The 48,158-nt window shown below is 45.6% G+C and carries 41 protein-coding genes and 1 pseudogene; 24 read left to right on the top strand and 18 right to left on the bottom strand.

Annotation, left to right across the window (positions count from 1 at the left end):
* The 3 genes from RIE73_RS05550 to RIE73_RS05560 form a co-directional block, all read right to left on the bottom strand.
* On the bottom strand, positions 1–899 hold an 899-nt coding region (locus tag RIE73_RS05550), incomplete at its 3' end, for a DUF4114 domain-containing protein (RefSeq protein WP_446400244.1).
* Between the two features lie 489 nt (positions 900–1,388).
* Entirely contained in the window at positions 1,389–3,872 is a 2,484-nt protein-coding gene (locus RIE73_RS05555; RefSeq protein ID WP_446400245.1) for an ATP-dependent Clp protease ATP-binding subunit, read from the bottom strand.
* Positions 3,873–4,166: 294 nt separating this feature from the next.
* Complete coding sequence (locus RIE73_RS05560; protein ID WP_446400246.1) at positions 4,167–5,051, bottom strand: isocitrate lyase/PEP mutase family protein; 885 nt, start codon at positions 5,049–5,051, stop codon at positions 4,167–4,169.
* Between the two features lie 406 nt (positions 5,052–5,457).
* Between RIE73_RS05560 and RIE73_RS05565 the strand changes: the two genes are divergently transcribed.
* Complete coding sequence (locus RIE73_RS05565; protein WP_446400247.1) at positions 5,458–5,805, top strand: element excision factor XisI family protein; 348 nt, start codon at positions 5,458–5,460, stop codon at positions 5,803–5,805.
* 257 nt (positions 5,806–6,062) lie between these two features.
* Here RIE73_RS05565 and RIE73_RS05570 read toward each other — a convergent pair whose 3' ends face one another.
* Together RIE73_RS05570 and RIE73_RS05575 are read right to left on the bottom strand one after the other, a co-directional pair.
* Positions 6,063–8,696 carry a tetratricopeptide repeat protein gene (locus RIE73_RS05570; protein WP_446400248.1) on the bottom strand — a complete coding sequence of 878 codons (2,634 nt, stop codon included), beginning with the start codon at positions 8,694–8,696 and terminating at the stop codon, positions 6,063–6,065.
* Between the two features lie 19 nt (positions 8,697–8,715).
* The gene (locus RIE73_RS05575) at positions 8,716–9,306 is read right to left on the bottom strand and encodes a hypothetical protein (protein ID WP_446400249.1); all 591 of its coding nucleotides are present in this window, start codon (positions 9,304–9,306) and stop codon (positions 8,716–8,718) included.
* A 9-nt stretch (positions 9,307–9,315) separates the two neighbouring features.
* On the opposite strand from RIE73_RS05575, the gene RIE73_RS05580 reads away from it, so the two are divergent.
* Positions 9,316–10,227, top strand: a complete 912-nt coding sequence (locus RIE73_RS05580; RefSeq protein WP_446400250.1) for a hypothetical protein — start codon at positions 9,316–9,318, stop codon at positions 10,225–10,227.
* A 358-nt stretch (positions 10,228–10,585) separates the two neighbouring features.
* Here RIE73_RS05580 and RIE73_RS05585 read toward each other — a convergent pair whose 3' ends face one another.
* The 5 genes from RIE73_RS05585 to RIE73_RS05605 all read right to left on the bottom strand — a co-directional run bounded on the left by RIE73_RS05585 (position 10,586) and on the right by RIE73_RS05605 (position 15,301).
* On the bottom strand, positions 10,586–11,107 hold the full coding sequence (locus RIE73_RS05585) for a hypothetical protein (RefSeq protein ID WP_446400251.1): 522 nt from the start codon (positions 11,105–11,107) through the stop codon (positions 10,586–10,588).
* A gap of 137 nt (positions 11,108–11,244) precedes the next feature.
* Positions 11,245–12,519, bottom strand: coding sequence for a precorrin-6y C5,15-methyltransferase (decarboxylating) subunit CbiE (gene cbiE / locus RIE73_RS05590; RefSeq protein WP_446400252.1), 1,275 nt, complete (start codon positions 12,517–12,519; stop codon positions 11,245–11,247).
* 188 nt (positions 12,520–12,707) lie between these two features.
* Positions 12,708–13,319: a cobalt-precorrin-8X methylmutase gene (locus RIE73_RS05595; protein ID WP_446400253.1), complete on the bottom strand. Its 612-nt coding sequence runs from the start codon at positions 13,317–13,319 to the stop codon at positions 12,708–12,710.
* A 100-nt stretch (positions 13,320–13,419) separates the two neighbouring features.
* Positions 13,420–14,274: an SDR family oxidoreductase gene (locus RIE73_RS05600; RefSeq protein ID WP_446400254.1), complete on the bottom strand. Its 855-nt coding sequence runs from the start codon at positions 14,272–14,274 to the stop codon at positions 13,420–13,422.
* Between the two features lie 238 nt (positions 14,275–14,512).
* Complete coding sequence (locus tag RIE73_RS05605; RefSeq protein WP_446400255.1) at positions 14,513–15,301, bottom strand: DUF1868 domain-containing protein; 789 nt, start codon at positions 15,299–15,301, stop codon at positions 14,513–14,515.
* 33 nt (positions 15,302–15,334) lie between these two features.
* On the opposite strand from RIE73_RS05605, the gene holA reads away from it, so the two are divergent.
* Positions 15,335–16,315 carry a DNA polymerase III subunit delta gene (holA, locus tag RIE73_RS05610; protein WP_446400256.1) on the top strand — a complete coding sequence of 327 codons (981 nt, stop codon included), beginning with the start codon at positions 15,335–15,337 and terminating at the stop codon, positions 16,313–16,315.
* A 99-nt stretch (positions 16,316–16,414) separates the two neighbouring features.
* On the opposite strand, the gene RIE73_RS05615 is transcribed toward holA, so the two are convergent.
* Complete coding sequence (locus RIE73_RS05615) at positions 16,415–16,606, bottom strand: hypothetical protein (RefSeq protein ID WP_446400257.1); 192 nt, start codon at positions 16,604–16,606, stop codon at positions 16,415–16,417.
* A gap of 99 nt (positions 16,607–16,705) precedes the next feature.
* Between RIE73_RS05615 and RIE73_RS05620 the strand changes: the two genes are divergently transcribed.
* From RIE73_RS05620 to RIE73_RS05640, 5 genes are all read left to right on the top strand, one after another.
* Positions 16,706–17,188, top strand: coding sequence for a DUF4168 domain-containing protein (locus RIE73_RS05620; protein ID WP_446400258.1), 483 nt, complete (start codon positions 16,706–16,708; stop codon positions 17,186–17,188).
* Between the two features lie 144 nt (positions 17,189–17,332).
* A complete protein-coding gene (locus RIE73_RS05625) occupies positions 17,333–17,797 on the top strand; it encodes a DUF4168 domain-containing protein (RefSeq protein WP_446400259.1) in 465 nt (154 codons plus the stop codon).
* 20 nt (positions 17,798–17,817) lie between these two features.
* Positions 17,818–18,255 (top strand): urease accessory protein UreE, encoded by a 438-nt coding sequence (gene ureE / locus RIE73_RS05630; RefSeq protein WP_446400260.1) that lies wholly within the window; start codon positions 17,818–17,820, stop codon positions 18,253–18,255.
* Positions 18,256–18,477: 222 nt separating this feature from the next.
* On the top strand, positions 18,478–20,190 hold the full coding sequence (locus tag RIE73_RS05635; protein WP_446400261.1) for a serine/threonine protein kinase: 1,713 nt from the start codon (positions 18,478–18,480) through the stop codon (positions 20,188–20,190).
* Positions 20,191–20,489: 299 nt separating this feature from the next.
* Positions 20,490–21,731, top strand: coding sequence for a serine/threonine protein kinase (locus tag RIE73_RS05640; protein ID WP_446400262.1), 1,242 nt, complete (start codon positions 20,490–20,492; stop codon positions 21,729–21,731).
* Here the strand turns inward: RIE73_RS05640 and RIE73_RS05645 are convergent.
* Complete coding sequence (locus RIE73_RS05645; RefSeq protein WP_446400263.1) at positions 21,711–22,313, bottom strand: type IV pilin-like G/H family protein; 603 nt, start codon at positions 22,311–22,313, stop codon at positions 21,711–21,713. The two genes, RIE73_RS05640 and RIE73_RS05645, sit on opposite strands and share 21 nt — an antisense overlap.
* 227 nt (positions 22,314–22,540) lie before the next feature.
* On the opposite strand from RIE73_RS05645, the gene RIE73_RS05650 reads away from it, so the two are divergent.
* The 8 genes from RIE73_RS05650 to RIE73_RS05685 all read left to right on the top strand — a co-directional run bounded on the left by RIE73_RS05650 (position 22,541) and on the right by RIE73_RS05685 (position 29,146).
* Positions 22,541–22,903, top strand: a complete 363-nt coding sequence (locus RIE73_RS05650) for a Lin0512 family protein (protein WP_446400264.1) — start codon at positions 22,541–22,543, stop codon at positions 22,901–22,903.
* A gap of 201 nt (positions 22,904–23,104) precedes the next feature.
* Positions 23,105–23,467 (top strand): hypothetical protein, encoded by a 363-nt coding sequence (locus tag RIE73_RS05655; RefSeq protein WP_446400265.1) that lies wholly within the window; start codon positions 23,105–23,107, stop codon positions 23,465–23,467.
* A 4-nt stretch (positions 23,468–23,471) separates the two neighbouring features.
* Positions 23,472–23,861: a nuclear transport factor 2 family protein gene (locus RIE73_RS05660; protein ID WP_446400266.1), complete on the top strand. Its 390-nt coding sequence runs from the start codon at positions 23,472–23,474 to the stop codon at positions 23,859–23,861.
* A 70-nt stretch (positions 23,862–23,931) separates the two neighbouring features.
* The gene (locus RIE73_RS05665; RefSeq protein ID WP_446400267.1) at positions 23,932–24,336 is read left to right on the top strand and encodes a hypothetical protein; all 405 of its coding nucleotides are present in this window, start codon (positions 23,932–23,934) and stop codon (positions 24,334–24,336) included.
* Positions 24,337–24,545: 209 nt separating this feature from the next.
* Complete coding sequence (locus tag RIE73_RS05670; RefSeq protein WP_446400268.1) at positions 24,546–25,112, top strand: cytosine deaminase; 567 nt, start codon at positions 24,546–24,548, stop codon at positions 25,110–25,112.
* Positions 25,113–25,514: 402 nt separating this feature from the next.
* Positions 25,515–27,143 (top strand): vWA domain-containing protein, encoded by a 1,629-nt coding sequence (locus RIE73_RS05675; RefSeq protein ID WP_446400269.1) that lies wholly within the window; start codon positions 25,515–25,517, stop codon positions 27,141–27,143.
* A gap of 283 nt (positions 27,144–27,426) precedes the next feature.
* The gene (locus RIE73_RS05680; protein ID WP_446400270.1) at positions 27,427–28,722 is read left to right on the top strand and encodes a protein kinase domain-containing protein; all 1,296 of its coding nucleotides are present in this window, start codon (positions 27,427–27,429) and stop codon (positions 28,720–28,722) included.
* A 172-nt stretch (positions 28,723–28,894) separates the two neighbouring features.
* Positions 28,895–29,146: a type II toxin-antitoxin system ParD family antitoxin gene (locus RIE73_RS05685; RefSeq protein WP_446400271.1), complete on the top strand. Its 252-nt coding sequence runs from the start codon at positions 28,895–28,897 to the stop codon at positions 29,144–29,146.
* 254 nt (positions 29,147–29,400) lie between these two features.
* On the opposite strand, the pseudogene RIE73_RS05690 reads toward RIE73_RS05685, so the two are convergent.
* The 3 genes and pseudogenes from RIE73_RS05690 to RIE73_RS05700 all read right to left on the bottom strand — a co-directional run.
* A pseudogene (locus RIE73_RS05690) lies at positions 29,401–29,799 on the bottom strand (aldehyde dehydrogenase family protein); the annotation flags it as partial.
* A gap of 109 nt (positions 29,800–29,908) precedes the next feature.
* Positions 29,909–30,067, bottom strand: a complete 159-nt coding sequence (locus RIE73_RS05695; RefSeq protein ID WP_446400272.1) for a hypothetical protein — start codon at positions 30,065–30,067, stop codon at positions 29,909–29,911.
* Positions 30,068–30,097: 30 nt separating this feature from the next.
* Complete coding sequence (locus RIE73_RS05700) at positions 30,098–30,256, bottom strand: hypothetical protein (protein WP_446400273.1); 159 nt, start codon at positions 30,254–30,256, stop codon at positions 30,098–30,100.
* Between the two features lie 210 nt (positions 30,257–30,466).
* Between RIE73_RS05700 and gcvT the strand changes: the two genes are divergently transcribed.
* Positions 30,467–31,585, top strand: a complete 1,119-nt coding sequence (gene gcvT / locus RIE73_RS05705) for a glycine cleavage system aminomethyltransferase GcvT (protein ID WP_446400274.1) — start codon at positions 30,467–30,469, stop codon at positions 31,583–31,585.
* A 236-nt stretch (positions 31,586–31,821) separates the two neighbouring features.
* On the opposite strand, the gene RIE73_RS05710 is transcribed toward gcvT, so the two are convergent.
* On the bottom strand, positions 31,822–35,589 hold the full coding sequence (locus tag RIE73_RS05710) for an NACHT C-terminal alpha/beta 1 domain-containing protein (protein WP_446400275.1): 3,768 nt from the start codon (positions 35,587–35,589) through the stop codon (positions 31,822–31,824).
* 168 nt (positions 35,590–35,757) lie between these two features.
* Between RIE73_RS05710 and RIE73_RS05715 the strand changes: the two genes are divergently transcribed.
* Positions 35,758–35,928 (top strand): hypothetical protein, encoded by a 171-nt coding sequence (locus tag RIE73_RS05715; RefSeq protein WP_446400276.1) that lies wholly within the window; start codon positions 35,758–35,760, stop codon positions 35,926–35,928.
* A 143-nt stretch (positions 35,929–36,071) separates the two neighbouring features.
* Here RIE73_RS05715 and gcvP read toward each other — a convergent pair whose 3' ends face one another.
* On the bottom strand, positions 36,072–39,050 hold the full coding sequence (gene gcvP / locus RIE73_RS05720; RefSeq protein WP_446400277.1) for an aminomethyl-transferring glycine dehydrogenase: 2,979 nt from the start codon (positions 39,048–39,050) through the stop codon (positions 36,072–36,074).
* A 230-nt stretch (positions 39,051–39,280) separates the two neighbouring features.
* Positions 39,281–39,673, bottom strand: a complete 393-nt coding sequence (gcvH, locus tag RIE73_RS05725; protein WP_446400278.1) for a glycine cleavage system protein GcvH — start codon at positions 39,671–39,673, stop codon at positions 39,281–39,283.
* Between the two features lie 64 nt (positions 39,674–39,737).
* Here gcvH and RIE73_RS05730 point away from each other — a divergent pair, with 64 nt between their 5' ends.
* From RIE73_RS05730 to RIE73_RS05755, 6 genes are all read left to right on the top strand, one after another.
* Complete coding sequence (locus RIE73_RS05730) at positions 39,738–40,574, top strand: alpha/beta hydrolase (protein ID WP_446400279.1); 837 nt, start codon at positions 39,738–39,740, stop codon at positions 40,572–40,574.
* A 131-nt stretch (positions 40,575–40,705) separates the two neighbouring features.
* Positions 40,706–41,689, top strand: coding sequence for a quinolinate synthase NadA (gene nadA / locus RIE73_RS05735; RefSeq protein WP_446400280.1), 984 nt, complete (start codon positions 40,706–40,708; stop codon positions 41,687–41,689).
* 472 nt (positions 41,690–42,161) lie between these two features.
* Positions 42,162–42,773, top strand: a complete 612-nt coding sequence (locus tag RIE73_RS05740; RefSeq protein WP_446400281.1) for a cation diffusion facilitator family transporter — start codon at positions 42,162–42,164, stop codon at positions 42,771–42,773.
* A gap of 184 nt (positions 42,774–42,957) precedes the next feature.
* Positions 42,958–43,566: a TIGR04282 family arsenosugar biosynthesis glycosyltransferase gene (locus RIE73_RS05745; protein ID WP_446400282.1), complete on the top strand. Its 609-nt coding sequence runs from the start codon at positions 42,958–42,960 to the stop codon at positions 43,564–43,566.
* A gap of 291 nt (positions 43,567–43,857) precedes the next feature.
* Positions 43,858–47,079, top strand: coding sequence for a hypothetical protein (locus RIE73_RS05750; RefSeq protein WP_446400283.1), 3,222 nt, complete (start codon positions 43,858–43,860; stop codon positions 47,077–47,079).
* 45 nt (positions 47,080–47,124) lie between these two features.
* A complete protein-coding gene (locus tag RIE73_RS05755; protein WP_446400284.1) occupies positions 47,125–47,811 on the top strand; it encodes a TIGR04283 family arsenosugar biosynthesis glycosyltransferase in 687 nt (228 codons plus the stop codon).
* Positions 47,812–48,158: the final 347 nt, after the last annotated feature.

Genomic DNA, 48,158 nt, shown 5'->3' on the forward strand with positions numbered 1-48,158 from the left:
CGCAAATCTTCCATCACAAAGGTACTTCCATCCCCGGTGACATCGGCAATTTGCCCGACATGAAACCCATCATCTGGATTCGCTGTCGCCATAGAAAATAGGGGACGCGCCGCCCCTCCCACATCCGGATTATCAAACACCTGTTGTACTGTATTATTGGGAACCAGCATAAAGCCAAATTCATCCCCTGGACGCATTTGGACTGTCTTGACTCCTAGATAGTCCCCAGAATTTCGGTCACTTTCTCCTAATTCGCCAACGAATCGCGCCCCTTCCGTTTGGTCACTAATCACAATATGACCTAACTCCGAATCACTCAACGCACGAGACGCCGCTTCCTGAATAAACGCCTCAGAACCCGGTTCAAACTCCTCCATCCCCTCTAAACTAAAGACAGCGAGTTCACCTTCATATCCCCCACCATCAAAGAGGAAATCAACACTAACCTCCCCAGTTTGTCCAACCGTAAACACGCCGGATTCAAAGCTGGGACTAGAACTGTCTAACCCCGTTAACGGCGATTCATTTAACGGCGTTTCTTCCGTCAGCGCCTCATCTGTCGCTTCACTTTCCGCCACGTCATCCAGTGAGGTAACAAAGGGAATCTCCTCTAAGGTTTCCTCTCCCTCAATCGATGTGACGAAGGGAATCTCCTCTAAATCATTATCTGAACTATCGCCAAACCCTTCCTCAATCTCCGGAATATCAATATCAGCAATTTGGTCAGCCGAGATATCGATATCTACGGGATCTATGGGATTATCTGTGCCATCCAATAAACCACTGGGCGTTAAAATCGGTTCTAAAATAAAAGCTTGTGGTAACTCCTGACTCTTCTTTTTCGGCGCAAATCCTTGAGCAGCAGGACGTTTCTTTGATAAAAAATTAAACCAAGGCATAGATGACCCTTTTGTGAAAATGTGCAGGTAAAATTACAGATTCAGCCAAGCAGCAAAATCGATCAGATGCTATAAGTCGCTAAGGGATTAAACCCATTCAAATTAGCAGGCAAGTTCGACTTGAGCCAAGCCCACAATTATGACGATGAATGAAGGAAACACTGAATAAGCACGCTGAAACCCAAACGCTGCTGCCAGTCAATGTAAACAAATTGTCCAGCAAATTCTGTTACTGAATAGAGCAGCAATTGCCAGCAGCAAACTCGGACAGAAAACGTATTAAGTTGAAGGAAGGCTTTGAACGACATTAATATCTCCAAAGATAAAGTCTTATTGACATGCTTATTGACAGATGAAGACCACCGGATAAAGAACTCACAGCCAAAGAACAACCAAACTGGATCTGATACTTTACCATCGAGGTAAAAAAAGTAGCATGCTACCTCTGGAGGAGGTTACATGCTACGTCTAAAACAGGTGGCTGAAGACTTACCCGACAGGTTGCAGCAATCGCGCTGGCGATTCACCGGGTAAAACCTTCACTTCACCATTCTCATCGACATCAACCACAGCGGTTTCTCCTTCAATGATCTGACTCGATAGCATGGCTTCGGCTAAGCTATCTTCTAATAGCCGCATAATCGTCCGACGTAAAGGACGCGCCCCGTAACTGGGATCATACCCTTCTTCAACTAAACGCTCTTTGAACCGTTCGGTCACTTCTAGGGTAATTCCCTGTTCCATTAAGCGAGTTGACACTTCCACCAGAAGGAGATCAGCAATTTGCTTAATCTCATCTCGGTTTAACTGACGGAAGACAATAATATCGTCAAGGCGATTGAGGAACTCTGGACGGAAATAATCCTTAAGTTCATCATTCACGCGGCTACGAATCCGGTTGTATTGAGATTCAGCGAGGTTGTCTGAATCTTCAAACCCGAAACCACCGCCACCTTTTTCAATCACCCGCGAACCGATGTTCGAGGTCATAATAATCAGGGTGTTCTTGAAGTCCACGGTACGACCCTTAGCATCCGTTAACCGACCATCATCCAACAGTTGCAACAGGGTATTGAAGACATCAGAATGCGCTTTCTCAATTTCGTCAAACAGGAGTACCGTGTAGGGTTGACGCCGGACAGCTTCTGTGAGTTGACCGCCTTCGTCATAGCCGACAAATCCGGGAGGCGAACCGATTAGCTTAGAAACGGTGTGCGGATCCATGTATTCGGACATATCCAAGCGAATCATCGCATCCTCTGACCCGAAGAAGTAAGCCGCCAACGCTTTCGCCAGTTCTGTCTTACCCACTCCCGTTGGTCCAGAGAAGATAAAGCTTGCGATGGGTCGATTCGGGTCTTTTAACCCCACCCGCGCCCGCCGAATCGCTTTGGAGACGGCGGTAACGGCTTCTTCTTGACCAATTAAGCGTTGGTGCAAGGTATCTTCCATGTGCAGCAACAGGGCTGATTCGGATTCGGTCAGCTTGTTGACGGGTACACCAGTCCAGGAGGAGACAATGTGAGCAATATCTTCTTCATTTACCAGCGGTGTCTGCACAGGGGTATCTTCATCGGTTTCCGCTTGCAGAATCGCTTGTAGCTGCGTTTCCAGTTCCTGTTCGCGATCGCGCAATTGGGCGGCTTTCTCAAAGTCCTGGAGACGAACGGCGTCTTCTTTTTCTTTGGTTACCTGACGCATTTGACGCTTGATGTCTCGCGTGGCTGGAGACGGCTGACAATGAATCAGATGGACACGGCTTCCGGCTTCATCAATCAAGTCAATGGCTTTGTCGGGTAAGAAGCGATCACTAATATAACGATCTGACAGTTTCGCCGCTGCATCTAACGCATGATCAGAGATTTCGACTCGGTGATGCTGCTCATAAGCATCCCGTAATCCCTGCAAAATTTCAATGGTTTCCTCAACCGAGGGTTCACCCACCATAATCGGTTGGAAACGGCGTTCTAGGGCGGCGTCTCGCTCAATATGCTTGCGATATTCATCCAATGTCGTCGCCCCGACACATTGGAGTTCACCTCGCGCTAAAGCGGGTTTGAGGATATTCGCTGCATCTAATCCACCTTCTAGCGCCCCAGCACCGACTAAGGTATGGATTTCGTCAATCACCAGGATAATATTCCCCGCTTCCCGCACTTCCTGCATAATCTGCTTGATGCGTTCCTCGAAGTCACCCCGGAAACGGGTACCGGAAATCAGTGATCCGATATCCAGGCTGATCACCTGCTTATTTTCCAATAGTTCTGGCACCTGATTATCGGAAATCCGTTGCGCCAACCCTTCTGCGATCGCGGTCTTACCAACACCCGGTTCTCCCAATAATACGGGATTATTCTTGGTTCGGCGTCCTAAAATCTGGATAATCCGTTCAATTTCCTTGACACGACCCACTACAGGATCTAACTTACCTTCTGAGGCTAACTGGGTGAGATTCCTGCCAAACTCTTCCAAGGTGGCGGACTTTGAGGTGCGACCCATCATTGAAGTACCCGGTCCTCTAGCGGTTGCAGCCGCTGCGACTTCGCCAATGGCTTGAATCAGCTTAGTGCGGGCGGTGGATGGATTAACGCCTAAACTTTGCAACACTTTACCCGCAACGCTGTCGGTGTCTTGCAGGATGGCGAGTAACAAATGCTCTGGACCGATATAATTATGTCCCAGTTGTCGAGCTTCTTTAAAGGATTGCTCAAACAGGCGTTTGGCTTTGGGAGTGAAGGGAATTTCAGCGGGAACAAAGCCTGATCCGCGACCAATGATTTTTTCGACCACCTTCCGGGTTGATTCCAGGGTGACATCCATATCTTTGAGGACAATCGCCGCCACACTGGTTCCTTCTCGCAGCAATCCCAAGAGAATTTGCTCCGTTCCCACGAGGTTATGTCCCAGGCGACGGGCTTCCTCTTGGGCGAGCATAATGGATTTGATAGCTCTGTCTGTAAAATGTTCAAACATGGTGGATTTCCTTTGCCGAGCGGTATATGATTGGCTGAAGGGGTAAACGATTTACCCTTATTTGTAAATTTTTATGTCATTTACACTAACACTCTACCTCTGTATGATTGACTCTATCAGTGGGCAGAACCGTAATGGTTGGGTGTAGTTGCCGTCTACAGGGGATTTCAGGGGATTTCGGTTAAGTTTTGAAGATAGCGTCCCTTTCTACCCATCTATACTGACATTCTTCTATTGGTCAACCGGATCAGAGACGTAGCATGCTACGTCTCTACACTATCTCCCTCATCATTCTCACGCTTCCCCCTGCGGTGATGCTTCTGATACAGTGAACTGCTGTTCGAGTTGGCGATAGTGCGGTACATCAATAAGCTGCTCAAATTCTGGGAAGGAGACGAGATGGGTAAAGCCTGCGGTAGTCCCCTGTTGGCGCAAATGACTCAAACAATCCATCATGGCTTTAGTCGCTGCAAATAAGCCAGAGAGGGGATAGACGACGATTTTGAAGCCTAATTCTTGCAATTGTTGACCCGACAGCACCGGAGTTTTGCCCCCTTCTATCATATTGGCAAACAGAGGTACATTAGGAAGTGCTGATGCGATCGCCTGTAAATCTTCAATAGATTGGGGAGCTTCTATAAAAATGATATCCGCCCCAGCCTCATAATAGGCACGTCCTCGATTAATCGCTTCATCGAGTCCCAAGGGCGCACGGGCATCAGTACGGGCAATGATCACTAAATCACTTTTACCACGAGCGTGAACGGCGGCGCGGATTTTCTGAATATGATCTGCGGCGGGAATTACCCGTTTTCCGGCAAAATGACCACATTTCTTGGGCAACTCTTGGTCTTCCAGGATAATTCCGGCTATACCAAGTTTAACGATATCGGTGACGGTACGGATAACATTGAGGGGGTTTCCGTACCCGGTATCAATATCAGCGATAAGGGGAATGGTAACAGATTCAGCAATTCGTCCAACACTATTGAGCATTTCGGTTGCGGTGAGAAAACCGTAATCGGGTTTACCGAGGGTGGAACCGGAAATGCCAAAGCCACTGGTAAAGATGGCTTCAAAGCCAATTTTTTCGGCGAGTTTGGCGCTGATGCAATCGTAGACGCCGGGAAGGATCAGGGTTTCGGGTTGTTGGAGGAGTTGGCGAAATGTTTTGGTCATTTGTCATTTGTCATTCGTCATTTGTAAGGGTTTGAGGTCTATTGACAAAACTTAGTACAGTGCCATTCTCTTTTTAGCTCAAGCTTTTGACCAAACTTTAGCAAGAATACCACGTAACTATACATATTTGTGTACATTTAGGACTTACGCAGAGCCTCTATCTGTAGGGTGCGTTACGCTGCACTAACGCACCACTGCCACCATATATGATGTACCTGCGTAAGTCCTGACATTAATCGTTTTTTTAGCATCTTAAGATAGAGACGTTCCGGCGGAACGTCTCTACAACAGTTCATTTGTCCTAATCGATATGTCTACTGCTATAACTTGATTATTCTGTATCAATCCTGCCATAAAACAATGTAAAACTGATGATTTACAATCTTGAAGTGGAGGGAATTTTACAATGGCAGAACTAACGGATAAAGTAATCAAGTATCAGCAAATTGTGCAGCAATTGTTGATGGATCATGCAGAAGTTAAGCCAGCTTATGGTGAGTTCGAGGTAGAGACAATCTTTGATACGCAGCGCAATCACTATCAAATTGTGCATCTGGGTTGGCACCATAGGCGCTGGGTGCATCATTGTTTAATGCATCTGGATATTCGGAATGAGAAAATCTGGATTTTTTACAATTCAACGGAGCATGATATTGCGGCAGAATTAGTCAATTTGGGTGTGCCAACACAAGATATTGTGCTAGGCTTTCATCCTCCTTTTATGCGTGAAATGAGTGATTATGCAGTGGGCTAAAAGCAGCAGAATTAAAGAGTCTGCCGTGATGGACAAGCGTAGTGGCGTGGCACACCTTATTTGATGAATTAGAATGGGAGACCCGAAACCGTAGGGGCGCAAAGACTTGCGCCCGATTCAATGGTCAAGTCTATTCCACAATTTTCGCTGGATCAGTCCAGTAGTGGCGTGACCAGATTCAAATAGGACTTTGTTTGTAGTAAGCACAAAGCGTGCTTTAATGCATAGCTGGAGAGAGCTAAAGCTCTCACTACGAACTATTGGGCATTACCAATTAAAATAAAAGGTGACCAATAGAAGGGATGGCGATCAATCTGTTGAAGTTTTGCCTGACGCAGGGCTTCGCCTTTACTCATCCCTTGGTTGAGATTTTGATAAAATTGGGTCATAATTTCGGAGGTTGTTTCATCCTCGGCATTCCACAAACTTGCCATGACTGCTTTAGCACCTGCCCGTTCAAATAAGTAGGCAATACCCGCAATTTCCCGCCCGTCTGATTCTTCTCGCAAGGCGGTTTGACAGGCGCTGAGGACAAGAAGTTCTGTATTTTTCATGCCTAATCGTGCAGCATTGGCGATGTTGAAGGGTTCATCGGCAAATAGGAGAGTGTTGGGTTCCATATCGATACGACGTACACCATTACAGTCTTCTTTTTCTCCTAGACAACAACCCTCAGCTTGAAAACAGCCGTGAGTGGCAAGGTGGATGACTGGGAAGCGGGGGGCGTGGTATTTGAATCTTTCGACAGTGGCGTCATTACCCAGATAGATTTCACTTCTAGGTAGGAGGTTGGGCAGATTTTTGATTTCCGCTTCCGCACCCGGTAAATTATAGGGTTCTTCCGGGATGGGATTCCCTAATCCTAACGCTCCATGCTGTAAAGATGGAGAATTTCCGATGTCTGTCAATTGCAGGGAATTGACACTTAAGCGAGTGAAATAATTGATGGGATAGGTTTCAATTAAGAATTTGCCTGTGTCTCGGTTGTAGAGGGTTTCAAAGGGAATATAACGCAGTTTACCTGTGGCGATGATGGCAATTTTGCTAGGAGAGAATGACTGGATTTGGTCTTCAATGGGACGAATCAATAAGTCGTAGAGTTCGCTCCCCCTGTCGCGGAAGCCTGTGGCATAACGGTTTTGCACTATCTCTCGGTAGTCAGTGATTAGGTTATCTAGTTGATCCGGATCGACGGGAACTTTTTTAACCGTGATGGGTTGGTCTTTCGTCAGGATAAAAATAGCGATATTGTTGGGAACATCTTTTATATTGGTCAGCAAGACGGGCTGAATGACTACTGTACCATCAGGGATACTGGATTGGAGTTGCTCAAGATCATCAGGTGTGGTTTCTAAGAGTTCGGCAACTTCGGGATACTGGCGAGAAATGTCTTCCGCTTCTTGGTTAACTTGTGCCTCAAATTCCCGAAATTGGCGGGAGCGTTCCTCAGAAAAGTTCTCTTGTAATTGCTGGCGGAAGATTTCTAATTGTTGATTTTTTTGATTCCACTGGTCTAGAGATTTTTGGGCTTGGGGATTACTCACTTGGGCATCAATGAGGCGGGTATAATCAGCGAGTTCGGCTGTGCTGTAAAGGTTAATCCATTCAAAAGCTTGTTTAGGTTGATTTTGGTCAATCAAGAGATTCGTTAGAGCAATTACACTACCGGGCTCATTTCCTAAAAATGACTGTCGATTTCCTCGCTGTAAACCCTGGCGCATTTCTAGGGTAATGGTCACAGCTTGGTTATAGTAGTCTAATGCCTTCTGTGGTTGTCCAATGGCACGGTAAACCGCACCAATACTACTGAGAGTAGTGGCAACACCTGTGCGATTACCCACTTCGCGACTAATGGGTAAGGCTTGGTTATAGGATTCTAATGCTTTCTGCGGTTGTCCGATGGCATCGTAGACCGCACCAATATTATTGAGAGTAGCGGCAACACCTGCGCGATTGCCTACTTCCCGAAGAATGGGTAAGGCTTGGTTATAGGATTCTAATGCCTTCTGCGGTTGTCCGATGTCATTGTAAACCGCACCAATATTATGAAGAGTAATAGCAACACCTGCGCGGTCTCCCACTTCGTGACTAATGGGTAAGGCTTGGTTATAGGATTCTAATGCCTTTTGCGGTTGTCCCATGGCACGGTAAACCGCACCGATATTATTGAGAGTAGTGGCAACACCTGCGCGATCACCTACTTGCTGGAAAATAGGTAAGGCTTGGTTATAGGATTCTAATGCCTTCTGCGGTTGTCCGATAGCATGGTAGACCCCACCAATATTATTGAGAGTAGAGGCAACACCTGCACGATCACCCATTTCGCGATGAATGGGTAAGGCTTGGTTATAGGATTCTAATGCCTTCTGCGGTTGTCCCATGGCACGGTAGACCACACCAATATTATTGAAAGTAGTGGCAACACCTGCGCGATCGCCCACTTCCTGACGAATGGGTAAGGCTTGGTTATAGGATTCTAATGCCTTCTGCGGTTGTCCAATCGCATGGTAGACCCTACCAATATTATTGAGAGTAGTGGCAACACTTGCTTGATCGCCCACTTCCTGGAAAATAGGTAAGGCTTGGTTATAGTAATCTAGAGCTTTCTGGTACTGATCAAGCTGCTCATAATTAAAACCAATCCCAAGCATTGCCAACGCTTCTAGCTGTCTATCGTTCAGTTGTCTTGCTAAGTCTAAAACTTGTTGCCAGGTTTCTATAGCTTGTCGATATTGCCCTATTCTTGTTTGCTGGATAGCTTGGTCTACAAGCGCCTCCCATTCTGCCTGTAACTCCTGGGTTTGCGCCCAACTTTGTTGAACCATCAACGGCACAGTTACAGGAACCAAGCCCATACCGACCACTAAAACACCCGATAAAATTTGCCGCATAGCACTCAACCTTCTACACCTAACGGTCAATTGGCGTTGCTGTAATCGTCATCGTTAGTTCTGGCAAATCAAATTCAATCGCATTAACGACATAAATACTATCTCTAGAAATCGAAAGAATATCTTGTAAATACTCACGGCTTAAAACTGTCCCTAACCTGAGACTCGCTGTTTCCGGGTTTTGCAGTTGAAATGCCCAAATCGGCACTCCCTGCCAAACTTGCGGTCTCCTTGTAGAGGAGTCTTCTGATCGCACTTTTCTTCTCACCCTTTGCCCCTGTCGATTGCGAATCCACACCTCATCCTGAAATTCTATTCGGTTCACTTCATCCAGAGGTAAGGTTTCCGAGAAATTATTCTGAGAAATCGTTAGCCCTTCTTCACTCAACGCCGTCAATTGACCACTCATCGAACCCCCAGGTTTTTGCCACACCAAAGCGGAGTCTGGTAGGGCGACTGGTAACGATTGGGCTTGCTGATTAGCGGCTTGAGCAATCTCTCTGGGTTTGCTCATCGTAGTTTCAGCATACCCGATGACTCCAAGACTTGAAACCAGTAGGGTCAAGGTAATGATATTCAGTGCCGTTTTCATCCCTTTGATGATAGTCATATCCGTAATATGATTGAATTGAATAGCGCTGCCAGAAAGTCCGTGGTTTCCACTCCTCCTGATCCTAACGAACCCAACCTATTAGGCAAAGTTACCAGTCTCGTCGTTTTACTCGGTGCGGGGTTGTACTTTACAGGTTGGACATACCGTTGGGCTTATTTTAGCTTTTTTAATCTTGAGGTTTCCACCCTCAACTTCCCCTTTGACTCGTTCTACCTCGCTGCATTCCACGCCCTGTTTGGTTCTCCCTTCGCCATTATCCGGACTGCGATCGCGCTTATTCTCACCGCTACGGCGATTCACCTCACCCTCTGGCTGATTAAACATCCGGTGATGGCGAGTCTCACCACGCTAACCAAAAGAGTGCGATCGCCTCTCCTCAATTACGCCAGACAACACCCCAATGCATGGCTATCCCAAGGGATACAATCCTTGGTTAACTTTAGTTCAACTCAGTTTAATTCGCTGCAATTTTTAGGCTCGCTCACTATCGAAATTGTGATTGTCTTATGGGCATTAACCGCCCTATTTTGGTTAGCCCAATGGCAAGCGGATACCGATGCTTGGTTAGATGCAGTTAACGAAACCTCAACCTTACCGATTATCACCGTAGTTGCTCCAGATAACACTGTTTCCCTGGGACGTCAACTGGACAATCCCTTAGTCAATCCTTCCGGTTTCCGGATTATCGGCGACCAAGATTTATATCAACGACTTCTGGGTAAAGAACTCACCGATACCAGCAATCCAGAAACCCCAATTGTCTGGCGCTTACTCACTGATCGCGACGGTTATTTTTACATTTTTCCAGCTTTACCCGATAAACGCGATCGCACATTGAGTCCACCTGTTGTGATGATGTATGAAAGTGACGGAGGCGATCAACTAATGATCCTTAGTCCTCCAACCTCCCGGAATTAGGGTTGGCTGAATACGTGTTGTAGGGGCGCACCGACGTGCGCCCAATTTCACGGTCAAATCTATTCCACAATTTTAGCTGGGTCAGTCCAGTAGTGGCGTTGCACACCTTAATTGGTGGCATAGACAGGACTTACGCAGCTACACCACATATCGTAGCAAAGGTGCGTTACGCTACGCTAACACACCCTACACATAGAGCCTTTGCGTAAGTCCTAATAGATTGATTTGTTTGGTAGAGAGGGGAACCTTAGCCCTCTCCAACTATGCGTTAAAGCACTAAAGTGCTTACTACAAACAAAGCTCTATTTTAGCTGTGCCACACCAGTCGTAACTGAATTTCCCCCTCACCCCATCTCTCTCAATCCGACTGTTTAACCACTTGCTTTAACCCTTTCTTCCAGTCAGCGGCTCTCTGGGCGTTGGGATAGGTGCCAATCAGTTCTCTTAATTCGGTTTGCTGTTTCTGTTTGAGTTCCGATTTAGTGCGATTTCCCAGGAGACAGATAGCACGTTGTAGACTGTCTTTATCGCCGGGAACTTTTGGCGGTAAGTCTACTGAAAAGGTGGGATGGGGTTTTTGGGAGGATGATTTGATGCTGGTTATGGCAGGTAGATTGGCGGGGAGAGGGGAAAGATCAACAGGATTAATATAACCATACCCCCCTTTTTTGTCCGTGAAACAAAGTCGGGGAATTCCTTTGCGTTGGGTTCCATCCAGTCTGCCAATTCTACCTCTGTATTTGTGTTTTTTGGAATTGGCGGGATCAACAATACACATATCACCGGGATACAAGATATGGTTCTCGGTGGTGGTTCTGCCATTATCCGAGCTTCCGGTACAGTGTTTTCCGTGGTTGAGATAAACTGTAACTTGCTTCATGTCACTGATGATAGACGTAGCCTGCTGCGTCTCTACATACTCTACGACGTATGAATCAGGGCGGGTTTTGTGGTTTAGTTTTTGGTGCCAAGTAGTTTGAGTGGCTAAACCCGCCCCTACAATGGCGAAACACTCCCCTACAAATTATTTATTGTATCCGATCGCATAGCTCGAATAATCGTCACCGGATTTAGGGGGGTAAAACGGGTGAGTTGGGCGATGGGAATGGAACGGGAAAGCTGAACTTGTAATAATCGATACATCCAACCGCGATCGCTAAACCAGTTGACTGCCTGATTCAGGTGTTCTAAGGTGGCTAAGGCTAACACGATTATGCCATTATCTCCTAACTGTGCCTGGGTTCGTTCTAAAATCGCCAACAAATTCCCGCCACTTCCGCCAATAAACACCCGCTGGGGGGTGGGCAGTTGAGATAATATATCCGGTGCTGTACCATAGATAGAGGTAACATTCGTAACCTGTAAACGGCGGCAATTTTGTTCAATTAAAGCCGTTCCCATCGCCGTTTTTTCAATTGCATAGACGTGAGACGTCGGCGATAATCGGGCAATTTCAATCGAGACGGAACCCGTTCCTGCACCAATATCCCAGATAATTTGTTCGGGTTGTAGGGATAGTTCCGCTAAAATCAAAGTACGGATTTCTCGCTTGGTGATTAAACCGGGGCGATCGCGAAAACTGGCAAAACTGTGATCCGATAGCCCTAAAATAGGTAATTTGGCGACATCTAGGGGAATATCACTCGGTTCAGACTGACGCAGGAGAATCACCACATTCAGCGGCGCGATCGCTTCTAAGTGTACCCCATCCACAGGCAAACACCGCACCCGTTCATCGGTTCCACCCAGGTTTTCACACAGCCAAAACTGGTACTCACAGGGTAAATCCAGATCAAGCAATAGATTTGCGATCGCACTCGGCGTATTTATTTTATCCGTAAGCACGGCAATTTTTTCCGTTCCCTGTTGTAATGCTTGGGTTAATCGCTCTAACGAACGCCCGTGACTACTAATTGTCACCGCATCTTGCCAAGGGACTTTCACCCGACTAAAGGCTAATTGTACCGCACTGACATGGGGATGAAACGTGAGATGTTCAGGTGGCAATTCAGCTAATAACAAACGTCCCAAGCCAAAAAACAAGGGATCGCCACTGGTTAACACAATGATACAGCAATTTGGCTCATTCTTAGCCAACTGACGACGAATCTCGCGGAGTACCTGCGTCAAATCGCCCAAAACCAGGCGGGGTGCGGGATGTTCAGGGAAGTAACTCAGGACGCGATCGCTCCCGACTAACAGCGTCGCCCGTTCTACTAATTGTCGCACGGATTCTGTGAGTCCCGCCGCACCATCTAAACCGATTCCGACTACATGAATATCATTTGTCATTTGTTATTCGTTATTTGTTATTAATATTTCATGTAGGGTGGGCAAGAGTTATAATCCTTAAAATTTTTATCATATCGTTTATTGCTCTTGCCCACCACAAGGTAACTGGGTTCGTAGTAGGCACTTTAGTGCCAAAAGCGCTAAAGCGCTTACTACAAGCGCTTACTACAAACGCTTATAAATTAAGTTCACGACTTTTCCCACGCTAAGACAATTAAAGCATTAATAATCGCCGCCGCGACAGGGGAACCCCCTTTGCGTCCATTAATCCGAATTTGTGGGATTGGAGTTTTGGCTAAAGCCTCTTTTGCTTCCACAACCGAAATAAATCCCACAGGTGCGCCAATAACCAAAGCTGGTTTTACTGAAGCTTGTTGTAATTCAGCACATAATGCCAAGAGTGCAGTCGGTGCATTACCAAACACATAAATGGCTTCAGGAAACTGACGATAACAACTTAATAAACCCGTTTCCGTGCGAGTTTTCCCCGGAAGCGCCATCGATGCTTGTTCAACCGCCGCCATTACCGGATTTCCGAAGGTTTTACTTACCATTCCAGTAATTCCCTGTTTAACCATACCCACATCAGTAATAATCGGGGTTTTATTCTGGATAGCTGTAATTCCTGATGCAATTACCTCTGGACTAAAATAAATCAGTTTAGCCAATTCAAAATCAGCCGTACTGTGAATTACCCGACGGACAATAGCATATTCATCAGGCGTGAACCTATGTTCACCCATTTCTTGGTCAATGATCGCAAAACTTTGCTCTAGAATCGGATGATTTAGCGGATTCATAAGTAGGTGGACATAATTAAAGTTAACGGTTGAGATCAGGGAACAGGGAATCGCAGTTATTCAGTAGGAGATTAAAACAAGTGACCGCACAAATTCTAATTCAAACAATCGTCTGGGGATGAATCAACGTGTAACCTGCTGCTTTAATCTTCCGATTGCTGATCTGTGCATTCAGAGGGCGAAAACTGGGTTGAGAAGCATCCCAAACAATTCTCTCTAAACCTTGTTTGTCGCAAACGTAATCGCACAATTCTCGGTAAGTCCAGCGTAAATCATTAACCAGATTATAAATACCATTGAATCTATGCTGACGGGCAAAATCCACTGCTCTAACACTATCATCCAAATGAATCCAAAAACCTACATTTTCACCACTTCCAGGTAAACGTTTTCCCGCCAGACGGCTTAACCGTTTCATTAGCTCTCTACCCGGACCATAGATTCCACCCAAACGCAGGATACAAACACTTAAGTCTTCACGAACAGAACTTAACAAAATCTGTTCTGCTTCACCCAGCACTTGATTATACTCATTATCTGTATCTACCCCGAAAGTCTCATCAACCCACTCACCATTTTTGTTCCCGTATACAGAACAGCTACTCAGGTAAATTAACTGCTTAACACTAGAATTCTCCTTCAATGCAGCTACCAAATTTTCCGCTGTGGGAATGTAGGTTTCCCGATATACCTCTGCATCCACCTGGCGAGTGCTGATTGGAGCAAGACTCACGAGACAGGTATCCTGATTTTGTACCACAGACTTTACAGCTTTGGCATCATTTCCAGTCATAATCACTACCTGCGCGGCTACTTCCTCAAGTTCGGTGACGCGCTCTTTCCTGGTAGTCGTTGCTGTGACGAAGTGACCCTGTTTTTGCAAATGGCAGGCTACAGCCCTTCCCACGTAACCACAACCGATAATTGCCACGTTTTCACAGACCTTTTCTACCATCAATGTAACCCTCCTATTTAATAATCGCAACTATTTTAGTAATACTATATCCTACCATCTCCTACTCACAACTAACGCCAAACCCTCTGCGAACCTCTGCGCTTACCTCTGCGTCCCTCTGCGTTAAAACGATCCAATTCTGAGACCAAACCACTCAAAACAATCCCATCTTCAACAACCTCACAGAGGGCAGGTTTAAAACTAATCAACGTAAACCTTCCCCCCACCCCACACTAACTCAAAAATCAACCACCGGAAAATCCGATTTGCGATAGAAATGAGTCATATTATCAAACTTCCGCAACTCAGCCCGCTTAACCAAAAATAAATTATCCTCCTTCCCTAACCATTGCTGATTCAAATCCGATAACATACTACTAATGCGATCGCGCTCAAGCTGTGCTGGAATTTCCCCGAAGTATCCTAACGTAATATGCGCCGTAAAATGGTACTGCTGCTCAACCCCCAAACCAATTAATCCCGGATTTTGATAAAGACAACGCCGGAACTCAACCACTCGTTGGTAAGATTTTTCATCTTTTGGCACCAAACAAACCCCAATCGCACGGGGCATAACAATCACGCCGAAAAACTGCCAATATATAGGATAAGAATTCCTATACAACTCCTGATATTGCCCAAAACTCTCTCGAATACGTCCCTGAAGTTGCGGTTCAAACTCTGGATTATCCTGCACCGCATCCCGATAATTATTCTCCCAAATTAAATCCGCCAGCGTGAAATGAAAACTCTCAGGCGGCAGCGATATCATAAAACTAGGTGGCAATTCCTGCTCTAATATCCCTTGTAACTCCTGCAAACTCCCGTAAAACGCCCCATTCTCCGACTCATCCTCCCACGGTGGCGTCATCACCGTGTATCCTGGAAAATTAACCGCCTTAGTTGTGCCATCAGTCAGATGCTCAAACTTCGGTGACTCCTGGATATTGGGTAACTGGGAGTGATAACTATCGGGTACAGTCATCCTCGCCACCCGATTGACATAGGTTGGATAAGTATCATCCACGTTGAATTTCCTCCGAATACGCTAAACGTCCTTATGCCAATTTATCTTTATTGGGGAGACAATGACTTTTCCCTTACCCAAGCCGTCAACGAACTACGCCAGTCTGTCCTCGATCCCAACTGGCTGAGTTTTAACTATGATAAAATTCCCCCAGACCAACCCGACGCCGTAATTCAGGGACTCAATCAGGCGATGACTCCCCCCTTTGGAATGGGAGGGCGATTCGTCTGGCTAGTCGATACCAGCGTTTGCCAAACCTGTTCCGACAACGTTCTGGCTGAACTTCAGCGCACGCTTCCCGCCATTCCGCCAGAATCGATATTACTCCTCACCACTCATCATCGCCCCGATGGGCGACTCAAATCCACCAAACTGCTGCAAAAACACGCCAAAATCAAAGAATTTCCCCTAATTCCCCCCTGGAAAACCGAGGAATTAGTCCAACAGGTTAAATCCTACGCCCAAACCACGGGTGTCAAACTCAACCCCCTAGCAGCTGAACTCCTGGCTGATGCAGTGGGTAACAATACCCGCCAACTTGCCAACGAACTGGATAAATTACGCCTTTACGCGGGTGATGAGACGACTAGCTTAGATGAACGCGCTGTTGCGGCATTAGTCACCACTACCACTCACAGTAGTCTACAATTAGCCGGGAGTATCCTCAAAGGCGATACCCACAAAGCCTTAGGATTGATTACTGACTTAATCAACAATAACGAACACCCATTACGAATTGTCGCCACCCTCGTGGGACAGTTTCGCACTTGGTTATGGGTGAAATTAATGATAAGTGAGGGGGAAAAGGATATCAAAGTTATTGCTAACGCCGCCGAAGTCGGAAACCCTAAGCGTATTTACTTCCTGAAAAAAGATGTGCAACACCTCAGTCTGGGTCAATTAATGGCGACGTTACGAGTTTTATTAGAGTTAGAGGTGAGTCTAAAACGGGGTGCTGACGGACTCTCCACTCTGCAAACCCAAGTGATAAAATTGTGTCAAATTTGTCATTAATTCGTCATTTGTCAGGCAATAGGGAACAGTGAACAGTGAACAGGGAACAGGGAACAGGGAACAGGGAACAGGGAACAGGGAATAGGGAACAGTTAACAGTTAATAGTAATAGTTAACAGGTAAGGTAGAGTTTTGAGTTAACTTCCCCAGCTTCCCCATCTCCCCCATCTCCCTCATCTCCCCCAGCTTCCCCAGCTTCCCCACACCCGACACCCGACACCCGACACCCTCACACCCCACACCCCACACCCGACACCCGACACCCGACACCCGACACCCCACACCCGACACCCCACACCCGACAGCGGAACTTCTATCCCCTAAAATAGTTCAGGAAAAACAAGCCCACTCTGGGTTTTGTTGTGTACTGTTTAAGTATTTGCGATCGCTATGATCACGTCCTACTGTAATCACCCTCATTTGACTCGGTTCTCTCGTCCCCTTATTGTAACGGCACTAACCACCTTAGGGTTACTCTCTGGCTTCATCCCGGAACTTTCGCGACAGTCTCTAACCTTGGACTTCACTCATGCTGTCCATGCTCAACAAGCTGTTACCGAGGCGGAGATAACCAACTATGCTAAAGCCGTTTTAGCCATGGAACCCTTGCGCCAAGTTGCCTATAACGAAATTAAAAAAATCGTAAATGGCAACATTCCTGATATCCAGTGTCATCGCTCAGAAACTATCAATCAATTACCCTCTCAGGAGGCGCGAAAAATTGCCAACACTTATTGTAACCAAGCGTTAGCGCTGGTCAACAACTATTTAACCCCCTCCCGATTCAACCAAATTACCCGTCTGGCAGAACAAGATAGTAATTTACGACAGCGGATTCAAACCAAATTAGCACAACTGCAAGAATCCAGCTAACAGCCAGCAACTCTTGTGGTATAATCCTGCTCGATAAGGAACTCTAAACAGAAAACAAGAACCCTGAGTGTTACTGAGTTCCAAACGGTCAAACCCTGTCAAAATAGAGCGTACACTTTACCGTTGCTACTTGAATCGGATTCCATGCCCATACCGGCGCGATCGCGAACGTTGAGATTTCCCTGGACGAGTTGTGTCACCGCACTCGCCCTCATCCTCTCTGGATGTGCCTCTAACTCCACTCCAGAGGCAAGTCCCACTATTTCCCCGTTACCACCCGAAACCATCACGGAAGAGGAAATCAAAAATTACGCCAAGGCGATTATGGCGATTGAAAGTAGCCGTCAAACTGCTTTCAGCGAAATTCAGCAACAGATAAACCAAGACCAGATTCCTACTATTACCTGTACCCAACCCGATTCCCTCAAAGAACTCCCCGCTGATGTCCAAGGAATTGCCGTCAACTACTGCAATAAAGCCAAAGAAATTGGTGTAAGTCAGGGATTCAATATGGCTCAATTTAACGCCATTACCTATACTGCCCAATTAGACCCCGATTTACAACGGCAAATTCAGAATGAACTGATTCGTCTGCAACGGTCACTTTAGCTTGACAAATTGGGCAATTTATGCTGACGTTGACGCAACGCTTGAACTCAGCGACAGAAATCTCCGCTAATTTTACACTTTCCCTCACCGCCGAGGAACGCACCCGGACGCGCTACCGCTTTGAAACTCCAGAGGGTCAGGGTTTGTATCTGCGTTTACCGAGAGGGACGATTCTCAACGATGGGGATTTACTCCAATCTGAGACAAGTGAGATAGTCGTTCAGATTGCGGCGAAACCCGAACCTGTTTTAACCGTTACGTCCCCCCATCCCCTTAACTTACTGCGAGCCGCTTATCATCTGGGTAATCGCCACGTCCCCTTAGAAATCACTCCTCACTATTTACGCTTGTCACCTGACCCCATTTTAGAAGCGATGCTGAATCAGTTAGGCGTGGACGTGAAGCCAGAAATTGCTCCCTTTCAACCCGAAATTGGGGCGTATCACCATCATGGGTAAGTGGGGAAAACTTAAAGTTGACGGTTGAGATGGGGGAACAGGGAACAGTTAACAGGGAACAGTAGGGATTTGATACTTGTTCACATTTCTTAGTGAAGCGGACAGACTTGATGCTCAGGTACTTACAGTCTATCCCAGCAAGATCCCCGACTTCTTGAAGAAGTCGGGGATCTGTGTACTCTTCCTAATGACTATGATCAAATTAGTGATAGGGCAGATAGAATGAGCCACTTTCCTGACTTTTCCCACTACGGCTATCAGATCAATCAAGAACTCGGTCACAATACTACAGGAGGACGAGTCACCTACCTGGCAAACCCAATCTCGCCAGAGCAACAGAACACTCAAGTTGTGATTAAACAATTTCAATTTGCCCAAATCGGCGCGAGTTGGACTGACTATGAGAGTCATCAGCAAGAAATCAAAATGCTGCGACATCTCAATCATTCCGGTATTCCCCGTTATCTGGATTCGTTTCAAACCGAAGTCGGCTTCTGTATGGTGCAGGAGTATATTCCGGCTAAATCTTTGAGCGAGACTTCTCGTTGGACGCCTCAACAAATCAAGCAACTGGCGCTGAGTGTCTTAACTATTCTGGTTTATTTGCAAGATCAAACTCCAACCGTGATTCATCGGGATATTAAACCCGAAAATATCTTAATCGATGACCAGAATCAGGTTTACTTAGTAGACTTTGGCTTTGCCCGCATTGGCGATGGCGATGTGGGAATGAGTAGTGTGGTTAAAGGCACATTGGGATTTATGCCACCCGAACAGCTCTTTAATCGGCAACTCAGTGCAGCCTCTGATCTGTATGGTTTAGGAGTAACCTTAATTTGCTTACTCACAGGGACTAAATCTACAGATGTTGGCAATTTAATGGATAGTAACTACCGTCTCCATTTTCGCCATTTAGTCCCACCTCTCCAACGCGGTTGGCTCAACTGGTTAGAAAAGATGGTGGAACCCAAACCCCACGATCGCTATGAAGAAGCAGCCGATGCGATCGCGGCACTTAAACCCATCGATGTCAGTCGCTTACCGAAAGTTAGACTAGAACGAGATTACCTGGAATTTAGCGCCTCAGAGTATGGAGAAAAACTCAGCCAAAGTATTAGCGTTAGTAATCCCATTCCCGATACCATACTGTCTGGATGGTGGGAGGTTGCGCCTCATCCGTCTGATCCACCTCATACCCCCTATCATCATGCTTGGATATCCTTTGAGCCGGAGAAATTCGAGGGGAATCAGGTAGAGTGCAAAATTACGGTGGATACCCGTAAGCTAATGGCTGATGCTACCTACACTCGCCAGATTATTCTACACACCAACTCTGACCCCGACACTCATGCGATCGTGATGCAACTGCACACGGCTCCCATCACTCGACTTCCCCAAAATGCATTCAGTCTGATTAAACGATTTGGGGGACATATCTGTATATCGTTCGTCCTAGCCTTTTCAGTCGTTGTTTCAATGGCACTGACATTTTCTAGCATTACTGAATCAGCTATTTTATGGTCATGGTCACTTTTCTATGGGCTAGTCCTATTTATGGGAATAGAGTTTGACATCAGAAATTTTTTGAGTAAAACGTTAATCCAAAAAGGTATTCCGGAAAAACAGGCGACCTCAGTTGGACTTTTATTCAGAGGACTCGGATTTTTCTGGATATTCTGGTTAATGGCTGGATTCGGCTCTACAGTCAATCTTAATCTAGTCGGCAATTTTATCAACATTGAACCGGGATTTCCCCCTTCTTTTCTCATACCCTCCTTTGTCGAGCCATTAGAATTTGCCGCCGTTGCCGGAGTGGCGTTCCTACAACTCGTGGGTATCCCTTTCCTGTTACTCTATTACTTATACTTAAGACCCAACTATTCCAGACTCATAGTTCACTATCGTCAGCACCAGGAACATTTAATTAAACCCTAGTATACCCGCCCAATCCTCAAACTATCCCCTAAAATCACTCAAGCTTGGCAACATAAACAACAAAAATAAGTATGGTTTGGCAAATTGCCACACGCTCAAATCATGCCAACAGTTATTACCCCCTTAGATAAAGGTAGCTGGCTTTTTAAGGGCAGCGAGTATACGCACCTAGACATAAATTATGTATGCTGTACTAAGAAATGTTCACAAGCCTCAAATCCTTACTGTTCCCTGTTAAGAGTTCCCTAATCTCAACCGCTAACTTTAATTTTCTCCGACTACTTAACAAATGACAAATTATGAACAAGTTTCCCGACTTTTCCAACTACGGCTATCAAATTATTCGAGAACTCGGACACAATCGAGCTGGGGGTCGAGTCACGTACCTCGGAGCTGAAATTAATACGCAGCGTACTGTTGTGGTGAAACAGTTTCAATTTGCCCGCACTGGGGTCAATTGGTCAGAGTATGATGCTTATGAGCGAGAGATTCAAGTCTTACGCGGACTTGATCATCCGAGTATTCCCCATTATCTAGATTCATTTCAGACAGTGGCTGGGTTTTGTATGGTGCAGGATTATAAGAATGCGCCGTCTTTAGCCATGAAAACCCAGTGGACACCTGAACAAGTCAAACAAATTGCCCTTTCAGTCTTGTCCATTCTTAACTATCTCCAAAGTCAGATTCCCCCTGTTATTCACCGAGATTTAAAACCAGAAAATATTCTTGTAGATGAGCAATTGCAGGTTTACTTAGTCGATTTTGGTTTTGCTCGCTTAGGCGGTGGAGATATTGCCGTCAGCAGTGTAATTAAAGGTACATTAGGCTTTATGCCCCCTGAACAAATGTTCAACCGTCAACTTAGTGCGGCTTCTGACCTGTACAGTCTTGGTGCAACATTAATTTGCTTACTCACGCATACACCATCTACAGAAGTTGGTGTCTTAATTGATGATACAGGTCGGATTAATTTTCAGCAACGAATTCCTGAGCTTAATCCTGATTTTATTCGCTGGCTACAAAAAATGGTGGAACCCAATGTTCAAAACCGCTATGCTAATGCTAACGAAGCTTTAGATGCTCTGGTTCCGATTAAAGTCCTGCGTCCTTCACCAAAGACTCAAGTTACCAAAAAAGTATTGCCGAGTCTAGTCGGGTTAACGACGCTCAGTTTTATCGTTTTTACTCTAGTTAGAGTTAAACCATTTTTTTTCAACAATATAGACGTGACTGTGACGACAAATCTGAAGTCGAGTACCAGACTGATCCGGATTAGCAAGAATCCAGAACGAATCTATTTTTCAGTAAAATTGCCAGATTTACCCCAGGGAGACTATGACAGCGCCTGTCAGTTATTTGATGAATCGGGAATATTGGTAGGTATGGGACAATCGAGACTTACATTGTCGGCAAAAGAATTTAGTGCTTGGTGCTGGTATGATTTTAATCCCAACATCGATCAATCGGGAGATTGGACATTTAAGTTTTTCATTGATAATGAAGAGGTAGCCCAAAAAACCTTACATATTGTTACTCCCTAATTGGATTGTTCCTGAAGGACACTGAATGGTATTTTTTCTTAAAATAGGCATTGTCGTTGGTAAAGGCATATAACGAGGAATTTTGCAGACAGCCGCGATGCTGTGAACGTTAGAGTTGTTTGAGAAACTATAAACGACACCCATATAACTGTTCAACCGCAGCTCTTTAGACTGAACGATCATGATCACTTGCTCAATGTTGGAGTCTGAGTTTTGCGGTTGAGCTAACGGTTGAGCTAAACTTAGAGGCATGGTTGAAACAATGCGATAGCTATAGGTGTTGGGGTTTAGGGTACTATCTAAGGTTAAGTCTTGAATAGAAGCGCTAAAGTGACCATGGCTTAAATAGTAATTTTCTTGAGCCTGATTCAGAGAAACAATAAAATTTTTGGCATGTAAGTCAATCTGCTGACTGGGTAAATATCTCTGCCGTTGAAATGAATTTGAATGGAAATTATAAAAGGGTAGGATGAGATTAACGCCAATCCCTCCATAAATAAAGAGACGAAGCAGAAAACTGGGCGAAATTAGGGATTGCTTAGAGTTTCTGGGGCGTAAAACGCTTAATAATTTGGCTATCATCTTTTAACACTCGCTCAATCTAATTGTAAAGAATTATAAAGTGGCTGAGTTGGAAATCCGTGAGCATGATAAGAATAGGAGACCTGAGCATTAGCGTCTGTAACAGTCCATTAATTCCATTGATTTTTATTGTATAGGTATAGGATATAACTTCAATTGGATAAACTCGCACGTTTGCCCAAGGTTCAGTGCGATCGCGGTTCAACGTTGAGGTATAAAGAAGTGCTATGACTCGCAAACGCTTAATCATTGAAATGGGTATGGGGGTAGATCAACATGGACAAGAACCCACTGTAGCGGCGTCTAGGGCGGTACGGAACGCGATCGCCCATAACGCCTTACCCGGTGTCTGGGAAGTTGCAGGTTTGAGCGATCCCAATCAAATGATTGTAGAGGTGCAAGTCGCCGTACCTTACCCGGAACAAGTGCGACAGGAAGAGGTTCTCGCCGTGTTACCCTTTGGGCAGAAATCACTCACCGTACAATCCGGGGGAATGGTGGTTCAAGGTCGAGCCATTCCTGAACTCAATGATAAAAATGACGAAATGCTAATTGCTGTTGCCGCCGTTACCGTTTTCGTGGAAACTTAATCAAGAAACTATTAATTCTCTGTCGGGTGGGTTAGGCGCAAGTTCCATCTGGTCAAATAACCATTTAATTAAATATCCGCCAAAACTCACCCATAAAAATCTGAGTTGGGTATTAAAATTGACTGGCTCAATCACCACTGATTATCAGCAGTCATATCCTAGGCTAGAGACAACATCAACAGTCAAATATAACGAGGGTATATGAGTAAAACGGCAAACGAAGCACAGCTCCAAAATTGGTATAATTTCTGTCACTATCATGCTAACGCTGACTGGTACGGGACTTGGATAGGATGTCAAAAAACAATAACGCCCGATTGGATTGTTTCTGCTGCAATCGCCACCTCCTGGAAACCCATCGAACAGTTGATAGAAGATTATCTGACATTACATCTACCCAACAACGTTTCAATCAGTTATCCTGAGAGTATTGAATCTGGACAAGAGTTCTTGTTTGTTGTTGATTGGTTGGCAAGTCCTACTGTTTTACACCGGGGAATCTGCCATTATGACGCATCGGGTTTTACCCGTTTTACTCTAGAAGTATTCAGCAATGGAGAATAAAACAATGTCAACCAAACCGATTGAAGCACTTGTCAGAACCTATTTTACCAAAGTGGCAGCGATGAATCCCGACGGTTGGCTGGATCACTTTGCCGAAGATGCCGTCAGTTATGATCCGGTAGGACAACCTCCCACAAAAGTTCATGAAGGATTTCAGGAATTTTTTGCCCAGCTACAGGGAATGTTTAAACAACTAGAATCGACAATCGAGCATATTTTTGTAGCGGGTAATGAAGCTGCCGTTAAGTGGACAATGCAGGGACTCAGTAAGAGTGACAAAACTATAACTTTTGAAGGAATAACCGTTTTTAAGGTGAATGAAGCGGGTAAAATCCAAAGCACTCGTGCTTACTGGAATCCCGCCGATATGATAGCGCAACTTAAGGGAGAGTGAATGGGGGGAATGGTTACGGCTGTAATGGATATTGTTGGTAATAAGCAAGTCTATTGAAAAAACACAAATCATGAATTTACAAGAACAGCACTGGGATAAATTATTTGGTAATCTAACAACTGAGGGAAGTAACAGTTTTCCCGATACACCAGAAGAACCAAGGGTAACTCAACTGTTAGGAAGTTGGCAGGGAACCCAGCAATCTATGACGGCAGATTTAAACCAATCTGATCCCAAACCCATTAACGAGTTAGTTTTAGATCCAACTCAAGGAAAAAATCAGACATTTTGTCTTCCTGATGGTGTGGTTGTCAATAGTCCACCCCAATTAAAACTAGGTGAAGAATTTGAAATCGTTGCGGGGAAGCTAGTGACCGCTAACCAGTATAAAAGACTCACGGCTAAATATGATAGTTCTGGTGCATTTGTACAGTTAGTTTTGGAAGTGTTTCATCGTCAATTCGAGACAGCTTAACGGTTTATTTCTGGCATTTCACAACTGAATAACCTAACTCAGCTATTCAGAGTGTTTATTATAGAGGTTAAATCTAACATGGTAAAAAAAAATTACAGCCATTCAGAAGGTTAACTGCTAAAATCAAAATTCGTTTAATCCATCGCAAAACCCAGTGGACTCTGACTATTCAGGGATGGATAGTGACACTGATTTGTATACTTTCTCTCATGCTATTTACCCTCAGCACGATCTATCCATTCCTAGCGGTTAACTCTCCCGTGGCGGCTGATGTCATGGTGGTGGAAGGCTGGATACCGGATTATGCGATTAAGGAGGCGATCGCACGTTTCCAACGCGGGTCTTATAATTATCTGATTACCACGGGTTTACCTGTCTCCAAGGGATATTATTTAGCCGAATACAAGAATTTTGCCGAACTCACCGCCGCCACATTTATCAGCTTGGGATTTAACCCAGAACAACTGGTGGCTGTTCCCGCCCCTAATGTGATTAAACATCGAACTCAAGCTAGCGCCATCGCCCTACGGGAATGGTTATCAACCTCAGAATTAGAGGTAAGATCAATAAATCTTTATTCGTTGGGACCTCATGCCCGTCGAAGCTGGATTATATTTAAAGCTGTATTAGAACCAAACATCCGAGTTGGTGTGATTGCGGCTGAACCTCAAGAGTATGATCCGCAACAATGGTGGCAATCGAGCGAAGGAGTACGAACCATGATTGGGGAAGCGATCGCCTATTTCTATGCTCTGTTTGTCGATTGGCACACTTGAGTTCTGGTTTCCATTTTACTAAAAAATTGGATTTCGGCTAGCTTGTTCCAGTGAATAGTACGTTTTACTTTCATAATCAAAATACTAAATAACTACTGCGCTACATTTGTAGGATAGATAGCATCAGTGTAACGACAGCCATATCTGGCTCTGTTTCCAACGCTAACCCCAAATTGCATAAGTCCCGAAGCCGTGAGAGATAAGTGTATACGCTATATCATTGAAGATTGTAACCCGTTTGGAACCCCGGAAGCTTCTGGGCTAATCACCTATGTTACAGTTTTAGCAACCACGGGGTCTAATTCCTAGCCTTAATAGTAAAACGGAGACGTTACAACCGCAAATGGTTAGTTGTTAAACTTTGTTATAGAACAGACTGGGGAGCAGTCTGAAGGGGAAATCATGAAAACTAGACATAGAGCGATCGCGACGTTAGGACTAGCGGCTGTATTGGGTACGCTCACCGTTGCTTGCGAAGGGGAGGGTGGAGTAAATTATTCACGAGAGTCCAGCGAACAGGCTGAAATTCTACTCTCGCCACAGACAGCTTCCCCCCAAGCTCTTCAATCAGCACCACAAGCCGATACCCTTAATCGCCAAGTTCCCGAAGAATCTAACCGCGAAACCTACAGTACCATCCAGGAAAATCCCTTTTTAAGCACTAGCAGTAATCCCCTCTCTACCTTCTCCATTGATGTTGATGCGGCTTCGTATAGTAACGTGCGGCGCTTTATCAATGAGAATCGGCTTCCACCCCCCGATGCCGTGCGGCTTGAAGAATTAATCAATTATTTTACTTACGATTATCCGCAACCAGAAGCCGAGCAACCCTTCTCGATCACCACAGAAGTTGCCGAAGCACCTTGGAATCCAAAACATAAATTAGTTCACATTGGCTTGCAAGGGAAAAGCATTTCCACAGAAAATTTACCTCCCAGTAATCTGGTCTTTTTGTTAGATGTTTCCGGTTCCATGTCGGACGCCAATAAACTCCCCTTGCTTAAAGAAGCATTCCGCTTACTCGTTGACCAATTGCGAGACGAAGATAAGGTGAGTATCGTTGTCTATGCGGGGGCGGCGGGGACAGTGCTACCGCCAACACCAGGGAATCAAAAAGACACCATATTAACAGCGATTAATAAACTCGATGCCGGAGGTTCAACGGCTGGAGGTGAGGGAATTCAGTCGGCATATAAATTAGCTCAAGAGAATTTTATCGAATCGGGGAATAACCGCGTGATTCTCGCTACTGATGGAGATTTCAATGTCGGCATCTCTAGCGATGAGCAATTGGTTAACCTGATTGAAGAGAAACGAGAGCAAGGTGTTTTCCTCACCGTGCTGGGATTTGGTACAGGGAATCTTCAAGATGCCAAGATGGAAAAAATCGCCAATAAAGGCAATGGCAATTATGCTTACATCGATAATATCCTGGAAGCGAATAAAGTCTTGGTTAATGAAATTGGCGGAACTCTACTCACCATCGCCAAGGATGTGAAAGTTCAAGTGGGATTTAACCCGGACAAAGTGCAAGGGTATCGGCTGATTGGTTATGAAAATCGGCGGCTGCAAAATGAAGCGTTTGAGGATGATCAAAAAGACGCGGGTGAGTTAGGCGCGGGTCATTCCGTTACCGCTCTCTATGAAATTATTCCCGTAGGTGTGAAGAGTGATGTACCCTTATCAGATGTTGATCTTGTAGATTCTAAACAGAAGACTGATGAATCGATGACGTTTTCGCCGAATGAGTTAATGCAGGTGAAGTTACGATATAAGCAACCGGATCAGGATACTTCCCAACTGATTACCGCGCCCGTTGTAGATAAAGGATTAACCTTAGCCCAAGCCTCGAATAACTTTAAATTTTCGGCATCTGTTGCTGAATTTGGTATGGTATTGAGAGAGTCTCAGTACAAAGGCAATGGTAATCTTGATCACGTTTTACAGCTTGCTAGTCAATCTCAGGGAGCAGATTTAGATGGATACCGAGCCGAGTTTATTCGGTTAGTGAAGCGAGCAAAATCGCTATAATTCGTGGGTAAAATTAAGGTTAATCGCGGGTATGGTCATTGGTCATTTGTCATTTGTCAGTAGGGTGGGCATTGCCCACCAACCTTAAATCAGTGACATTCAAATTAAGGTTAATGGCGGGTATCGTCATTTGTCATTTATTCTACTCACGGCAAAGCAAAATTAAGTGCAGCAACCCCTAAGGAAAGGGCGACCCGTTCCAATTGAGTAAACACAGTTGTTGATTGGTGCAAGCGGGTCGCTTCTACAAACGCATTCTGTGATTATTGTCATGAATTATATTATGCAAATCTCAAATAATAAATTTCCTGAATTTTCCCCGCAAGGTTATCAGATTCAGCGGGAACTGGGACACAACCGCAGTAGTGGACGAGTTACGTACTTAGCCACCCATCAATCTACCGAACAACCTGTGGTGATTAAACAGTTTCAATTTGCCAAAACGGGTGCGAATTGGTCAGATTTTGACGCCCATGAACGAGAAATTACTCTGCTGCAACAACTGGATTCTCCTAGTATCCCTCACTACCTGGATGCATTTGAAACGCCAGATGGCTTTTGCTTAATTCAGGAATACAAACAAGCCCCCTCTTTAGCCGTTCCCCAATCCTTTACCCCAGAGGAGGTTAAACAAATTGCGATCGCACTCTTGCAGGTGTTGGTTTACCTACAACAGCAAGTTCCGCCAATTATCCATCGAGATATTAAGCCGGAAAATATTTTAGTCGAACGTTCCCCCCAGATTAAGGTGTATTTAGTGGATTTTGGTTTAGCGCGTGCGTTTGGGGATGATTTGGCGGCGAGTAGTGTGGTGAAGGGAACGTTAGGATTTATGCCACCGGAACAGATGTTTAATCGTCAACTCACGGAAGCATCTGATTTATATGGTTTAGGGGTAACGTTAATTTGTTTACTCACTCAGACTAAATCGGCTGACATTGGCAATCTAATGGATGAGGATTGTCGAATTAACTATAAATCCCTGGTATCGGGTCTAAATCCTCAGTTTATCACCTGGTTGGATCAAATGGTCGCACCTAAATTAAGCGATCGCTTCCCCAATGCGGCGACGGCGCTGGCGGAATTGTTACCGATTGATGTGGTGGGAAATTCGCCAACTTCGGATCAGTTTCAGCGACTCCAGTCTGGGATTACGCCGATGTTGGTGGTGAAACTGGGGGTATTGGCGGTGATGGGTACAGGTTTCGCGATCGCGTCTCGGATTACCAATCCTGTGCAGGTAGAGACGCGCCATGGCGCGTCTCTAACTGAAATTAAGCAATTGCATCAAACGGGTGAATGTGCTGGATGTAATTTGAGTGGCGCTGATTTGAGGGAAATGAATCTGAGAACAGTTGATTTGAGAGAGGCTAATCTGAGTGAAGCTAACCTCCAGGGGGCGAATTTGCAAAGTGCTAATTTAGAGAATGCCAACCTGAATGGGGCGAATTTGATTGATGCGGATCTTAAGGGCGCTTACCTAAGAAACGCTGATTTAACGGCGACACAGCTAACAGGGACTAACCTGGAGAGTACAGATCTCAGAGGTGCGATTATACCTGATGATTTTACACGATAGAATTGAGATAACTTCACCCAACCAGTTTTCTGAACGCACGTTGGCAAAGGGCGCACATGGGTAAAGAATGCAAGTTGGTAAAGGGCGCACGTCGGTGCGCCCCTACAATTCTCATTTATTATGACCACATTGCTAGACATTGAAAAAGACAACTGGAATCAGTAAAACAGTTATGAGTAAGATGAATATTTCGCTTCCTGATACCATTCAATCGTTTATCGAGCAACAAGTTGCTAAGGGAGGTTACAGCAATGCATCGGAATACATTCTGCACCTGATTCTTCAAGAGCAAGCCAAAGCTGCACAGATTGAGGCACTATTACTGGAAGGTTTGGATAGTGGCAAACCGATAGAAGTAACTGATGATTGGTGGGAGCAAAAACGTACTCAGTTAATGCAAGGAATTCAACAGATTCAGGAATGACTAAACGCATTTTCATAGGGAGGCGAATAAATACAACAGCGATGATTGCTTCATTGATACGGCTTTTCCGGAATAAGTTGATTTGTAAGGGCAGGTTTTACTTTTATCGGATGCAAGAGATCTCCAAGCGTGCATAAACTCGTTCTGACTCTACGTCTCATTAATAAACCAATTTGATTGTTGAGGCTGACCGGGAGACGGGGAGTTAATTCAACACTAACAACTCCCCCATCCCGCTTGGATGATATTGTCGCCTACAGTTGCACGGTTACGGTTTTCACTTCAGTGTAATTCTCCAAGCAATACTCACCTAATTCGCGACCGATGCCAGACTGTTTAAATCCACCAAAGGGTGCAGCCGCGTCAAAGACATGGTAGCAATTTACCCAAACTGTACCCGCACGCACATTATGAGCGATCGCGTGGGCTTTGGCTATGTCTTTTGTCCACACTCCTGCGGCTAATCCGTACATGGTGGTGTTTCCCAGACGAATCGCTTCATCGATGTCTTTAAACTTAATAATGCTCATCACCGGACCAAAGATTTCCTCTTGGGCAATCTTCATGGAATTATCCACATCAGCAAAGACTGTCGGTTCGACAAAGAAACCGCGATCGCCAATTCGATTTCCACCACACAGCATCTTTGCCCCATTCATCGACTCACCTAGAGGTTTGCCGTTATCAAGGCTTTCTAACCGTGCCAGTAAAGTTTTGATTATGTAAAAAAATAGATGTAATCACTTTCGTGAAGATTAATTTTTATGTACGAAAATCTTGAGAAGGTGAACAGAATCCGCGATCGCAGGTTCCCAGATGGATGCTTTCTCCAGGGATATCGCGATGCAAGCGTCTCCAGGTTAGGAGATCATCGGTTGTTCCTGCCCAAGCCTTTGCCAGTGCTGTGTCCAGAGATTGCATAACCAGGAGACATGCTGGTGATTGTATTGTTTATGGTGCCGGAGAGCGATCGCTCTCAATTAAAAGCCACAATTGCCGCAGTTGTTGGCAGGCGATCGCGTTGAACCATTGGCGTAATTGGCGATAACTGATGAATTGTCCGCCTTTATCGCGGCGATGAACAAAGACGATATATGCCCAGGATTCCACACAGCCGCCATAAAGCACAGCACCTAGAGTCTAAGACGCCTCAGAGAAGCGGCGGTACTGACCCGTTCTGAGCGAGGAAGGCGCATCGGAGTGTCTGAACGCCTAATCCCTACTTAATCTGTGTCTTGGCGCGATCGCAATTTATTAGATCAGAAGTTAATGTCAGACAAGTCGGTAGAATATGAAAGACATTGTGACTTGAAAGGATCTGTGGCTAAGTCAAAACCTTCTCTGGCAAGAACTCCCCTGTTTGACCTCGCGGTTGAACAAAATGCCCGCTTCACTGGCTTTTCGGGTTGGGAAATGCCTGTCCAATATACCAGTATCGGACAAGAACACGAAGCAGTACGCACCGATGCGGGAATGTTTGATATCTCCCACATGGGGAAATTTGCCTTTACCGGGAAGCAGTTATGGCAAGGGTTACAGCGATTAGTTCCCTCAGATTTGAGTCGATTACAACCGGGTCAAGCCCAATACACGGTATTGCTGAATCCTCAAGGGGGCATCATTGATGATGTGATTGTTTACCACCAAGGGGAGGATGAAACGGGCGTACCCCAGGCGATGATCATTGTCAATGCAGCAACCTGTCACAAAGATAAAGAGTGGTTGTTAGCGCAACTGGAAAACACGGGGGTAAAGTTACTCGATCTTTCCCAGGAAAACGTTTTGATCGCCCTACAAGGACCCCAAGCCGAGACGTATCTCCAACCCTTTGTCCAGGAGGATTTAACCGCACTAAAATCCTTTGGACATCTCAACGCAACGGTTCTCGATCAACCCGGATTTATCGCTAGAACCGGATACACCGGAGAAGATGGGTTTGAGGTGATGGTGAAACCGGAGGTTGGCGTAGAACTGTGGCGTCGTTTGTTCCAAGCGGGAGTGACTCCCTGTGGTTTGGGTGCGAGAGATACCTTGCGACTAGAAGCAGCGTTGGCACTATATGGACAAGATATTGATGATACAACAACTCCCTTAGAAGCAAGTTTAAGTTGGCTGGTTCATTTGGATCGGAAAGGGGATTTTATCGGACGTTCTGTATTAGAAGCCCAAAAAGCCAAGGGTGTAGAACGTCGGTTAGTGGGGATTGAAATGCAGGGGCGGCGTATTGCCCGTCACGGTTATTCAGTGGTATCCGATGGTAATGTTGTGGGAGAGGTGACGAGTGGAACCTATTCACCCACACTAAAGAAAGCGATCGCGCTTGCCTATTGTCCCCCATCCCTTGCCAAGACAGGTCAACCCTTAGAGGTAGATATTCGCGGTAAAACCTATCCCGCCGTTGTCGTCAAAAAACCCTTTTATCGTGCCAAAAAATCCTAACTAGGGGCTGCTGAATAAGTCTTGTGGTGGGGAGAGGGAACAGGGAACAGGGAACAGGGAACAGGGAACAGTTTCAACCCCCTGTTGAGGTAAGATTCTGTAATCGCGGAGGCTTGCAATCCCAGGATTTTGAAACTAATGGTGTAAAAACGAAAGCACTTGTTGGGGGGATGGCTTGAAACCCCTATCAGGTATACCTTCCAGATTAATGCAGCAAACCCTAACTATTCCTCAGGCTAAAATGACAACTGACAAATCCATGCCACCATATCTGCGACTAAATTGGGCTGATTGGGGGAGAATGATTTTAGGGGAGTATTGGGTTGATGGGTGATGATAGCAATTGCCCCATCAAATTTGTTTAAATCTGCTAGAAATGTGGTGCTAAAATCTTCGGTTGGGGGTTCTGTGTTGGGTAGGGGAGTGCTGTTGTAGAATAGCCAAACGATAGGTTTATTGCTTTCGATTAACTGTTCATCCCAATAGGCTTGCAATTGTGCCAGGGTTTGGGGTGTGCCATTGCTGCTTTTGGGGAATCCGTGGCGTCGCATTTCGTTGTAGATTTTGGTAGCAGGGTTTTCGCGATCGAGGAATTTGTTGGCGTCGATGGAAATGAGTCGGGGCAAGTCTTGAATTTCGCCTATCTGGGTTTTGGTTTCTAGGGCGGTGTGTAGGCGTTGGGGTAATTCTTTGAGGGTAAAGGTGTTGGCTGAGGTTGTGGTTTCTATTGGCGATTGTTCATTCTCTTTTGCTTCGGGTTGATGCCATACTTTATGCCATGCTTTATGCCATGCTTTATAGAAGATTGGATAAGCTGTGTTCTGTGCAATAATCCACATAAATTCATATAAAATTTCGTTATCAATATATAAAATTTCGTCATCAACATCAATAGAGTTTTGTTTTATAAGGTGTTCGTGAATAGATGCAAGCTGCCGAGTAAGAAATTCTAAATCATCCTCTTTTAAAAAAGTTCTTGGAGACCAATCTGGAGAAGGTAGGATACGAGGTTCAATTTGGTTCAAGCTATCAATCACTTTCTTTAAGAAATTTATTTCTTGAGTTACCTTTACTGATTCGTATCTTAATTCATAAAGAACTGTGATAGCTTCCTGCTTACCCGGCTGAGTTTTACCCAAAGCCGACGCTGCTTCTAGGCGATCCCAGGGTTCATTTCCGGGTTTAATACATTCTCTTAAAACCCTGATTGCATCTTGATTTTCTGGATCAGTCTTGAGCAAGTCACAGGCGGCTAATAGGGAAATATTAATTACACGATCACCTCGTTCGGTTTCTAGCAACTTAGTCAAATGTTTAATAGCAGTTGGGTTGCCTGGATCAATTTTTCCTAAAGTAGATGCAGCATCTAAACCTAAGCCTTGATTACGTTCAATTAACTCTGTCAAAAAAGTAATCGCTTTTAAATTACCTTTGTCAATTTTTCCTAAAAAATAAGCGGCTTCTACACGCAGATCATTCGATAGATTCATAGTGTTTAACTGCTGCTCCAGAAAGGTAATAGCCTCTCGGTTGCATGGGTCAATTATCCTGAGAAAGAACGCTGCTTCCTGGGCAATTTCCTGATATTCTAGGCTCGTATCCATTAACTTAGTTAGGGCAACAATAACTTTGGAGTTTCCTCTGCCAATTTGTATTAAGCAGTTAAATACTTTCCAGCGGACTTCATCATCCAAAAAACCCCTGTCTAACACGTCAATTAAATAATTAATAGCTATTGTGCGATTATTTTCTAGTAAAGTGTCCCAGAAAATTGGATTAATAATCTTACCAACTATATAATCAGTATCAGAATGTGTTGTGGCACAATCGACAAGGTTGGTTACAATCCACTTACTATAGATACAGTCTCTAAATTCAGCAATTCCGGCGGCGGCTAGACAAAATGAACGATACCTGTAAAAGTCCCCACACCCATCATTAAAAGTTATTAAATTATATATGAATTCCTCTTTGTGTTCTTTCGGCAGATCCTCACGCCCTAACCACAGCAAAATAACCTGTTTCCACTGCGGTTCAAATAGGCGGTAAGAGAGATCCCCCCAACCCCCCTTCAAAAGGGGGGCTTTCAGAGAATTAGCTGATTCTCCCTCTTGATCAGATAAGGCTAGAGGTGGGTTTCGATGATTTAAGAAAAAGAGCCAATCTTCAACCGCCAGTGCTGCAAAATATTCCTCAAACGTGGGATGGTAAAAGGCATAAACTTTCTCATCCGGCTTTTCTGTCGCCACTCCCACCACATTTAACCAACCCAATTGCAATGCTAGAAAAAATAGGGAATTATTATCTGTTACCTTCCCCAATTCCTTTTCAATAAAGCTTTCCCGCAAGCGGAACCGCGATGTACTCTCATCAATATCCCGCCGCGCTAATTGTCCCAAGGCTTGATTTAATTCGTCTTGCCTATCGGTATTAAAAATAGAGGCTTTCCAGATATAAAACTGCTGGACAAACTTCTGATACAATCCTGCCTGAGTATCGGGTAAATGTCCCTCCCACGTTTGCCAGGTGCTACATAACAGGGCTAACCGTAGAGGATTTTGGACTAAATCGCAGATGCGGATGCGTTCGGGTTGGGCTAATTCGGCTTTTAATCGTTTGGCTTTGTCAGGCTGGAGACGTTCCACCGGAACGTCTCTACAATTATTAAACCAATTATCAATAAATTGATGTACCTGGTGAGGATAATCAAAATCTAACAGGCAATAGGTTTCAAAGGTTTCTAATGCATTCGTAGATGCCAACCAAACATTTAACCGACAGGTTAACACCACCCGCGCCTGATTAATCCAACCCGTTAATTGATCCGCTATTGCTTGTAAGGGATTCTCGGATGTCATTCTGAGTGGAACGGAGTGGAACGAAGAATCTCCCCAATTCCTGGCGTTGTTCAGCTTAACAGTAGAAGCTACCATTTCATCCACGCCATCCAACAGCAGCCACACTCGCCCCTGTTCAATTTGCTTCACCAAATCATCCCGAATTTTTTGATTCAATCGCGTTGGTGGAATCGCTTGATTTAACCAAACCTCCAATACATACGTGCCAATATCCTTCCCCGACAAATCTGCCAAATTTATCCAAATCGGCAACCCTAAATTATTCTCCAACAGCCAAAACGCGATCGCTTGTAGCAATGTTGTCTTTCCCGCCCCCGGTTCGCCGATTAAAGCAATCTGTTTTCCTTGGCTTTTTCCTTCCCCTTTCTCCAGAATCTGACTCAAAAACGCATCATGTTCAAAGCGCTGGGTTTCCTGATACTGCGGTTCATAGAGTTGGGTTCCTTTTTCGGGCAAGAATTCGCGATCGCGCTTATCCTGTTTTTTCCTTTCCACCAACGCCAGAGGCACATAAATCTGTTCCCGTTCAAACTTGGCAGATTCTTCCTGCATCAAAATATTACTGGTAGCGCGTCGCCGTTTCTCCAGCATGGCGTGGCAAATCTTACCCCAATTTATCCCCTCATCCGTTACCTGTAGAGACCGCCATTTAGTCTCTACAAGGGTTTGACCCGTTCGTTCCTGCCATTTGTGCCGAATTTTCTCCAGATTCTCGGCTGGTTTGGTTTGATGCGTCAGATTCAGCGAGAATTTCCAATATCCCTGATTCTTCTGTGATGGTTCTTCTTCTAATATTTCCAACTCTCGCAGCGAGTCAATCACCGTCTGAATCGCCTCGGCTTGGCGTTCATATCGACTGCGACTTGATTCTTTTATCCGCTTCGGTAATTCTAAACCTTTACCTGATGCTTCCACTAATTTGACTAAGGCTTTCTTGGTTGTACCTGTTTGTTCCCGTTTTCCCCGTTTACGCTTCACTTTCCCAGTGACACGCAGCTTAAACTCCGATACCCATTGTGCCAAAACCTCGGTATTCAACTCACCCGGATTCGCCTCTAATTCCCCCGCCGCTAGCTTCTGTAATGCCTCAACCAGGTTCAGGGTATTAGTCTGATCGGATTCTCCCCAACTAATCTTTCTAGACATCGGTCAAATCAAAAGAAAACCTTAAAAAAATCAGCTTTCCCCAAGCCAGTCAGCTTCCCCAAGCCGATAACTCCCATTGTAAAAGCCGTTTCCCAGTTGCTTGGGCAAGTTGTTTGGGCAAATACCCAAAAAAACAATGACCTCATAGTCGAAATCGAGGTCAAATTCATGGAACGCCCAACCGCTAAAAAAAGAGCGATCGCACTCATCCTGATCGAATTCTCCCTTCCCCTTCTGTTAGGTACATTCATCCATCCCAACTTAGAACTCAGCACCAGTACAGGATTGGTGATGTGGCAAATTAACCAAGTGATCCGTTCAAAGCGCGATCGTTCGTAGTTTGTAGTAAGGGCTTTAGCCTATCATCGTTTCGCAATCAGAGTTTTAGCCTTCAATGATGTTAACTTGAACAGCACTGAAAAAGCTGGTGGGCAATGCCCACCCTACATACCAAGGATTTCTGCAAACCCCACTAAATGGGTTCACTCTTGACTATACGCCTCCATACCCACACAAGAACAAACCAGATTGCGATCGCCAAAGGCATTGTTAATCCGCCCCACTGCTGTCCAGAACTTGTGTTCCTTTGTCCACGGTGCCGGATAAGCCGCTTGTTCGCGAGAATAGGGACGATTCCATTCCCCAGCAATTAAAACCTCTGCCGTATGGGGGGCATTTTTCAGCAGATTATTCTCCTGATCAACCTCCCCAGATTCAATCGCCTTAACCTCGTGGCGAATCCCAATCATCGCATCACAGAACCGATCCAACTCCTCCTTCGACTCACTTTCGGTGGGTTCCACCATCATTGTCCCCGCCACGGGCCAAGAAACCGTTGGCGCATGGAACCCATAATCCATTAACCGCTTGGCAATATCATCCACCTCAATCCCGGCTGACTTTTTCAAGCCCCGCAAATCTAAAATACATTCATGCGCCACTAAACCCGATTTCCCTTGATACAAAATCGGATAATAAGGCGCTAAGCGATGGGCAATATAATTGGCATTCAGAATCGCCACCTTCGTCGCTTCCGTTAACCCATCTGCCCCCATTAACGCGATATACATCCAGGAAATCGGTAAAATACTGGCACTTCCCCAAGGGGCTGACGCCACAACACCAACGGAGTCGCTATTTGTCACTGATCCATGACCTTTCACAAACGACACATCCGGCAAAAATGGCATCAAATGCGACTGTACCCCAATCGGTCCCATCCCCGGACCCCCGCCACCATGGGGAATACAAAAAGTTTTGTGTAAATTTAAATGGCAAACATCCGCCCCATAATCCCCAGGACGACACAATCCCACTTGGGCATTCATATTCGCCCCATCCAGATACACCTGTCCACCATGGGCGTGAATCGTATCGCAAATTTCGCGAATGTCTTCCTCAAAAACGCCGTGAGTCGAGGGATACGTCACCATCAACGCCGCTAAATTCTGGCTGTGCTTGTCTGCCTTTGCCTTCAAATCCGCTAAATCGATATTCCCTTGGTCATCACAGGCAACCGATACCACCTTTAATCCTGCCATAACCGCACTGGCTGGATTGGTTCCATGGGCAGATTGGGGAATCAAACAAATCTGGCGATGTCCCTCACCCCGATGTTCATGATACTGGCGAATCACCAGCAATCCCGCATATTCCCCTTGCGCCCCGGCATTGGGTTGTAAGGAAATCCCGGCAAATCCAGTAATTTCTGCCAGCCACGCCTCAAGCTGCTGGAATAAAAGCTGATAGCCCTGAGTTTGAGATAAGGGGGCGAAGGGATGAATCTGGCTAAATTCCGCCCAAGTAATCGGCATCATCTCAGCAGTGCCATTGAGTTTCATCGTACAAGACCCCAAGGGAATCATTGAGGTGGTGAGGGATAAATCTTTGGCTTGGAGACGATGAAGATAGCGCAATAACTCAGTTTCTGAATGATAACGGAGAAAAACTGGGTCAGTCAGATAAGCAGTGGTGCGGGCAAAAGGCGGTTCAAACCCCTTAATCTCTCGTTTTAGCAGGGAATCCACGGGAAACGGTAGGGAATCCATTCCCTCGACGCCAACTGATCCGAAAATCTCCAGCAGAGTCACTACATCTTGAAATGTTGTCACCTCATCCAGAGTAATCGCGATCGCACTCTCATCCAACACCCGCAGATTCATCCCCTTGGCTTGCGCCGCCTTGAGAATATCGCCGAGTTCCTGGCTATCGAACTCCACCCGCACCGTATCAAAGAACGGTTGTGAACTAATGTTATAACCCAAGCGTTCTAACCCGGCTGCCAAGATCACCGTTAACCGATGCACATGCTGGGCAATTTGCTTAAGTCCCTCCGATCCATGATAAACCGCATACATACTGGCAATCACCGCCAGCAAGACTTGGGCGGTACAAATATTACTCGTAGCTTTATCCCGCCGGATATGCTGTTCCCGAGTTTGTAAGGCAAGGCGCAAAGCGGGTTTGCCTTGGGCATCTTTAGACACACCGACAATTCGCCCCGGAACCTGGCGTTTATACGCCTCACGGGTGGCAAAATATGCCGCATGGGGTCCACCGTATCCCAGGGGTACACCAAAGCGTTGCGTCGTTCCCACGGCAATATCTGCACCGAATTCACCTGGGGGTGTAAGCAGGGTTAGACTCAACGGATCAGCGGCAACTGTGACTAAACCCCCCGCTTCATGTACCTTCGTCACAAACTCCCGATAATCGTAAATCGTGCCATCAGTCGCCGGATATTGCAGTAATGCCCCAAAAATCGGTGACTCAAACTCAAACGCCTGATGATTCCCAACAATAATCTCAATTCCCAAGGGTTGCGCCCGGGTTTGCACCACCTGAATCGTTTGCGGATGGCAATCCTGGGATACAAAGAAGGCATTGGCTTTGGTTTTGCACAAGCCATAACTCATACTCATCGCTTCCGCCGCTGCTGTTCCCTCATCCAGTAACGACGAATTGGCGATATCCAAACCCGTTAACTCAATAATTAGGGTTTGAAAGTTCAGCAACGCCTCCAGACGCCCTTGAGCAATTTCAGCTTGATAGGGGGTGTAGGCGGTATACCAGCCCGGATTTTCCAGAATATTCCGCTGAATCACGGGTGGGGTGATACAGTCGTGATAGCCCATGCCGATGAATGAGCGAAACACCTGATTTTTTGAAGCAATGTCCTGAAGGTGGGCAAGGGCAGCTTTTTCGCTTTGGGCGGGGGGTAAGTTGAGCGGATGATTCAGCCGAATGGTGGAGGGAACCGCGACATCAATCAATTTATCCAGGCTGGAGTAACCCAAAACATCCAGCATTTGTGCTACATCTTCAGCATTGACACCAATATGCCGTTTGGCAAATGAATCAGTTGATATTAGATAATCCGCCGCAGAAAGAGTGGGCAGAGAATCATTAGAGAAGCCATTGAGGGTTGTGTCTGGATTAACTGAGACATTTGAGTTAGCCATATCAAACCAATTCATTCAAGGATTTTGGTGCATCAAGCCGCCAGCGTTAGGGCGACTCCTTATTATTTTTTAACAAACCATTCACAATCGTGCTGTCATTGGTCATTTGTCCTTTGCCATTTGTTAATTCTCTTCCCAATCTTCCCAATCTTCCCAATCTTCCCAATCTTCCCCTGCTTCCAGACGTAGCATGCTACGTCTCTACATTGCTCCCCCTGCACCCCTAACACTTACTCCTCTCCTTCAACCTGAGCCTGATATTCAGCCGCCGACAAGGTGTCTTCCAATTCATCGGAATCATTGACTCGCACTTTCAGAAACCACCCTTCACCGTAAGGATCTTCAGCAATCTGTTCGGGTGATTCCACGATCGCATCGTTGCGTTCAATCACCGTTCCCGTAACCGGGGCATACATATCCTCAACGGCTTTCACCGATTCAATCGTGCCAAAGGTTTCCCCTTTTTCCAAGGCACTATTCACATCAGGCAGTTCGATGAACACAATATCACCTAACTGATCGATGGCAAAGGCACTAATCCCAATCGTGGCAATTTCCCCATCGAGTCGTACATACTCGTGGCTGTCTAGATATTTTAAGTCTTCGGGATACTCTAAAGCCATGTCATGTCCTCAAGAAAGCAGCAAAGCTAAGTGTACAACTTCTAATCGCGTCATAATCAACGCTATGGATCAAGAAACTCTCAAACGACGGCTCTTGGGTGAGTTTAGCTGGAAACGACTCGTGCGATCGCTAATTTTCATTTACGTCTTCTTCGCCATATACGTCTACTTCATGGCAGATCGGATGATTTTCCTACCGCGCCCCTCCAGCTACCCAGACACCCCTGACATTCTCAAATTAACGACGGTTGATGATCTCCAGATTTCCGCCGTTTATTTGCCCAATCCGACAGCTACCTATACTATCCTCTACATTCACGGGAATGCCGAAGACATCGGCGAGATTCAGCCCCTGCTGCACCATCTGCACAGTCTTGGATTTAGCGTCTTTGCCTACGATTATCGCGGCTATGGTACAAGTCAGGGAAGTCCCTCTGAACAGAATGCCTATCGTGATAGTGACACCGCCTTTACCTATTTAAAAGAGCAACTGGGAGTACCACCCGAACAAATTATCGCCTATGGACGTTCTGTTGGCGGCGGTTCAGCCGTAGATTTAGCCGCCCGTTACCCTGTGGCTGGCTTGATTCTGGAAAGTTCGTTCACCTCAGCCTTTCGCGTCGTCGTACCCATCCCGATTTTACCCTTTGACAAATTCCCCAACCTGGACAAGATCACCCAGGTTAACTGTCCCGTCTTAGTCATTCATGGCACTGCTGATCAAACGATCCCCCTCTCCCACGGAAAACGCCTATTTGCCGCCGCCCCTGAACCGAAACACTCTTTGTGGGTAGAGGATGCAGGTCATAATGATCTGTTCTGGATAGCTAGAGAGCAATATGGGGAGGCATTACAGGAGTTTGTCCGGTTAATCGCCAAAACGCAATCCCCCGACGAATGACAAAGGACAAATGACGAATGACCAAGGACAAATAACCAATTCGTCAAGAACGAATGACATCACCCCTGCTATTTTTGGTAAAATTCACTATAATTAATTTGGAAGGTATATATTCCGGGTAATTTACAACATTGTTTACAACCGTACTGCCTCAAACGAAACAACCCTTTGGGTCAATCCCTGATGACCTATTTGACGCCATTGACACCCTCAAGCGGGAACTCAACGCCGTTATCCTTGCCCACTACTACCAAGACCCCGATATTCAAGATATTGCCGATTATATTGGCGATTCTTTAGGACTTTCCCGCCAAGCTGCTGATACCGATGCCGATGTTATTGTCTTTGCGGGTGTTCATTTCATGGCAGAAACTGCCAAAATTCTCAATCCTGACAAACTTGTTCTTCTACCCGATTTAGAGGCAGGTTGCTCTCTGGCTGATAGTTGTCCCCCGGATGCATTTGCCCAGTTTAAGGCAGAACACCCTGACCATTTAGTCATCTCTTATATCAACTGCTCCGCCGAAATTAAGGCGATGAGCGATATTATTTGCACCAGTTCCAACGCCGTCGATATTGTCCAGCAAATTCCCCCAGATCAACCGATTATTTTTGCCCCGGATCGGAATTTAGGACGCTATGTGATGCAGCAGACGGGTCGGGATTTACTCCTGTGGCAAGGAAGCTGTATTGTTCACGAAACCTTCTCGGAAAAAAGAATTGTCCAACTCCAGATTGAACACCCCGACGCCGAGGTTATTGCCCATCCTGAATGCGAACCTCCAGTATTACGTCACGCCAGTTATATTGGCTCAACCACTGCGCTGTTGAAGTATTCACAAACCCGTCCCCGATCCAAGTTTATTGTGGCGACAGAACCGGGAATTATTCACCAAATGCAAAAGCAAATGCCCGATAAGCACTTTATTCCAGCGCCTGCCACGAATAATTGTAACTGCAATGAATGTCCCTACATGCGGTTGAATACGCTGGAAAAACTTTATCTAGCGATGAAGCAGCGTCAGCCAGAAATTACGTTACCCGAACACATTCGGATTGCGGCGTTACAACCGATTCAGCGCATGTTGGACATGAGTGCTAAGGTGAAGGTTTAAGTTCGGCAAAAATTAGGGCAGAATTTACGCTTTCTTTCAGGCACAGTGACAGGGTGGGAAGGGCGGGTTTTGTAGAAACGTTATTAGTTTCTCGGTTAATTTTAGTCCTAAACCCGCCCCTACTATGGGTTGCTGCCTCAGTGACAGGATGAGAAAGGGCGGGTTTTGTAGAAATGTTATTGGTTTCTCGGTTAATTTTAGTCCTAAACCCGCCCCTACAGGGGATTTTATGCCACGATATCAGCTTGATAGATTAACCGAAAACCGGACAACAAAACCCACCGGATTTTCCAGCGCGATCGCACGCCAAAGATGTAGGATCGGGTTTAGGGTTAAAATGAGTTAACCAACCTCAAACTGCACAACGAAACCCGCCCTAATCCCAACCTGGCATACAGGGAAAAATGTTATTAATCATATCTTGTATCGAACCTATCAACTAACCCCACCAATCCTGCTGAGGTATTTCTTAATGAGTAAGCTTTATAAAAAAGGACTTTATTTAGAATATTTTACCGTTGGCTATAACAGTCTTGAAGCCATTGCTTCTATTCTTTTAGGCGCGATTAATAATAGTATTGCATTAATTGGATTTGGACTCGATAGTATTGTTGAATCCTTATCAGGATGTATTTTAATTTGGCGTCTCAGCCAGCATCAAAAGCTAACACCGGAAGCTGAAGCCAAAATTGAACGACAAGCTACCCAGTTTGTGGCAATTACATTTTTCTTGATGGCTGGATATATTGGATTTGAGTCGCTGAGAAAGTTAATTAACCAAGACGCCCCAGAGCCATCATTGCTGGGGATTATTCTCGCTATCCTTTCGTTGATTATTATGCCTCTGTTGGCATGGCAAAAAAACAAAGTTGGCAAACAACTCAATAGTCGGGCATTGATTGCCGATGCCAAAGAAACCTTAGTCTGTTCCTTTCTTTCAGTGGCATTATTTTTAGGGTTAGCAGGAAATTACTGGTTTGGCTTTTGGCAAGCTGATCCGTTTGCTGGATTTATTATCGTGTTTTATTTGATTAAAGAAGGCTGGGAGATTTGGGAAGAAGCTCACGAATCTGATGTTGACTGAATCACTATACCATGTCTCTAAATTCAATAAACTCTGGCTCTCCAGGAGTTATGGTGATCAGGAAAAGTTATTGAATTTGGTCAAAGGCTTGCTGGATAAGGATTTTCCTGTTCCCTGTTCCCTGTTCCCTGTTCCCTCCCCTCACCATAAAACTTATTCAGCAGACCCTATTTAGATTAATCGAATGACTCCAGCTACTGTAAACGAAACGCTAATTATTTTCACCCGCTATCCCGAACCGGGAAAAACAAAAACGCGGATGATTCCCGCCCTAGGTGAGGAAGGTGCGGCAAACCTGCAACGCCAGATGACAGAAAATACCCTGGCTAAAGTGAAAAAACTGCAAGCATTTTATCCTGTATCTGTAGAAATTCATTTTGCTGGGGGAAATCAACAACTAATGCAAGCCTGGTTGGGCGCTGATGTGATTTACCATCAACAAGGTGAGGGAGATCTAGGTAAGCGAATGGCATCGGCATTTGAGAGATCGTTTACTGCGGGAATGAAAGGTGTGGTGATTATTGGGACAGATTGCCCTGATTTAGATACTCAAATAATGGCTGAGGCATTTAAATTCTTGGAAACGCAGGATGTAGTATTAGGACCTGCCCAAGATGGGGGATATTATCTAATTGGTTTGCGGCGGTTAATTCCTGAACTCTTTGTGGGAATTAATTGGGGAACCTCGCAAGTTAGACAACAAACCGTTGAGATTGCCGATCGCTTGGGATTAGCGATCGCATCTCTGCCCATACTCCATGATATTGATCGTCCCGAGGATTTGAGCAGGTGAGAACACCCTGTTATTTTGCCTAGAGAAAATAGTTGTTCTCTATCGAGAGACTGATTTTTTTACCCTCAAAGTGTGATTAGATTAGCCCCTATCGCGTTATGTTTAGCGCGAATTGAGCGAAATCATAGGACTATGAGGAGTTTATCTGGCTTTTGCCCGGTGTAAGTCTGCCCTGTTCGGTTAACTTTCCCCTACCCCTGCAAATCGACGCTAGGGGTAGATCGGTCGTTCGTAGTCGGCGCTGTTTGCACTCCCTCCAACCTATGGCTGTTAAAAGGTTAATAGTAGATCGTGAATAACCTAAAAACTCAATCCTTTAGTAGGGTAATCAGTAGCCTTGCCCTTTCCTTGTGCATCTGTAGTCTTTGCACTCCTCACGTTCAGGCGGAAGGAAGCCGCGAATTAACCTCAAGTGGTGGCTTTCGTCCGTTTTTGGACTATCGCAATGACTCGGAGGAGACAGGAAAAATACAGCGCCGGACGGTGATTCAGGTTTATGCTGAGGCAGGTGAGACACTGTACTTGGGTTCCAGTGCGGTGGGCATCGGTCAGGGTACAATTAATTACACCAGACCCAGTGGTACATCTGGCAGTTGCGGCGACACGGGTAAGATTGAAAACCGTGCAGAAGAAGAAATAGGTCCGAATACTCTTTTTTCTGAGGGTTATAGTCCTTGTACCGTGGACGTTGATCAAACAGGGGAGTGGCAAATTAACTTTGTTAGTCCTGATCCTTCGAATACAGATGACCCAAACCCGATCCTCGCCGACGAGGATTGGTCTGAACAAAATCCTCAAGATTCTCAAGATTCTAATGATAATTTCGTAACCGCTTGGGATGTCACCGTAGCTGATGAGGGTAGAGCAATTCAAGGTCGCGCCTTTGCCAATTTTCTGGCGCTGAATATGGGGGATTTTGATGCACCCCTGAGTTCCGAAGCCTACATCCTGACCGACACCGGTTATGTTTACCGCATTGATTTAAACGGTATAGAACCCTTTGGATTCATCTTTTTCTCAAACAATAAAGGATTTAGACGACCCAACGGAAACCCATTTTTCTCCTCTGTTCCCCTAAATCCACCCCCTGATTTCCAAAATCCATTACGCAATCCCGATACTGGTGATGACCGAACCCACAGAATTTTCTTTAATCGACCTGAACCTGGCATCCTAGACACTCCTCCCGAACCCAGTCCTCCTGGGGAGGTGAGGAATTTTCGGTTTATCGGTGATGAGGGTACGCGAGGTCAAGCTGCATCGCCCGGTGGTGGTATCTTTCGGTTCACAGCAACACAGACGGGTAGTTACAGAGTTGTCATTGACTTGACTGGTGATGGCATATTCGGAAACGATGACGGCTCCATCCGAGACAGAATCATCACGGGTCGAGTGACCGAAGGGGAAAATCAAGTGGTTTGGGATGGTTTAGATGGGAATGATAACCCCATACCCGGCGGACCTCAAGGATTCCAGGTTCGCATTAATCTGTTTGCGGCTCAAGTCCATTTTCCGTTTTTAGATGTGGAAGCGAGTCCCAATGGGATTATCCTGGAACGGCTGAATGGTCAAAACAGTCCAGATTTTACCGTTTACTATGACGATAGCCGTTTTAGTGGACCTGGCATTCCTCCTGATCCCCTGGATGCCTCCATCAATGGAGTTGGTCTAGAAGGAATCAACAGCAGTAATGGCGCTCATCGCTATGGTTGTTCTGATGCTAGTAATGAAGAAACTTGCTTTGGCGATGTTAGGGGTATTGACACTTGGGCGTTTTTACCGTCTCGGGATTTTACCTTTACCGATGCTATCGTCGTCGCGGAAGCAGACTTGGCAATTGAAAAACGGATTCGTTCAGACCGAGTGGTTGCCAATGATCTGATTGTCTTCGAGATCACTGTAACTAATAATGGTCCGAATGATGTCATGGGGGCAACCGTAAGGGATGATATTCCTGATACGATTACTGACGTCAGGTGGACTTGTGCGATTACTGACGGTACAGGGAGTTGCGGTGCGGCAAATGGTACAGGTAATGCGATTGATACAACCGTCACACTCGACCCGGAGGCTACTGCTACTTATAAGGTAATCGGCACTCTATCGAGAACGGCTTCCGGAACCTTAACCAATACCGCCACAGTTCCCCTCGGACCCAATAACTCCATAGGAGATGACGTAACTGATCCCAATCCGGATAACAATACCGATACGGTTCAAACCCCCATCGAACGAACCGCAGACTTAAGCCTAACCAAAACAACAACCCCTGATAATCCCGAACCGGGGGACAATGTAACCATCTCCATCACCGTCACCAATGATGGACCTCTCGCCACAACTGATGTGCAAGTTAGGGACGCATTACCAGCCGGATTGAGCTTTGTTTCCGCGACACCCAGCCAGGGAAGCTATGATAACCAAACGGGTGTCTGGACAGTGGGTAATCTGGATAACCAGAGTAGCGCCACGTTGCAAATTGAGGCAACCCTCACCGCAACTGAAACCGTCGTCAATCGGGCGCAAGTGATAGCTTCAGATCGACCTGACCCAGATTCTACCCCAGGAAACAGCATTGCTGGCGAGGATGACCAAGATAGTGTGACGATTCCCTTGCAATTCGTTGACCTCGGCTTGAGCAAAATCGCACGCCCAAACCAAGCCAATGTGGGAGACGAAATAACGTATACGATTACTCTGACCAATAACGATACGAATGAGGCGACTGATGTGGCGGTGACGGAACCCTTACCCCCTGAGGTAACCTTTAGATCGGCAGAAGCGTCTCAAGGCTCATACAATCGCCGCACCGGAATTTGGTCAGTGGGGAACCTAGGCAATGCTAACGACGCTACGTTACAGATTACCACCACTGGAGATATTCCCGGTTCCATTATTAACACGGCGCAGATTAGTGCTTTAGATCAAGATGATCCAAATCCTGGTAATGATCAAGCCAGTGCTGAGGTATTTTTGGCTGGAGAACCACACTTGCTTCTAGTGAAACGGATTACTGAGGTGAGGAGAGATGGACAAGTGATCGAAGGCATTAACTTTGATACGGTTGTAGACGATCCTACTGATCCGGATGATAACGCGATTGGCTGGTCTCAGCTACCAGGGGGAGGGCTTTTAGGCGTTCCGATGATTAGTCCTGATAGACGTTTAGAAAGTGGCGATACTGTGGAATATACGATCTATTTCCTGTCAAATGGTGGCACAGTGGTTAATGGTGTGAATGTCTGTGATCTGATTCCTCAAGGGACAACGTTTATCTCAGATAGTTTTAGGCAAGGAAGCGGAATTGTGTTAAATCAAGACGGGACACCGACACCCCAAAGTAATGCATCAGACCAAGATTCGGGAACATTTTTTCCGCCGCTCAATCCGGTATCAACGCCTTGTGATGAAACCAACAATCCCAATGGCGCTGTGGTTGTCGAGTTAGGCGATATTTCTAGCACCGCTCCCAATAATGTAGGATTGATTCGCTTTCAGGTCAAAATTGATTGAAAATGGGGATTGGGAAATTGGGGAAGGAATTCTAATGTAATGATAATGAAAACTGAAACAATTTCAGTGATTATTCCTGTTTTAAATGAAGCGAATACGATGGTTTCTCTGTTAGAGAGGCTTGTGGATACGAATAATGTGGAGGTTATTGTGGTGGATGGAGGGAGTCAAGATGAAACCGTCAGCGTGGCGCGATCGCGAAATGTCCAGGTTATTTCTACCCCACCTGGTCGCGCCTGTCAAATGAATGCGGGTGCAGCGAGGGCGACGGGTGATATCCTCTTATTTCTCCACGCCGATACCTGTTTACCAGCAAACTTTGATCGTTTAATCCGCCAAGCGCTGCAAGAACCCCAAACCATTGCGGGGGCGTTTGAATTACGCATTGATTCTCAACAGTTTGGCTTGCGTCTCATTGAACGACTGGTGAATTGGCGATCGCGTTTTTTTTCGATGCCTTATGGCGACCAAGCTATATTTTTAAAAGCGACCGTTTTCCATGATATAGGTGGTTTTCCAAATTTGCCAATTATGGAAGATTTTGAATTCATTCGTCGCTTGCAACCGCAGGGACGGATTACGATTGTTTCAGAATCGGTTCTGACATCAGGACGACGATGGGAACGGTTAGGGATAATCAAAACCACCCTCATTAACCAGCTTATTATTTTGGGGTATTTTTGGGGAGTTTCTCCTGACACATTGGTGCGATGGTACAGGGGAAAAGGGTAGAAGAATTATACTCTATCAAATAAAACGGTTTTGCCTATCTTTCAACCACGCTTGTCAATCAAAATTAGTTAAATTCTTCTCGATAGAGAAAAAACCATATAAAATAGCGAGCGAGACGCTCGCACTGTTTTCTGTGTGAGGTAGTTTCGAGTTTTTGGCGGGGGGAACTTCAGATTAAAAATAGAGGCTAGCCTCTATTTTTAAGTATCAGCGACGCCTTTTGAACAACGGGCGTCGCTTTTTTGGTGTTTACACCCAACCTCTAAAGGATTCCCTACTGTTGCCATTGTTCAGTTAGGCTGGATTATGAGGTGTTGAACGGGTATTTTTTGGAGCAGGAGAAGGAA

Source organism: Coleofasciculus sp. C1-SOL-03 (assembly GCF_040220555.1).
GTDB lineage: Bacteria > Cyanobacteriota > Cyanobacteriia > Cyanobacteriales > Coleofasciculaceae > Coleofasciculus.

Excerpts from the sequence above, each read along its gene's own strand:
- RIE73_RS05555 (WP_446400245.1), bottom strand. The coding sequence starts at position 3,872 with ATGTTTGAACATTTTACAGACAGAGCTATCAAATCCATTATGCTCGCC.
- RIE73_RS05560 (WP_446400246.1), bottom strand. The coding sequence starts at position 5,051 with ATGACCAAAACATTTCGCCAACTCCTCCAACAACCCGAAACCCTGATC.
- RIE73_RS05565 (WP_446400247.1), top strand. The coding sequence starts at position 5,458 with ATGGCAGAACTAACGGATAAAGTAATCAAGTATCAGCAAATTGTGCAG.
- RIE73_RS05570 (WP_446400248.1), bottom strand. The coding sequence starts at position 8,696 with ATGCGGCAAATTTTATCGGGTGTTTTAGTGGTCGGTATGGGCTTGGTT.
- RIE73_RS05575 (WP_446400249.1), bottom strand. The coding sequence starts at position 9,306 with ATGACTATCATCAAAGGGATGAAAACGGCACTGAATATCATTACCTTG.
- RIE73_RS05580 (WP_446400250.1), top strand. The coding sequence starts at position 9,316 with ATGATTGAATTGAATAGCGCTGCCAGAAAGTCCGTGGTTTCCACTCCT.
- RIE73_RS05585 (WP_446400251.1), bottom strand. The coding sequence starts at position 11,107 with ATGAAGCAAGTTACAGTTTATCTCAACCACGGAAAACACTGTACCGGA.
- cbiE (WP_446400252.1), bottom strand. The coding sequence starts at position 12,519 with ATGACAAATGATATTCATGTAGTCGGAATCGGTTTAGATGGTGCGGCG.
- RIE73_RS05595 (WP_446400253.1), bottom strand. The coding sequence starts at position 13,319 with ATGAATCCGCTAAATCATCCGATTCTAGAGCAAAGTTTTGCGATCATT.
- RIE73_RS05600 (WP_446400254.1), bottom strand. The coding sequence starts at position 14,274 with ATGGTAGAAAAGGTCTGTGAAAACGTGGCAATTATCGGTTGTGGTTAC.
- holA (WP_446400256.1), top strand. The coding sequence starts at position 15,335 with ATGCCAATTTATCTTTATTGGGGAGACAATGACTTTTCCCTTACCCAA.
- RIE73_RS05620 (WP_446400258.1), top strand. The coding sequence starts at position 16,706 with ATGATCACGTCCTACTGTAATCACCCTCATTTGACTCGGTTCTCTCGT.
- RIE73_RS05625 (WP_446400259.1), top strand. The coding sequence starts at position 17,333 with ATGCCCATACCGGCGCGATCGCGAACGTTGAGATTTCCCTGGACGAGT.
- ureE (WP_446400260.1), top strand. The coding sequence starts at position 17,818 with ATGCTGACGTTGACGCAACGCTTGAACTCAGCGACAGAAATCTCCGCT.
- RIE73_RS05635 (WP_446400261.1), top strand. The coding sequence starts at position 18,478 with ATGAGCCACTTTCCTGACTTTTCCCACTACGGCTATCAGATCAATCAA.
- RIE73_RS05640 (WP_446400262.1), top strand. The coding sequence starts at position 20,490 with ATGAACAAGTTTCCCGACTTTTCCAACTACGGCTATCAAATTATTCGA.
- RIE73_RS05645 (WP_446400263.1), bottom strand. The coding sequence starts at position 22,313 with ATGATAGCCAAATTATTAAGCGTTTTACGCCCCAGAAACTCTAAGCAA.
- RIE73_RS05650 (WP_446400264.1), top strand. The coding sequence starts at position 22,541 with ATGACTCGCAAACGCTTAATCATTGAAATGGGTATGGGGGTAGATCAA.
- RIE73_RS05655 (WP_446400265.1), top strand. The coding sequence starts at position 23,105 with ATGAGTAAAACGGCAAACGAAGCACAGCTCCAAAATTGGTATAATTTC.
- RIE73_RS05660 (WP_446400266.1), top strand. The coding sequence starts at position 23,472 with ATGTCAACCAAACCGATTGAAGCACTTGTCAGAACCTATTTTACCAAA.
- RIE73_RS05665 (WP_446400267.1), top strand. The coding sequence starts at position 23,932 with ATGAATTTACAAGAACAGCACTGGGATAAATTATTTGGTAATCTAACA.
- RIE73_RS05670 (WP_446400268.1), top strand. The coding sequence starts at position 24,546 with ATGCTATTTACCCTCAGCACGATCTATCCATTCCTAGCGGTTAACTCT.
- RIE73_RS05675 (WP_446400269.1), top strand. The coding sequence starts at position 25,515 with ATGAAAACTAGACATAGAGCGATCGCGACGTTAGGACTAGCGGCTGTA.
- RIE73_RS05680 (WP_446400270.1), top strand. The coding sequence starts at position 27,427 with ATGCAAATCTCAAATAATAAATTTCCTGAATTTTCCCCGCAAGGTTAT.
- RIE73_RS05685 (WP_446400271.1), top strand. The coding sequence starts at position 28,895 with ATGAGTAAGATGAATATTTCGCTTCCTGATACCATTCAATCGTTTATC.
- RIE73_RS05695 (WP_446400272.1), bottom strand. The coding sequence starts at position 30,067 with ATGCAATCTCTGGACACAGCACTGGCAAAGGCTTGGGCAGGAACAACC.
- RIE73_RS05710 (WP_446400275.1), bottom strand. The coding sequence starts at position 35,589 with ATGTCTAGAAAGATTAGTTGGGGAGAATCCGATCAGACTAATACCCTG.
- RIE73_RS05715 (WP_446400276.1), top strand. The coding sequence starts at position 35,758 with ATGGAACGCCCAACCGCTAAAAAAAGAGCGATCGCACTCATCCTGATC.
- gcvP (WP_446400277.1), bottom strand. The coding sequence starts at position 39,050 with ATGGCTAACTCAAATGTCTCAGTTAATCCAGACACAACCCTCAATGGC.
- gcvH (WP_446400278.1), bottom strand. The coding sequence starts at position 39,673 with ATGGCTTTAGAGTATCCCGAAGACTTAAAATATCTAGACAGCCACGAG.
- RIE73_RS05730 (WP_446400279.1), top strand. The coding sequence starts at position 39,738 with ATGGATCAAGAAACTCTCAAACGACGGCTCTTGGGTGAGTTTAGCTGG.
- RIE73_RS05740 (WP_446400281.1), top strand. The coding sequence starts at position 42,162 with ATGAGTAAGCTTTATAAAAAAGGACTTTATTTAGAATATTTTACCGTT.
- RIE73_RS05745 (WP_446400282.1), top strand. The coding sequence starts at position 42,958 with ATGACTCCAGCTACTGTAAACGAAACGCTAATTATTTTCACCCGCTAT.
- RIE73_RS05755 (WP_446400284.1), top strand. The coding sequence starts at position 47,125 with ATGAAAACTGAAACAATTTCAGTGATTATTCCTGTTTTAAATGAAGCG.